Origin of the sequence: Aquimonas voraii (assembly GCF_900101825.1) — a bacterium.
Taxonomy (GTDB): Bacteria; Pseudomonadota; Gammaproteobacteria; order Xanthomonadales; family Xanthomonadaceae; genus Aquimonas; species Aquimonas voraii.
Map to the genome: position 1 here is coordinate 680,952 of NZ_FNAG01000001.1, position 57,671 is coordinate 738,622.

Here is a 57,671-nt window from a genome sequence, read left to right on the forward strand (position 1 = left end):
TCATCGGCACCGTCGCCGGCCCCAGCCCGTACCCGCGGATGGTCCGCGACTTCAACGCCGTGGTCGGCCGCGAATCGCGCGCGCAGATGCTGGAGCAGTACGGCCGCCTGCCGGATGCGCTCGTCGCCTGCGTCGGCGGCGGCAGCAATGCCATCGGCCTGTTCCATCCCTTCCTCAACGACCGTGAAGTCAAGATCTTCGGCGCCGAAGCCGCCGGCGACGGCATCGAGACCGGCCGCCACTCCGCCTCGCTGGCCGCGGGCCGCCCCGGCGTGCTGCACGGCAACCGTACGTATCTGCTCTGCGACGACGACGGCCAGATCATCGAGACCCACTCGATCTCGGCCGGACTCGACTACCCCGGCGTCGGCCCCGAGCACGCCTTCCTCAAGGACAGCGGCCGCGCTGAGTACGAGGGCATCACCGACAGCGAGTGCATGGAGGCCTTCCACCTGCTGGCCCGCACCGAAGGCATCCTCGCTGCGCTTGAGTCCAGCCACGCAATCGCGCTGGCCATCAAGAAGGCGAAGCAGATGCCCAAGGACGCGCTGATCCTCTGCAACCTCTCCGGGCGCGGTGACAAGGACATGTACACGATTGCCAAGCGGGAGGGCATTTCGTTGTGATGCCGGGATTGGGGATTCGGGATTCGGGATTCGCAAGAGCAAGAGCTGTCTTCCCTCGCTGCGTAGCTAGTCGTCACACATCAACGCGAAGCTCTTCTCTCCTCTCCCACGAGGGGAGAGGGGCTCGACTCGAACCATCGAGTTTCGATTTAGGAACGGCATCCGAGCGAATGCGCGAGGCGCCCATCCCGGTGTTCGAAAGCCCGCTCTTCTGCGAATCCCGAATCCCCAATCCCGGCTCCGCACCACTCGCCCTCTCACTGAATCCGACCATTCCCATGGCTAACCGCATCGACACCTGTCTCGACCAGCTCGCCGCCGCCCAGCGCACCGGCCTGATTCCCTTCATCACCGCCGGTGATCCCTCCGACGCCGCCACTGTGCCGGTGATGCACGCGCTGGTGCGCGCGGGCGCGGACGTGATCGAGCTGGGCGTGCCCTTCTCGGACCCGATGGCCGATGGCCCGGTGATCCAGCAGAGCAGCGAGCGCGCGCTGGCACGCAAGGTCGGTCTGCGGCGGGTGCTGGCGATGGTCGCCGAGTTCCGCCAGCAGGATGCGGACACGCCCATCGTGCTGATGGGCTATCTCAATCCGGTCGAGATGTTCGGGCTGGAGGCCTTCGCGAAGGCCGCCCGTGAGGCCGGGGTCGACGGCGTGCTGCTGGTGGATTGCCCGCCCGAGGAGTCGGCGCCGGTGCGTGCCGCGCTGAATGCCGAGAACCTTGCCCTGGTGCCGCTGGCGGCACCCACCAGTGCCGGCGAGCGCCTCGCCACGCTGGCGCAGAGCGCGCAGGGCTACCTGTACTACGTGTCCTTCGCTGGCGTGACCGGCGCCGGCAAGCTCGACACCGCCGAGGTCAAGGGCAAGGTCGCGGCCATCCGCGCGCTCACGACGAATCGGATCGCGGTCGGCTTCGGCGTCCGCGATGCCGACAGCGCGCGCGCCATCGCCGAGTTCGCCGACGCCGTGGTGATCGGCAGTGCCTTGGTCAGTACGCTCGCCGAAGCCGTGGACACCGCCGACGCCTGCGCGCGCGCCGAAGCCTTCCTCAAGCCGATCCGCGCTGCGCTGGGCTGAGGGCGGTCCTGCGGATCGCGAGGCCACGGCGGGCTCGCGATCCGCGGCCCTTGTCGTCACGCAAGCAGGCGCCGCCGCGAGTGCGGCCTGCGCTGTGCCGCGGTTCAGCTCTTCGGCTCGTCGGTAAAGCGCCCGATCGCGCAGCTGACGAAGGACTTGGCGCCAGCGCTGAGCGCGGCCAGGCCTTCGACGCTGCCCTGTTCCGGGTAGCCCAGCTTGAGCAGCCGGGCGGCGATCTCGGCACGCAGGCCCAGCGGCGCATCCACGCTCAGGTGACCACTCTCGACATCGAGACGCGCGGCGCTGACGCCCTCGATGTCGAGCACCGCGCGGCGGATGCTGTTGCCGCAGCCGCCGCATTTGACGTTCATCAGAGCGAATTCGAGGCTCATGGGATCTCCCGCGCCGGCGATCGTGCCGACGCTGCAGACGCAGGAGTCTGCGCGAGCGCCCGTCTCGTTGCCTTGATCCGGGGCAAATGCCAGCGATCTCGACGAAGGTCCAAGCCGGCTGCGCCCCGTCTGCCTGTTAGTGTCGTTCGGGCCGTCGCGGCGGGAGAGAGCTGGCATGCAAGGCGAGTCGATGCTTGACGCCCGCGCAGCGGGGGGCGATGCCGATGGCGAGGGCATGCACGCGCGGCCGATTGCTGAACGCATCGATTGGCTGCTGGCTCGCGCCGAGCAACATTCGCAGGTCTTCAGTGCCTCCGATTCGGTGCTCGCGCGCGAGCGCTACCGCGCCCTGCACCCGACCGCGCTGGCGGCCATGAAATGCATGGATGGGCGCCTGAACCTTGCCTATGCCACCGGCACGCCGATCGGCCTGATCCAGCCCTTCCGCAATCTCGGCGGGCGCTTCGACCTTGGCTGGCCGCATCTCGGCGAAGTGCTGTCGGCCTGGGTGCTGCGGCAGATCCGCGAGGGCCGACGCGTGCTCCTGCTGCTCACTTATCACTTCGCGCGCGGCAGCCGCGAGCGCGGCTGCGCCGGTTTCGGCTTCGACACTGCGGCGGCGCAGGCGCATGTGCAGGGCCTGCGCCAGCAGGTGGAGCGGGTCTTCGGCCAGGGCCACGATGCCGTCTATCCGCTGGTCTGCGGCTTCGAGACCGACGAGGACGCGCTCTGCCTGCACGCGCCCGGCGGTGAGGTGCTGGACCTCGCCGGCCTGCGCGAAGACGAGGCGGGCGCGCTGCCGCAGCGGCTGCTGACCCTGTTTCCCGACATGCCCGCGCAGGTGCGCGAGGACCTGCTGCCCCTGCTGCTGGGCAATCTCCGCCACGTCGGAGCGATCCGCGCCAGTCAGCGGCCGCTCGAAGTCGAGCACCACGAGTGGGTGCTCTGCGTCGGTCGTGGATTCGACGTGCTGCACATGCCCAACCACGCCCTGATCGTTGGCCCCTACAGTCCGCGCCTCGATCAATCCATCGCGACCGCGGCCGGCATCATCGAGTCGAATATGCGCAGCGGCCGCATTCCGGACGACGGCTTCCTGCTGCTGGCCTCGGTGCCCTACGAGGAGCCCGGCCCCGATCGTGCCCGCGCTGAACTCAAGGCGCGCTTTCTTTGCGAATTCTCTTGTGAGCTGATCCGCGAGCGGCATCCGTGGTTGGCTGGGCGCATGCACGTGCAAAGGGCGGTGCTGGACTGGCCGCGGCGCCAGCTGCAGCTGCTCCGGGCTTGAACAGTGGTGGTCGCGATGCGGCTTGATCTGACTCACTGAGGCCGACGCGCGGCGAGGGCACACTTTGGCGTCGCCGCGCCCCAGAATCGCCGCCATGCCCTCCGACACCACCCTCGCGCTGCCCGCCCCCCTGTTCCGCCTGCGCGGGGTGGGCCGGGTGTACGGGACGGGCCCGAGCGCCGTGCATGCCCTGCGCGGGGTCGACCTCGACCTCTACGCGGGCGAGGTCGTGGTGGTGCTCGGGCCCTCGGGTTCGGGCAAGAGCACCCTGCTGAACATCCTGGGTGGCCTTGATGCGCCTACGGCCGGCAGCGTCGAGTTCGAAGGCCAGCGGCTGGACCAGAGTGACGAGCGCGCGCTCGGCGAGTACCGCCGCCGCCACGTCGGCTTCGTGTTCCAGTTCTACAACCTGATTCCCAGCCTCACTGCGGCCGAGAACATCGAGCTGGTCACCGACATCGCCGACGACCCGATGCCGGCGGCAGAGGCTCTGGCCCAGCTCGGCCTGGGCGGCCGCGGCGACAGCTTTCCCGCGCAGCTGTCCGGCGGCGAGCAGCAGCGCGTCGCGATCGCCCGCGCCCTGGCCAAGCGGCCGCGGGTGCTGCTCTGTGACGAGCCGACCGGCGCACTCGATCTCGCCACCGGCGTGCGCGTGCTGGATGCGCTGGTGCAGGCCAATGCGCGCAGCGGCAGCCTGAGCCTGATCGTCACCCACAACGCCGACATGGCGCGGCTGGGCGATCGCGTGGTGCGCTTCGCCGATGGCGCGATCCGCTCGATCGAGCGCAATGCCGCGCGCGCCCAGCCTTCGGAGCTGCGCTGGTGAAGCGCCGGCCTCTGCTCAACAAGCTTGGCCGCGACCTGCTGCGGCAGCGGGCGCAGGCTTCGGCGATCGCCGGTCTGCTGGCGCTGGGCGTGGCGCTCCTGGTCACCGCCATCGGCACGCGCGCCGCGCTGGAGCGCGCCCGCGACGATTATTACCTGCAGCAGGGTCTCGCTGATCTGCAGCTGATGATGGTGCGGGCGCCGCGGGCGATGGCGGAGCGTGCCGCCGCGCTGCCGGGCGTCCAGGCGGTCGAAGCGCGGCTGGCGGTGCCGGCCCTGCTGGTGCTGCCCAACGTGGACGGCGCGCTCAGCGCGCGCCTGTACTCGCTGGACGATCCCGAGCGCGTGCAGGTCAATCGCCCCTGGCGGGTCGAAGGCCGCTGGCCGGAGCCGAACGCGCGGCGGGAGGTGGCTTTGAACGAGGCCTTCGCGCAGGCGCAGGGGCTGGACATTGGCGATGCGCTCGAACTGACGATTCGCGGCTCGCGCGAGCGGCTGCGGATCGTGGGTATCGCCAACTCGCCGGAGTTCGTGTTCGTGAGCCCGCCCGGCGAGCTGCTGCCCCAGCCCGAGCGTCATGCCGTGCTGTGGATGCCGCGGCGCGCACTGGAGCAGGCGGCGGGGCTCGAAGGCGCCTTCAACGAGCTGCTGTTGCGCTTGGGCGAGGGCGTTGCGCCCGAGGTGGTCGCGGCGCAGCTGGAGCCGCTGTTCGCACGCTACGGCGCGGGGCGCGCGCAGGACCGCAGCCGCATTCCTTCCGCACGCCTGCTGGATGACGAGCTTGAGCAGCTCGGCACCATGGCGCGCCTCCTGCCGCCGGCCTTTCTCGCGGTCGCGGCCTTTCTGCTCAATCTCAACCTGACCCGGCTGGTCGAAGCCGAGCGCAGCACGCTGGGGCTGATGAAAGCGTTCGGCCTGCGGGCGCGCGAAGTCGTTGGCGGCTATCTCGGCTTCGCGTTGGTGGTCAGTCTGGTCGGCGTGCTGTTCGGGCTGGCGCTGGGCCGCGCCTTGGGTGAGCTGATGTGCGGCCTGTATCTGGAGTTCTATCGGCTGCCGGTGCTGCAGTACCGGCTGCAGCCGGGCATCGTCGCCGCGGCCTTCGCAGTCGGCATCGGTGCCGCACTGGCCGGCAGCAGCCTCGCTCTGCGCCGCGTGCTGTCCCTGCGACCGGCCGCCGCGCTGGCGCCGCCGCCACCGCCCAGCTTCCGCCATGGCGCAGGGCCGCTGGAGGCGCTGGCCGCGGGCTTTGATCCGCTGACCCGCGTGGCCCTGCGCCGCGTGCTCGGCTTTCCGCGCCGCAGCCTGATCACCGTCGCCGGCTTCTGTGCGGCCTTGATCCTGCTGGTGCTGTCGATGCAGGCGCCGCTGGCCATCGAGCGCCTGCTCGACATCAGCTTCGGCGCGGCCAAGCGCCAGCAGATCACCCTCAGTCTTGCCGAGAACGCGGGCGCCGATGCCCTGCGCGCGCTTGCGCGACTGCCGGGCGTCGAGCGCGCTGAACCCTTCCTTGCGCTGGATGCGGTGTTCACCGCTGGCCTGCGTTCGGTCAACGAACCGCTGCTCGGCTTGACGGCCCAACCCCTGCTGGAGCGGCTCGTCGATGCCCAGGGCCAGCCGCGGCTTCTTCGCGACGACGGCCTGCTGCTCAGCGGCTCGCTGGCCCGCCAGCTGGGTGTGAGGGCAGGTGACCCCGTCGAGGTGCAGCTGACCGGCGGCCTGCGCCGTCGTTTCGTGCTCCCGGTGGCCGAGGTGGTCGAGGTCACCATCGGCAGCGGCGCCTGGCTGGAGATCGACGCCTTGGCCCGCTACTCGGGACAGCCCGGCCGGATCAGCGGCGCGCACCTGCGCCTGCGCGCCGACCAGCGTGCGGCCTTCGATGCCGCCGTGCGGGCGACGCCGATGATCGCCGCCAGCAGCGATATCGAGGCCGCCTGGGGCGCCATGCAGCGCATGTTCGAGCAGGGCAGCGGCACCATGACCAGCCTGTTCACCGGCTTCGCGGTGCTGATGGCGGTGGGCATTGCGTACGCCACCAGCACCGTGGTGCTGGGCGAGCAGCGCCGCGATCTCGCCACCCTGTGCGTGCTCGGCTACGGTCGGCGCGAGGCCAGCTATGTGCTGTTGGCCGAGTTGGGACTGCTGTGCCTGATCGCCCTGCCGCCGGGCTTGGTGTCGGGCCACTACGCCGCGCAGGCCTTCCTGCGCGCGATGGCCACCGATGTGTTCCAGTTTCCCAGCCTGTTCGAACCCAGCCTGCACCTGCGGGCGGGCCTGATCCTGCTGGCCTCGGTCGCCGCCACCGCGCTGTGGGTGCGTCGCGGGGTCGATCGGATCGGCCTTGTCGAAAGCCTCAAAGTCCGGGAGTAGCCGAATGCCTGATCGCCCGTCCAGACGCCGCACCCGCCTTGCCTGGGGCGCGTTGCTGCTGATCCTGCTGCTGTCGGCGCTGGCCGCACTGTGGCCTCGCGCGCGTGAGTTCGAGCTGGTCGAGGTCGGCACAGGCGCCCTGCGCATCGAGCGCAGCGACCGCGGCATCACCCGCATGCGCGAGCTGCATCCGCTGGCCGCGCCCACCGCCGGCGTGCTCGAGCGCATCACGCTCGAGCCCGGCGATGCGGTGGACGCGGGTCAGGTACTCGCGCGTCTGCGACCGCTGCAGTCGACGCCGCTCGATGCACGCAGTGCAGCCAGCGCGCGGGCCGAGCTGGCCGCCGCCGAAGCCGGCCTGCGCCAGGCTGAGGCGCATGCGGCCTCGGCGCGCGATGCGCGGCTTCGATTGGAGGCGTCGGGCCAGCGCGGCCTGGTCAGCGAACGCGATCTGATGGCTGCGCGTGCGCTGGATCGCGAAGCCGCCGCGGCCGTGGGTGCGGCACGCGCCGCCGTCGAGCAGGCGCGCAGCCGGCTCGCGCTCTCGCTGCCCGACGCCGAAGGCCGCATCGAGCTGCGTGCTCCGGTGTCCGGCGTGCTGCTGAAGCGGCATTTGCAGGGCGAGCAGCCGGTGGCGGCGGGACAGCTGCTGCTGGAGCTGGGCGTGCCGTCCTCCATCGAGGTGGTCGCTGATTTCCTGTCGCAGGACGCCGTGCAGTTCGCGCCGGGTGCGCCGGCGCGCATCGAGGGTTGGGGCGGCGCTTCGCTGCCGGCGCGGGTCGAGCGCATCGAGCCCCTGGGCGAGCTCAAGGTCTCGGCGCTCGGCGTCGAGGAGCAGCGCGTGCACGTGATCCTGCAGCTCGACAGCGTGCCGCCGGGCCTGGGCCACGGCTACCAGGTCGAAGCCTTCGTGCAGGTCCGTGAGGCGCGCGACGTGCTCGTCTTGCCGATCGAGGCCCTGCGCCGCGAACAGGCCGGCTGGCGGGTCTGGCGCGTCGAGGACGGCCGCCTGCGCGCGCGGGCCGTCGAGGTGGGCGACAGCGACGGTCGCCAGCGCGAGATCCTCTCCGGGCTTGAGCGTGGCAATCGGGTGCTGCGCTTTCCGCCGCCCGGCGATCTGGAAGGAGAGCGCGTTCGCATCACGCCCTGACCTGCCCGCCGGCTTTCAGACCAGCAGCAGGGTGCCGAGGCCGAGGAAGGCGAAGAAGCCGAACACGTCGGTGACCGTGGTCAGAAAGATGCTGCTGGCCAGTGCCGGATCGAAGCCCATGCGCTTAAGGGTCAGCGGCACGGCGACGCCGGCCAGGCTGGCTGCGGTGAGGTTGATCACCAGCGCCGCGAAGATCACGCCCGACAGCGCCGGGTCGCCGAACCACAGCCAGACCGCGCCGCCGAGCACCAGGCCCAGGCCGAGGCCGTTCAGCAGGGCCACGCGCACTTCCTTCCAGACCAGGGTCCAGACGTTGCTGGCGCCGACCTGGCCCAGCGCCAGACCGCGGATCATCAGCGCCAGCACCTGGGTGCCGGCGTTGCCGCCCATGCCGGCGACGATCGGCATCAGCACGGCCAAGGCCACCACCTTCTCAATGGTCTCCTCGAAACGGCCGACCACGCTGGCCGCCAGAAACGCCGTCAGCAGGTTGATGCCCAGCCAGATCATGCGTCGCGGTGCTGCGCGCAGCACCGGGCTGAACATGTCCTCGTCCTCGTCGAGGCCGGCCGCCGACAGCACCTGGTGCTCGGCCTGCTCGCGGATGATGTCGACCACGTCGTCGATGGTGATGCGGCCGACCAGGATGTTGTTCTCGTCGACCACCGGCGCCGAGACCCAGTCGTGGTCCTCGAACTGCCGCGCGACCTCGGCGGTGAGCGTGTCGACCGGAATCGCCGGGTGGTCCTCCTCGTCCATCAGCTGGTTGATCGGCCGCGCGGGCTCGGACAGCAGCAGCGCTGTCAGCGGAATCCGGCCGAGGTACTGGTGGCGGCGGCTGACCACGTAGAGGTGGTCGGTGTTGTCCGGCATCTCGCCGCGCAGGCGCAGGTAGCGCAGCACCACGTCGACGGTGACGTCGGCGCGCACGGTGATGACGTCGGGGTTCATCAGGCGGCCGGCGCTGTCCTCGGGATACGAGAGCACCTGCTCCAGGCGCTCGCGGTTCTCCCGGTCCATCGACTTCAGCACCTCGTCGATGACCTGGTCGGGCAGGTCCTCCATGAGGTCGGCGAGGTCGTCGATGTCCAGCGATTCGGCAGCGGCGACGATCTCGTCGGTGTCCATCGCCGCCAGCAGGCTTTCGCGCACCTCGTCGCCGACATGGACCAGCACTTCGCCGTCGTCCTCGGCGTCGACCAGGCCCCAGACGATCACGCGCTGGTCGTGGGGCAGCGACTCCAGCAGGTTGCCGATCTCGGCCGGGCTCAGCGTGTTGACCATGCGCCGCACCGGCCCCAGGCGGCCGGAGTCGAGCGCCTCCGAGAGCAGCCTCAGCTGGCGTGCGGCTTTGTCCTGGCGGCTGATCTCGGCCATGGCAGGCTCTCGGCTTCAGTGGGGCGGGCGCGCTGCAGGGCAGGGCGCGGTGAGGGTGTCGCGTCCGGGCGATGCCGGGGTGCTACTCGGGCGAGCCGCTGCGATCAGGCAAGCGCGAGAACGGACGCTGGCGTTCTTCTTTGCGCTCTCCTCGTTCCTCGCCGCTCGCCCTCAAGCAGCCTCGAAACGGTTGGCCGCGACGTTCTTGCGCACCTTGGCCGGGTCCCAGATGCGTCCGTTCATGGCGATGTAGACGCCCGGCGGTAGGCACTGCACGGCGCCGACGGCGGTGCCGATGTTGAACTCGGCGTCCGAACCGCGGAAGCGCGCCGGGTTCAGCGCGCCAGTCATGACGATCGTCTTGTCCGGGATGTCGGCCAGTACCCGGCCGGTCTCCACCATGCTGTCGGTGCCGTGGGTGACCAGCACATGCTTCGCCGGCTGCGCAAGGATGGTCTGCTTGATCAGCGCGCGGTCGGCCTCGGTGAGGTGCAGGCTGTCCTTGCGCAGGATCGGGATCACCGTGAAGCGGAAAGCGACGCCCAACTCTTCAAGGATGCGGCCGATCTGCGGGTCGCCGATCTGGTAGTCGGACTTGTCGTCGAAGTAGATCTTGTCGATCGTGCCGCCGGTGGTGACGATGCAGAGCTGGTCCATGGCGAGGCCGTCTAACGCGGGGAGGCCGCGAATTATACGGGCTGGGCTCAGCCCCCGGCCCTTTCCGCCGCGGCCGTGACCAGCTTGCGCCAGTAGATGCGGCGCGACAGGCCGTGCCAGGCCGCCGCACAGCAGACGCCGGCCGCCAGCGCGGCTTCGATCAGCCCGGGCCAGAGTGCGGCGGGCACGGTCCAGGCCTCCATCACCCCGTGGGTGAAGTGGAACATGGCGATGAAGCCGGCCCAGAACAGGGCCTTCCTCATGTTCGCCAGCGCGCACAGCGCCGGGATCAGCAGCGGCAGGCCGAGAAAGCCCAGCGGCACCCAGGGGCTGACCCGCGCCGGCGGCAGCAGCACCAGGTACCAGGCCAGCTGCAGGGCGATCAGCGCCCACAGCAGCACCACGCCGATGCGCCAGGCGCGGCGGCCCACATGTTCGGGCACCGGGCTCGCGTTCTCGTCGAACAGGTTGGGGTTGGCCGATTCGAGACTCATGCGCCGGCTCCAAGCTTCTGCGCGATCACAGCCACGCGCCGGCCCAGCGCGCGCGCCAGCTGGCGCTCGTCCTCGCTGGGATGGGTGTGGCCCTCGTGCCCGGTCCAGTGGCTGGCGCCATAGGGCGTGCCGCCGGTGGTCGTGGTGCTGAGTGCGGCCTCGGTGAAGGGGATGCCGGTGATCACCATGCCGTGGTGCAGCAGTGGCAGCAGCATGGTCAGCAGGGTCGACTCCTGGCCGCCGTGCATCGAAGCCGTCGAGGTGAACACCGCGGCCGGCTTGCCGGCCAAGGTGCCCGAGGCCCATTCGGCGCCCAGCGAATCGAGGAAGTGCTTGAGCGGTGCGGCCATGTTGCCGAAGCGGGTGGGGCTGCCGAGGATCAGGCCGGCGCATTCGGCCAAGTCGCTGCGCTCGACGTAGGGCGCACCGTCCTCGGGTTCGGGTGGGGCCGTGGTCTGGGTGATCGGCGCCACCGGCGGCACCGTGCGCAGGCGCGCGGCCATGCCCGGCACTTCATCAACGCCGCGGGCGATCTGCCGCGCCAGCTGGGCCACGCTGCCGCTGCGGCTGTAGTAGAGGATCAGGATGTCGGGCATGGGCGGACGTGGTCGGGGTGGAACAACGGAGGCGAGGCTCAGGGGTTGCGCGCTTGCCCTGCGGATCTTCCGGCAGGCGAGATCAATGCGGAGCGATCATCAGGACCGGATGCGCGCTCCCGTGCAGGGACCAAGCGAGGGCGGAGGCCACGCTGGGCCAGGGTCCACCCTATGGCTCGTCTTGCCGTGCCGGCAGCAGCGCCGCCGCCGCCACGGCGCTGGCGCTGATCGCCATCAGCACGCTGCCGAGAAAGGGGCCGACGAAGTAGAAGAGCAGGGCGGTGTCGAGCCCCAGCCAGACCACCAGGGCCATGCGCAGGCCGCGGCCGAACAGGCGCGGGGCCACGGCGCAGGCGGCGCAGAGCAGCGAGGCGATCAGCAGGTGCACCGCATACAGGATCCAGGCGCCGCGCAGCACATCGAAGCTCGGCAGCGGCTGCTCGGCACCGACCGCGGCCAGATCCAGCAGGCCTTGATCCAGGCGCGGATAGGCCAGCAGATGAAAGCTGGCCTGCGCCGCCAGCAGCACGCAGGCCACGGCCAGCAGCCAGAGTTCGGGGCGCAGACGGCGCGTCGTCGGGGTCGGGCTCATTGCGTCAGGGTCTCGAAGCCATCGCGGAAGCGGCCGCTCAGGGTACACGCGGCGGCGTTGGGCACGCGCTGCGGGAACGGCGTGTTGTCGATGCCGAAGGCGCGCAGCTCGTCGATCTCCCAGCCCGGCGCCGTCACGGCCGCATCGGTGGCGATCAGAAAGCGCAGGCGCACGCGCTGGCCGGCGAGACTACGGCCGAAGTCGATGCGGTGCGGCGCGAAGGCGTCGGGCCAGCCGGCGCTGCGGCCGACGAAGGCGGCGCGACCGGCCAGCGGATTGTCGCAGCAGTCGGACAGCAGGCCGCCATAGGCCGGGCTGAGCTGGCCGAGTTCAGTGACATCACGCCAGCTCTGGCCCTCGTCCAGGCTGATCTCGACCACGCCACCGTCGTAGAAGGTGCTGCTGCTGGCCTCGAAGCTGTAGCGCGCGTCGAACTCGACGCGGAAGTCGGCATCGGCGCCCACTTGCAGGGCCGGCGATTCGATCCAGGCCTGACCCTCGGTGCCGAAGTCGGGCCCGTACAGCACCCAGCGCAGCGGATCGAGCGCGCGCCGCCGCCAGCCCACCAGTTCGGGTTCCAAGCCCTCGTCCTGTCCGGGTGTCCAGACCATGCGCGGGCTGTCGAAGCCATCGCTGCGGCTCACCGCATCGACGAGGTCGAAGTCGACCGCGAAGGCCTGCGTGCCGACTTCGCCGGTGGCGAAGCCGATCGCTGGATCGTCCGGCGTGGCCGTGACCGTGATTGCCTGCAGGCCAGCGCCGGCATACAGCGCCACCGGCAGCTCCAGCGTGTGTTGCTGCTGTGGCGCCAGCGCCGGCAGCGTGCGCCCGCTGCCTTCGGCAAAGACGAGGCGATCGCTGGAGCTGCGCAGATCGACGCGGCTGTCGGCCAGGGCCTGCGTGCCGGAGTTGCGAACGCCGAGGCGCAGGCGGCCGACTTCGCCAGGGTCGAGCACGCCATCGGCATCGCAGCTGGCGTCCTCGATCAGCTCGATGCTGTCGATGCGCAGATCGCCGCCGTCGACCAAGCTCGGCTGCACGCCCTGCAGGGTGAGACTGCCGCGGCTTGGGGAGCGCGCGCGCAGGCCGGCGCCGCGCGCGGCAAACGCCGAGCCGCAGAGGCGCAGGTCTTCGGCATCGCTGACCGCCATCGTCAGCAGCAGGGCGTCGCGGGCCTCGGTGTAGGTCGGTGCGTTCGGGGTCAGCTTGTAGGCGGCCACCAGGTACTCGCTCATGCGCCGCTGGGCTTCGTCGAAGCCGTAGCGCGGAGCGGGCGGCAGGGTCTCGCGCAGCAGGCTGGCGTAGCAGTCCCAGAGCAGGCTGCCCCAGACTTCGCCGGCGTTGTGCACGGCCGAGTTGTCGGCCGACAGGCTGGCCGGCGTGCGCGGGGCCGCATCGGGAATCTGCGAGCCGCTGGCGATGTGCTGGAACTCGAGCGGATTGATCTCGCGCCGGGTCGAATAGGGGTAGCGGCGGATGCCGAAGTAGCTCGCGTTGGGGCTGAAGCTCGGCATGCGGCCGGCGCTGACGTAGTTCATCACCCCGTAGCTGCCGCTGAAACCGGCGCCCTCGGGCTGCAGCGCGTCTTGCTCGCGCACGAGCAGCAGCAGGGCGTGGAAGTCGGCCCAGCCCTCGCCCATGGCGCGGCTCTGATGGGTGCTGAGGCCCGTGGCGTTGCCGATCAGGCGATTGCTGATGTAGTGCCCCCATTCGTGGGCGACGATCGCGGCATCCATCGCCGCGTCGCGGTCGGCGCCGCGCTCGGCGCTCAGCTCGACGCTGAGCGGCCCCTGCGCCAGCCGCTCGCGCAGCCACAGGCCATCGCTGCGCTGCACGCTCTGCGTCGGTAGATCAAGCTCGGGGGCATCGCCGGCGAGCAGCGGCCAGCCTGCGGCCTGCGCGCTCATGATCACGAGGCCCGCCGCGCCCGCCGCCTGCGCATGGCGTGCCTTGTCGAGTGCCTCGCAGCCGCCGTCTTCGGCCAGCACGATGCGTCCGCTGGCCGTCGCCGGCAGCGCTTCGCAGGCGTCGGCGGCATTGCCGACGCCGTCGTTGGCCAGCGCCAGCGGCGCGCTCAGTCGGTAGGTGCCCGGCCCGAACTCGGCGACGCGCACCCGCAGTGGCGGCCCGGCCGCGCCCGGATCCAGCGCGCCCACCTGCGGGCCGCGAAAGCGGAACAGCTGCATGCGCGGCGGCGCGCCGTCCGCCGGCGTGGACATGTTGGCGTTGTCGAGGCCCGAATGATCCAGCGTCTCGACCCGCAGGGCGTCGAGCTCCTCGCCGCCGCGACCGAAGTTCGACATCTGCGCATTGCCAGCGGCCTCATCGAAGCCGGCGGCGTAGAACCAGTCGTGCAGGTAGTTGGTGATGTAGAAGGCATTGACCACGCCCGCTTCGATCTGCCCCGCGCTGGCATCCGGTGGCAGCAGCGGCGCATAGCCGGGCACGAAGGCCAGCGGGCCGCTCGGCTGGGCGCGGATGTCGCCGACGCTGAAGCCATCGGGTTCGGCCAGATCGGCATAGGCGTCGACGTTGTTGCCGCGGCTCTCGACATCCTCTGCGCGCAGCCAGGGATCGCTGAAGCCGCTGCCGGGCCAGGCGAAGCCGAGCGGCGCGAAGGCGAGCGGTATCTGTTGCGGCGGGCCAAGTGCTGGACGGAAGCCGTCCGGAAGCGCGCTGGGGTGCGGCATGTCGGCGCGGCCCTGCGGGCCCGGCTCGGGGCGATGCGCCGGCGCGGCTTCCGCATAGGCCTGCCAGAGGAAGCTCGCGTGCGCCGACAGCTCCTGCCGCCGCCGCAGGCTGCCGTCGACCGCGTCGACCAGGCTCGCCTGCAGGCGGCTGGCGCGCGGGCCTTGAGCCGGCAGCACCTGGGTCTCGACGTACCAGGCCGGGCGCAGCTGGCCGCGATGGCGATGCCAGACCGGCACCCCGCGCACCGGCGCGGCCAGCTCGGCGCCGTTGGCTGAGCGGCTCAGCAGGGTGGCAAGCTGCAGTTCGCGGTAGGGGCTGGTCGATGTGGCCTTCGGCATCGCCGTCCAGGCGCCGCGCAGGCTCGCGGCATCGAACCCCCAGGGCGCCAGCGCCACGGCCGCAGCCTCTTCGAGCGGAAGCCGCCAGGCCCGCGCCTCGCTGGCGACGGCGTCGGCACCGCGTCCGCCGCCGCTGCTGGCGCGCACCCGGCCCTGCGCATCCAGCAGCAGGCTGATCCGCTCGCCGAAGATCTCGATGCCCTCGCGCTCGGCGGCAAAGCGCAGCAGCCGCGCGCCGCTGAGCAAGGTCTGCTGATCGATCAGGCGCAGCGCGTCGGCGCCCGGTGCTGCGCTGCGCGCCGCGTCCGACTGCAGGTGGGCGAGCGCGAGGCGCAGCGCTTCGTTGGCATCGGGCGGAGCCCGCGTCACGCTGAGTTCGCCCCAGGGCAGCACATGCAGACGCCGGTCTTCATCGGCCTGGGGGGCCTCATCAGGCTTGGCCACGGCGACCGGGCCGCACATCGATGACAGGGCCAACGCGAGCGCCAGCGCTCTGCGCGGGGCGGCGAGCCCTTCGCTGGTTCTGTGTGTCTGCGGTCGTGATCTGGGGTGTTTGTACAGGGGCGCGCGCATGGCGGGGCCAGCATGCCGCCGATCGGCCCTGTCCGCCATCCCGCAGGCCTGTCCGGCCCGCTTCAAGCAGCGCGGCCGTGGGCCGGACGCCGCGGCCGCGCAAGGCATTGGCCGCCCGCCCACGAACTGCGCTCCGGAGGATCCCCGCAGGGCTCGCGCCATGGACTTGACGCAGGCCCGCCGCGGAACGACGCCATTCGGTTGGCGTGGCATCGCTCCAACCCCGGTGCAATTCGTTCGACCGAGCGGGCTGGGTCTGTCCCGAACAGGCACACGGGCGATCGGTCGAAAGCTGCGCTCTGGCGACTTTTGCGCGGCCCCGGCCGAACCCGACGGCCTCGGCGGCAGGCCTCATCCCTGCGGATTCAGCTGGATGCCATGGATTCCACCCAAGTGCGATCAGTCATAAGCCCCGTTTCGCGGTAGCATTTCCATGCTTGGGCAGACGCTGGCATGCGGCGTGCAGGCGAATTCCGCGGCCGCGCTTGGATGGGTGATTTGCCCGCTCCGCGGCGCTGTTGCGCCAGCTGCCCGCCACATCGTCAAAGGGGAAGAGATGGCAACCGCACCGCGCAAGACCGCCTTGGGCGCAGAAGAGCTGGAGCACCGCAAGCTGGGCCTCGGGGTGCTGGAGCGCCGCCTGCTGATCCTGATCGATGGACAGCGCGGCCCGACCGAGCTGCAGACCATGATGGGCAAGACCGAAATCGCTCCCCTGCTCGACCATCTGGTCGAGGTGGGCTGTGTCCTGTGGCCGGGGCGCGAGGGCGCGGTTGCTCCGAAACCGGCGGCGCCGGTCGCCGAGGCAAGCGCGGTGGCACCGACGGACGACCTGCCCGAGCGCAGCCCGAAGGAGCGCGAGATGGCGCGCAACTTCATGCTCAACACCTTGCGGACCTTCATCGGGCCCTACGCGAACCCCGAGCTCATGAAGCGCCTGCAGTCGGCGCCGGACAGCACCACCCTGCGCATGCTTTACCCGGAGTGGCGCGCCCTGATGGACGCACCACGCGCGGCAGGCAAGCGCATCAACGAGCTCGACGCCGAGCTCAAGAAGGTGCTGTAAGGGTCGCCGGCAGGTTCGATCCGCTTCCTGTCGCACCGAAGCCGCGGGCTGGCCCGCGGCTTTTTGCTTTCCTCAGACAAGCTCCCGTGTTCCAGAACCGGGCCTGGCCGCAGAGCACGCCCTTTTCCTCTCCCGTGCCTGCGCGGGTCGTAGACACCGCGCGCCCCTTTGCCCGTTCGCTCAGACCTCGATGGCCGGCGGCGGCATCGGCGGCTCCGCTCCGCCCTCGCCGCGGTTCGCCGCGAACACGTCCTTCCAAGCCGCATAGAGCACACAGGCGATCAGCGGCGTGAACACGCTGCCGACGATCAGCGCGCCGAGGAAGAACGGCAGCCAGCTGAGCAGTATCGCCAGCAGGGCGCGGGCGAAGAACAGGGTGATCACGGTCAGCAGGAAGGCGCCGAGGTTGGCGGCCGCCGCCTGCGCACTCTCGCGCATTGCCGGGAAAGGCTCGATGCCGTCGAACATCACTCGCGGCAGGGCGAAGAACAGCAGGGCGGCGGTGGCAAGCCCCAGCGGTATCAGCAGCAGCACCAGCACCAGCAGGCCGCCAGTGCCGAACAGGGCCGCGGGGTCCACCGTGCTGGGGTCGATGGGCTGTGCGCCTCCGGCCATGAGGGCTGAGGCACCGAAGCTCATCAGCACCATCACGCCGAGCATCACCGCCAACACCACCATGGCCACGCTGGGTAGACAGAGCGCGATCAGGGGGCCGGCCTTGCCGGGCTGGCGAAAGCCCTCCAGCAGCTGGTCGAAATCCGCTTGACCACCCCTGTCCTGGGCGCGCGCCGCGCTGGCGATGCCGGCATAGAACACCGGGCCGACGATCAGCAGGGCCATCGCGCCGAGCAGGGGCACCACGGCGATCACCGTCATGGCCAGCCCCATCAAGAGAAAGGGCGCGGGGTTGGCCAACAGCAGCCGCACGGCGCAGCCGATCCATTCCACGGCCTGGGCGGGTTCGACGCGCTTGAACTGCATTCCTTGACTCCGGGAGTTGAAACGGGATCGCCGCTCAGGCGTGGCGCTGGCGCGCATGCCGCACGAAGCGGCGCAGCACCTCGCGGGCCGTGGGCGCGGGGCGCACTTCGCGGGCAAGGCTGTGCGGGCAGCTGCCCTCGCGGCGCAGTTCCTCGCCACGGGCGCGGATGTAGCCGCGCATCATCTGCGCGCTGAATTCCGGGTGGAACTGTACGCCCCAAGTCCGTGCGCCGACGCGGAAGGCCTGGCAGTCGTCGCGCTCGGAGTGCGCCAGCACCACGGCGTCCTTCGGCGGCGCCAGCACGGTTTGCAGGTGGGTGGTGTGAGCCGGCAATTCGCTCGGCAGTGCGCTGAACAGCGGATCGCGCCCGGCCTCGGGCGTGAGCCGCACCGGCACGGTGCCCATCTCGCGGCCGCGCGGGTTGTAGCCGACCTCGCCGCCGAAGGCGTGCGCCAGCAGCTGATGGCCGTAACAGATGCCGAACAGGGGCAGTCCGCGCGCCTCGGCTTCGCGCAGCCACTCTGCGCTGCGCTCGCTCCAGGGCAGACGCTCGGTGACCATGGCCGCCGAGCCGGTGACGAACACGCCGGCATAGCGCCGCGGATCGGGCAGGTGGGCGCCGTCCAGCACCGGGCAGACGGCGGTGTCGCGGGCACTCAAGCCTGCGGCCACGCGGATCCAGTGGGTGAAGGGGCCGAGCCTGCGCAGCGAAGGCACCGGGCGTCCGGTTTCAAGAATCAAGAAGGGCAGGGGGTTCATGTCTCGGGGGGCAGAACGGTCTGGGCTTCTTCGATGGTGGTGAGACCGGCGGCGACGTGGGCGGCGGCCGCACAGCGCAGCGGGCTCATGCCGCTGTCCATGGCGGCGCGGGTGAATTCGCCGAGGTCCATGTCGGGCTTGATGCGGCCCAGCAGCTCAGGCGAGAGCACCAGCATCTCGTACAGGCCGATGCGCCCGAGGTAGCCGGTGTTGCGGCATTCAAGGCAGCCGACCGGCGCGCAGCCCAGGGCGGGCTGGGGCAGTGCGTGCTTGCCGACCAGGCCGCGCCAGGCGGCACCGTCGATCGGCGCCTCGCGTTTGCAGTGGGGGCAGAGCGTGCGCACCAGACGCTGCGCGAGCACGCCGTTCAGTGTCGACTGGATCAGATAGTGCGGCACGCCGAGATCAAGCAGGCGGGTGATCGCCGAGCAGGCGTCGTTGGTGTGCAGGGTCGACAGCACCAGATGGCCGGTCAAGGAAGCCTGCACCGCCATCTGCGCGGTTTCGAGATCGCGGATCTCGCCGATCATGATGATGTCCGGGTCCTGGCGCAGCAGGGTGCGCACGCCCGAGGCGAAGTCGAGGTCGATGGCCTGGTGCACCTGCATCTGGTTGAACTCGGGCGCGATCATCTCGATCGGGTCCTCGACCGTGCAGACGTTCACGTCCGAGGTGGCGAGGCGCTTCAGGGTCGAGTACAGGGTGGTGGTCTTGCCCGAGCCGGTGGGGCCGGTGACCAGCACGATGCCGTGTGGCCGCGTGGTGAGGTCGTTCCAGGCTTCGGCTTCATCGGCCGAGAAGCCCAGCGCCTCCACGGGTTTGAGCGCGGTGTCGGGGTCGAAGATGCGCATCACGCACTTCTCGCCGAATGCCGTCGGCATGGTCGACAGGCGCATCTCGACCTCGCGGCCGCCCGGCGAGCGGGTCTTGATGCGGCCGTCCTGCGGGCGTCGCTTCTCGGCCACGTCCATGCGGCCCAGCACCTTGATGCGGCTGACCACGGCGATCATCACCGGGGTCGGCAGCTCGAACACCTTGTGCAGCACGCCGTCGATGCGGAAGCGCACGCGCGACAGGTCGCGACGGGGTTCGAGATGGATGTCGGAGGCGCGCTGCTCGTAGGCGTACTGCAGCAGCCAGTCGACGATGTGGACGATGTGACGGTCGTCGGCGCCGACCTCGCCACTCGCGCCCAGCTCGACCAGCTGCTCGAAGCTCGGCAGGCCGGTCTGCGCCTGCTCTTCGTTGGCGTTCTTGGCCTTGCGCACCGAGCGGGTGACGCCGAAGAACTCCATGGTGTAGCGATGGATGTCCAGCGGGTTGGCGACCCGCAGCTCGATCTCGCGGCGCAGGATGTGGCGGATGTCGTCCAGCCAGCGGGTGTCGCAGGGTTCGCTGGTGGCGACAATGACGCGTTCCGGCGAGACCTCGACTGGCAGGATGCGGAAACGCTGGGCGTAGGCGTGCGAGAACAGACTGGTCACCGCCGGCACATCGACCTTGGTGGGGTCGATGCGCAGGTAGGGCACGTGGCTGGCCTCGGCCAGCCAGGTGGTCAGGCGCTCGAGGCTCAACTCGGTGCCGGCCTTCTCGTGGCTGGCCAGCTTCAGATTGGCCAGCAGCACCAGCGGATGCACCTCGATCTGCGGCTTGCCCGACTTCGCCGCGCCGCGGGCGCGCAGCGCTTCCTTGGCCTCGATCAGCCCGTCCTCCTGCAGCAGGGGCAGGACGACATCGAGCGACAGCCGGCCGTTCGGCAGGCGCGGGCTGTCGGGGCGCGTCGAAGCGGGGCGGCGGACGTGGCTCATGCGGGCTTGGCTTCCCTTGCCGGCGGCCCCTCGGGCCGCGAAATGCAGGCCGCTATACTAGCGCGCTTGCCCATGCCGCCCCGGTGAAACATGACGGCCAACGCCGCGAATCTGCTCACATTCCAGGAACTGATCCTGCGCCTCAACGCCTACTGGGCCCAGCAGGGCTGCGTGCTGATCCAGCCGCTGGATCTCGAAGTCGGCGCCGGCACCTTCCACCCAGCGACCTTCCTGCGCGCGCTCGGCCCCGAGCCCTGGAACGCGGCGTACGTGCAGCCCTCGCGCCGCCCCACCGACGGCCGCTACGGCGAGAACCCGAACCGTCTGCAGCATTACTACCAGTACCAGGTGGTGATGAAGCCCAACCCGGACAACATCGTCGAGCTCTACTTCGATTCGCTGAAGGCGCTGGGCGTCGACCCGCTGGTGCACGACCTGCGTCTGGTCGAGGACAACTGGGAGTCGCCTACGCTGGGCGCCTGGGGTCTCGGCTGGGAGGTCTGGCTGAATGGGATGGAGGTCACCCAGTTCACCTACTTCCAGCAGGCCGGCGGCCTCGAATGCCGACCGGTCACCGGCGAGATCACCTACGGGCTTGAGCGCCTGTGCATGTACCTGCAGAACTGCGACAACGTCTATGACCTGATCTGGACCTACGGGCCGGATGGCACGCCGGTCACCTACGGCGATGTGTTCCTGCAGAACGAACGCGAGCAGAGCGCGTACAACTTCGAGCACGCCAACGTCGAGGAGCTGTTCCACCGCTTCGACGCCTGCGAGGCCGAGGCACTGAAGCTGGTCGAGCTGGGCCTGCCGCTGCCCGCCTATGACCAGGTCTGCAAGGCCAGCCACAGCTTCAACCTGCTGGACGCGCGCCGCGCGATCAGCGTCACCGAGCGCCAGCGCTACATCCTGCGCGTGCGCAATCTGTCCAAGGCGGTGGCCGAGAGCTACCACGCCCAGCGCGAGAAGCTGGGCTTCCCGGTGCTGAAGGATGCAGCCGAGCGCGCCAAGCTCGGACTCGCCCCCCTGAACGCCGACGGCAAGGAGGCCGCGTGATGAGCACCGCACCGCTGTTGATCGAACTCGGCACCGAAGAACTGCCGGTCAAGGCCCTGCCCGAACTCGCCGCGGCCTTTGCCGACGGCGTGGTGGCCGGGCTGGCCAAGCGCGGCGTCAGCCATGGCGCAGCGCGTAGCCTGTACAGCGCGCGCCGACTGGCCGTGCTGATCGAAGACGTCGCCAGCGAGCAGCCCGAGCAGCGCTCGGAAGTGCTCGGCCCCTATCTCAACATCGGCCTCGATGCGGACGGCAACCCGACTCCGGCGCTCAAGGGCTTCGCGCAGAAAAACGGCGTCGAGTGGACTGCGCTGGAACGCACTACGGACAACAAGGGCGAGCGCTTCGTCGCCCGCTCGGTCAAGCCAGGCGCACGCACCGCGGATCTGCTGAACGACGTGCTGGCCGACACCCTGAAGGCCATGCCGATCCCCAAGCCGATGCGCTGGGGCGGGCATGACTACGGTTTCGCGCGGCCCGCGCACTGGCTGATCGTGCTGCTCGGCGGCGACATCGTCGAAGCCTCGACGCTGGGGCTCAAGGCCGACCGCATGAGCCGCGGCCATCGCTTCCACCACGCCAAGCCGGTGTGGATCGCGAAGCCCGAGGACTACATCGACAGCCTGCGCGCTGCCAAGGTCCTCGTCGACGCCGACGAGCGCCGCGAGCGCATCCGCGCGCTGGTGAATGAGGCGGCACAGGCGGTCGGCGGCGTGGCGCGCATCGATGCCGGTATCCTCGAAGAAGTGCAGTGCCTGAACGAGTGGCCGCAGCCGATCACCTGCAGCTTCGAGCGCGAGTTCCTGCGCGTGCCGCAGGAGGCCCTGATCGCCACGATGGAGGCCAACCAGAAGTTCTTCCCGGTGCTGGACGCCGAAGGCCGGCTCACCGAGCACTTCATCGGCATCGCCAACATCGAGTCCAAGGATCCGCGCGAGGTCCGCAAGGGCTACGAGCGCGTGATCCGCCCGCGCTTTGCCGACGCCAAGTTCTTCTTCGACGAGGACCTGAAGCAGGGCCTCGGCTCGATGAACGAAGGCCTTCGATCCGTGACCTACCAGCAGAAGCTGGGCAGCTATGCCGACAAGGTGGCGCGCATCGCCGCACTCGCACGCTCGCTGGCCCCGGCATTCGGCGTCGACGCCGAGCTGGCCGCGTGCGCTGCCGGCTACTGCAAAGCCGACCTGCAATCGCGCATGGTCGGCGAGTTCCCCGAGCTGCAGGGCATCGCCGGCCGCTACTACGCGGCGGCTGCGGGCGAGCCTGTGGAACTGGCGGCCGCGCTGGACGAGGTCTACATGCCGCGCTTCGCCGGTGATGCGATTGCGCCTTCCAAGCTGGGCCAGCTGCTGGCCGTGGCCGAGCGCCTGGACACGCTGGCGGGCGGATTCGCGGCCGGGTTGAAGCCGACCGGCAACAAGGATCCGTTCGCGCTGCGACGGAATGCGCTGGGCTTGGCGCGGACGTTGATTGAGGGTGGGGTGAATCTCAGTGTGGATGACGCGATCGAAGCCAGCCTGGCCGAGGTCGGCGAACACATCGCCTTGCAGCTGCGCCGTGCTGCCGCTTTGAAGGCGCTGCCGGAGGGTGCGCCGTCGTCCGCGCGCGAGGCTGCGCTGGCCGCGGCGGGCGCGGATTCCGCCGCGTCGCGCGTCATGCCCAAAGCGGACGACATCGCCGAGCTGCGCGACTTCATCTTCGACCGCCTCCGCGGCTACTACGCCGACCAGGGCGTGCCGTCGCAGCAGTTCGAAGCCGTGCTGGAGTTGAAGCCCGCCTCGCTGACCGACTTCGATGCGCGGCTCAAGGCCATCGCCGAGTTCGCCCAGCTGCCCGAAGCTGCCGCACTCGCCGCCGCCAACAAGCGCATCCGCAACATCCTGCGCAAGAGCGAGGACGTGCTGCCCGAGCAGATTGACGAGTCGCTCTTCGAGGGCCACGCCGAAAGCGGCCTGCACGGCGCCATCGAAGCGGCCATCGCCGCCACCGACCCGCTGCTGGCCAAGCGCGACTACGTCGGCGTGCTGATGCGTCTTGCCCAGCTGCGGCCCAAGGTCGACGGCTTCTTCGAAGCGGTGATGGTGATGGCCGAAGACCCCAAGGTCCGCGGCAACCGCCTCGCCCTGTTGAAGCGCCTCTCCGACCGCTTCCTCGCCGTCGCCGACGTCTCGCAGCTGGCGGTGGGGTAGTGCGGCAGCCCATAGGGTGGGCCCTGGCCCACCGGAGCCCGACGCTCGCTTCGGTCAAGGCGCTGGGCGCTCTTGAGCCCTTAGCCTTCCGGGAGCGCCTCGAAGGCGCACATTGGCCGCCGGTTGCAGCCGATATTCCCGGGGAGCCATGCGGAGCCCGCTTCAAGCCCCTCTCCCCGTGGGAGAGGGGTTGGGGTGAGGGCCGGGCGGAGCAAGCGCTTCGCGCCTCGCCAAGCATCACGACTCGGCTCTTGCCTACGCTCCAGCGGGCAGGAGCCCGCGCTCTTCCCGGGGCCCCTGGGGAGCGGCGGGAGGCCGTGGATCCGCCCGCGGGGTCGCCGGCAGGGATGCCGGCGATGTTCGTGACAGTGCAGGGATGCACTGTCCACGAACACCCACGGGCACACGCGAACCCGGAGCGCAGGGATGCGCGTAGGGCGCGGACGAGGGGTGGCCTTTCTTTGGCCTACCTTTCTTTGGCCACGCAAAGAAAGGTAGGTCGGGCCGGCCGCAGGTCGGACCGAAAGCTCTTGATCTTCGCTTCGAGCGGCCTGCTATCGAAACGCCGAACAAGCAAAGAGCCGAGTAGGCGATCTTGGCGAGACTCGGAGCGCGCGCTTCGCCCGGCCCCCTCCCCAACCCCTCCCCCTATGGGAGAGGGGCTAAGGGCGCCCACCGAGCCGCGCATGCGGCAGCCCTCCCCATGACCGACCGCCTCCACGACACCCTCAAATCGGTCTTCGGCCACAGCCAGTTCCGTGGCCCGCAGCAGGCCATCGTCGAGCATCTGGTCGCGGGCAATGACTGCCTGGTGCTGATGCCCACCGGCGGCGGCAAGTCGCTGTGCTACCAGCTGCCGGCCCTTTTGCGGGAGGGTGTCGGCGTGGTGATTTCGCCGCTGATCGCACTGATGCAGGACCAGGTCGAAGCCCTGCGCCAGCTCGGTGTACGCGCGGCCTTCCTGAATTCCAGCCTCGACAGCGACACCGCCGCCGGCGTCGAGATGGATCTGCTGAACGGCGATCTCGACCTGCTCTACGTGGCGCCGGAGCGCCTGCTCACCGGACGTTTCCTGAGCCTGCTCGCGCGGGTCAAGGTCGGCCTGTTCGCCATTGACGAAGCGCACTGCGTTTCGCAGTGGGGCCACGATTTCCGCCCCGAGTACCGCGAGCTCAACCTGCTGCACGAGCGCTGGCCGGACGTGCCGCGGATTGCGCTGACCGCCACCGCCGACCCGCCGACCCAGCGCGAGATCGTCGAGCGCCTGGGGCTGAACGATGCAAAGCAGTTCGTCACCAGCTTCGACCGCGCCAACATCCGCTATCGGATCGCCTACAAGCAGAACGCCAAGCGCCAGCTGAGCGACTTCCTCGATCGCCATCGTGGTGAAACCGGCATCGTCTACGCGATGACCCGCAAGCGCGTCGAGGAAACCGCCGAGGCCCTGCAGCAGCTCGGCCACACGGCCTTGCCCTACCACGCCGGCATCGATGCCTCGATCCGTGCGGAAAATCTGCGCCGCTTCCTGCGCGAGGACGGCATCGTGATGGTGGCGACGATCGCCTTTGGCATGGGCATCGACAAGCCGGACGTGCGCTTCGTCGCCCACATCGATCTGCCGCGCTCGATGGAGGGCTACTACCAGGAAACCGGCCGCGCCGGCCGCGATGGTGCGCCGGCCGAGGCCTGGCTGCTCTACGGCCTGGGCGACGTGGTCAACCAGGCGCAGATGATCGAGCGCTCGGAGTCGTCGGATGAGCGCAAGCGGGTGGAGCGCCGCAAGCTCGATCAATTGCTGGGTTTCTGCGAATCGGTGCGCTGCCGCCGACAGGTGCTGCTGGAGGGCTTCGGCGAGGTGTATCCGAAGCCCTGCGGCAACTGCGACAACTGCCTGGAGCCGGCCGACACCTGGGACGGCACGGTGGCGGTGCAAAAGGCGCTGTCCTGCATCTACCGCACCGGCCAGCGCTTCGGCGTGGTGCACCTGATCGACGTGCTGCGCGGCGCCGACCACGAGCGCATCCGACAGCACGGTCATGACCAGCTCACGGTCTACGGCCTGGGACGCGAGCTGGACGAATCGACCTGGCGCAGCGTCTACCGGCAGATCCTGGCCGGCGGACTCGCGGTCATCGACATCGACGGCTACGGCGCCCTGCGGCTGACCGAAGCCAGCCGCGCGGTGCTGAGAGGCGAACAGCCGGTGCGCCTGCGCCGCGACCCGGAGGCGATCAAGGGCAAGCGGGGACCGAAGCCGGGCACCGCGCGCCGCGCTGCCGTGGAGTTCGCCGATCCGGACACCGAGGCGCGCTTCCTCGCGCTGCGTGAGCTGCGCGCGCGGCTGGCGCGCGAGCAGAACGTGCCGGCCTACGTGATCTTCCACGACAGCACGCTGGCGGCGATTGCGGAGGCCGACCCGCAGGACTTGGACGAGCTCGGCGAGATCGCCGGCCTGGGGGCGCGCAAACTGGAACGCTACGGCGAGGCGGTGCTGGAGGCCTTGGGGGAGCTGTAGACAGGCACCATGTGGCGAGTGCGTCCGCCTCTCCCCAAGCCCTCTCCCTCCAGGGGAGAGGGGCCTTAAGCTGGCGCGGCCGGCGTTGATGTTGACGCCGATGCTGGCGTCGATCATCAGTCTGTCGACGCTCTCCCCAATCCCCAATCCCCGCTCCGAATGCCCACACTCAGCTTCCGCTTCGCTGAAGAACCCGACGCCCCCGCCATCGCCGATCTGGTCGAGAGCGGCTATCGAGGCGAGCGCAGTCGCGCCGGTTGGACCACCGAGGCCGACTTGCTCGATGGCCAGCGCATCGATGTCGAGGGCGTGCTGGCGGTGATCCGCGATCCGGCCAGCCGCGTGCTGCTGGTCGAGCGCGAAGGCCAAGGCGGTGTCGAGCTGGTGGGCTGCGCGCAGCTTGAGCGCAAACCCGACTACGCCTACTTCGGCATGTTTTCGGTGCGGCCGGGTCTGCAGAACGGCGGCATCGGCCGCGCCGTGCTGGCCGAGGCCGAGCGCATCGCCCGCGAGGATTGGGCGCTGCCGGCGATGTGCATGAGCGTGATCGTGCAGCGCGCCGAACTGATCGCCTGGTACGAACGCCGCGGCTATGCGCGCACCGGCGAGTACCTGCCGTTCCCCTATGGCGACGAGCGCTTCGGCAAGCCCAAGCGGGACGATCTGCGCTTCGAAATCCTGCGCAAACCGCTGGCCTGAGCGCCATGCCCGCGCGCGCACTGCCGGAAGACCTGCGCGCCCGACTCCATTTGCAGCTGGCGACGCTGGAGCGCGCCGGCATTGCTCCGCTGCAGGCCCTGGACGCGCTCGACCTGGGGCCCGAGGCCGCGCAACGGCTGCGCTCGGCGCGCGGTTTCCTGATGCAGGGCCAGCCGCTGGCGCAGGCCGGGCGGCTGGCCGGCCTGTTCACGCCGCTGGAGGCGGCCGTCATCGCTGCGGCCAGTCAAGGCGGTAGCCCCGCGGGCGCCCACCAGCGTCTCGGCGAACAGGCCTTGCTGCTTGCGCAGCAGGGCAAGACGCTGCGCGGACGCCTGCTGCTCCCGGGCTTCGTCGCGCTGGCGGCGCTGCTGATTCTCCCCCTTCCGTCGGTGGTGGCAGGCAGCCTCAGCGTGGCGGCCTACCTGCTGCGGGTGATTCTGGTGGTTGCGGGCGTAGCGGCGTTGTTCGCGCTGGGCCGTGAGCTGCTGCGTCGACACGCGGCGGCCGAGGACTGGCCCGGCCGTGTCGCGCTGGAATCGCTGTCGCTGGGCCTGCCGGTCCTCGGGCCCCTGATCGCGCGCCTGCAGGTGCAACGCTTTCTCGAGTATCTCGCCCTGCTGCTCGACTGCGGACTTCCCGCGGCCGAGGCCGTGCGACATGCCGCGTCGACCTTGCGCGTGCAGCCAATCCGCAGCGATTTCGAAGCCTCGGTGCCTGCGCTGCTGGCCGGGCACAGCCTGCATGCGGTGGCCGGCGGCTGGCGCTTCGTCGCCGACCCGATGCTGGCCGGCCTCATCGCGACCGGCGAGGGCAGTGGCCGACTGCCGGAGCTGCTCGCGCGCTATGCGAATGCGGAAGGCGAGGCGCTGGAGTCGCGCATCGATTCGCTGGCCACGTGGATCCCGCGCATCGTCTACCTGCTGCTGGCCCTGCTGCTGGCCTGGCAGCTCGTCGGTGGTTTCGGCGCCCTGCTGGGCCGGGACATCGGCTGAACTCCCGGCCCGGCGAGGCACCGGAGCTTCAGTCCACGAACTTCTGCCACAGCACCCACAGCACCAGCAGCGGGGCGACGACGCGCACGCTCCAGCGCCAGGCGGTATAGAGGCCGTCGCTCAGCTGCGGCAGTTCCTTGCGGGTGAGCTTGGCGTCAAGCACCCAGCCCGCATACAGCGAGACCAGCAGACCGCCCAGCGGCAGCATCACGTCGGAGGCCACGAACTCGATCGCGCCCTGCAGGTCACGGCCGCCGATGCGGATCTCGCTCCAGACGTTGAACCCGAGCAGCGACAGCAGTCCGATCGCCCAGACCAGCACGCCTGCAAGGATCGACGCGCTGCGGCGGGTCAGCGGCGTGCGCTCCACCAGATAGGCCGTCGGCGGCTCCAGCAGTGAGATCGATGAAGTCCAGGCCGCGAACATCAGCAGCAGGAAGAACGCGAGGCCGTAGAGCGCGCCGCCCCACATGTCGCTGAAGGCCATGGGCAGGACGGTGAAGATCAGACCGGGCCCGCCGCCCGCAGGATCCAGATTGAAGGCGAACACGATCGGGAAGATCGCGAGTCCTGCCAGCAGAGCCACGCCGGTGTCCATCAGCGCGATCGATACGCCCGCCTGCGGGATCGAGACATCGCGCGGCAGGTAGGCGCCGTAGGCCATCATTCCGGCGAGGCCCAGGCTCAGCGAGAAAAAGGCCTGGCCCAGCGCCGCCAGCACCACGTCGCCGTCGATCTTGCTGAAGTCGGGCGTGAACAGGAACTCCACTGCCGAGCCGAAGTGGCCGGTGCGCACACCGTAGATGACCAGCAGGATGAGCATCAGGAACAGCGCAGGCATCAGCAGCTTCACCGCGCGCTCCAGGCCCTTTTCGACGCCGAGCGCAACCACGCCGATGGTCAGCACCATGAACACCGAATGCCAGAACAGCAGGGTCCTGGCGTCACCCAGCAGGCCGCCGAAGGTGGCCGGACCGTCCTCGATGCCGGCACCGCCGAACAGCTGCACGAGGTACAGCCAGCCGTAGTGCATCGTCCAGCCGGCCACCACGCTGTAGAAGCTCAGGATCAGAATGGCCGAGACCATGCCCATCACGCCGATCACCGACCACGCCTTGGAATGGCCGGTTTCGCGGGCGAGGTTCAGCAGGGTGTTGATGGGGCTCTGCCGGCCGTGGCGACCGATCAGCACTTCGGCAAACAGGATGGGCAGACCGATCAGGGCGATGCAGGCGAGGTAGACCAGTACGAAGGCGCCGCCGCCGTTGTCCGAGGCAAGGTAGGGAAAGCGCCAGATGTTGCCGAGCCCGACGGCAGAGCCCGCCGCGGCCAGGATGAAGGCCGTACGCGAGGACCACATGCCGTGTACCGAATGCTTGTCCATCCAATGAACTCCGCGGAGCTTTAAGGGGCGGCGCCGATGCGCCGACGGGGTGGGTGCGTCGCAGCTCAGGCCGAGGCCCGGACTCGCGCGATCTTGTAGCCGAAGTAGGCCAGCACGCCGGCCAGCACTGGGCTCACCAGGTTGAAGAAAACGTAGGGCAGGTAGTCCAGCGTGCCGACCCCGAGCGTGACCGCCATGTAGGCGCCACAGGTGTTCCAGGGCACCAGCGGCGAGGTCAGGGTGCCGCCGTCCTCAAGCGCGCGCGAAAGATTCTCGGGTGCGAGACCGCGCTTCTCGTACTCCGGCTTGAACAGGCGGCCGGTCAGCACGATCGCCATGTACTGGTCGGCGGCGACGAGGTTGCAGCCGAGCGCGGTGGCGATGGTGGCGGTGATCAGGCTGCCCGTGCTGCGGGCCAGTGCCAGCACGCCGCGGATCAGGCGCTCCAGCAGGCCGACCGATTCCATCACCGCGCCAAACGCCATGGCGCAGAGGATCAGCCAGACGGTGTTGAGCATGCTTTCCATGCCGCCGCGGCTGATCAACTCGTTGACCGCCTCGTTGCCGGTGTCGGCGCTGTAGCCGGTGGCCAGGGCTTTCCAGGCGCCGGACAGCAGGGCCCACGGCCGCGAGAGTTCATCCGAGCCCGCCAGTGCGACCACGCGATCGGGCTGGAACAGCACGGCAAACACCGCTCCCAGCAGCGCGCCGATCAGGATGGTCGGGTAGGCGGGAAAGCGCTTCACCGCCAGTGCGAAGACCACCACCAGCGGGATCAAAAGGTGCAGGCCGAGGTTGAAGTGGCTGCCCATGATGGCGGCGAGGTCGCCGAAGTCAGCGCCGCCGCTGGCGGGCTTGGCGCCGATTCCGACGACGGCGAACCCGATCAAGGCGATGGCGAACGCCGGCACCGTGGTCCAAGCCATATGCCGCACATGCGTGAAGAGCTCGCCGCCGGCCGCTGCTGGCGCGAGGTTGGTGGTGTCCGAAAGCGGCGACATCTTGTCGCCGAAGTAGGCGCCCGAGATCACCGCGCCAGCGGTGATGGCCGGTGACATGTCGAGGCCCGAGGCCACGCCCATCAGCGCCACGCCGAGCGTGCCGGCCACGGTCCAGGAGCTGCCGATGGCCAGCGCCACGATCGCGCAGATGAGGCAGGCGGCCGGGTAGAAGAAGCTCGGGTCCATCAGCTTCAGGCCGTAGACGATCAGCGCAGGCACGGTGCCCGAGAGGATCCAGGTGCCGATCAGCGCGCCGACTGCGAGCAGGATCAGCAGGGCCGGCGTGGCCAACGCAATGCCGCGGGTGATCGCCGCCTGGATGTCGTCCCAGCGCAGGCCGTTGTAGATGCCGATCAGACCGGCAACGCCTCCAGCCAGCAGCAGGGCGATCTGGTTGGCGCCGTAGGAGGAATCCGAGCCGTAGAGATAAACCGAGCTGGCCAGCCCCGCCACCAGGAAGATCAGCGGCAGCAGCGCCTGCAGCAGGCTTGGATCGCGCCGCGGCGCGGTGGCGGTGTCAGACATTCCCATCCCCGTTGTGCTGTTCAATCGGCGGCATCGGGCAGCGTCCTGCTGCGCGCGCCTTCATGGTCCGTGTGCATCTCGCTGTGCCCCATCGAACCCGCCGACCCCACCCCCGTGGGCCGGCGGAGTGTAGCAGCGGCGTCTTTGCCGCCGGGATTGGGGATTCGGGATTCGGGATTCGAAAGAGCACGTTGCCGCGACACGTGCTGCCTTGCGGAAGCCGAGATCGAAGCTGTGATACGAGCCCCTCCCCCATGGAAGGAGAGGGGTTGGAGAGAGGGGGCAAATCACGCCGCGCGCTCAGCCATCCTCAGCTTCAGCGCGCGATGCTCGGCCCTTCAGCGATTCTCCATTCCCGATTCCCCATTCCCGGCCTTGTACCTCTCAAACCACCCCAGCGTGTTCAGCACCTGCGCCAGCATCTGGCTGGGGCGGGCATTGATGCCGTGGCCGGCACCCGGGATACGCAGCATCGCTGCCGGCACGCCGCGCAGCTTGAGCGCCTGGTAGTACTGCTCGGTCTCGGAGATCGGCGTGCGGTAGTCGTCCTCGCCGGTGACCAGCATCGTTGGCGTGCGCACATTGCCCACCAGCGACAGCGGCGAGCGGTTCCAGTAGTGCATGGGGTCTTCCCAGGGCATCGACGGGAACCAGTACTGCGAGAACAGCGGGTAGAAGTCGGCGGTGAGCACGAAGCTCGTCCAATTGATGACCGGCTTCGCCACCACCGCGGCGCGGAAGCGCTCGGTCTTGCCGATGATCCAGGCGGTCAGCACGCCGCCGCCCGAGCCGCCGGTGACGAACAGCTGCGCCGGATCGACGTAGCCGCGCGCGACCACCGCATCGACCGCGCTCATCAGGTCGTCGTAGTCCTGGCTCGGGTAGTTGTGGTGGATGTGGTCGGCGAAGGCCTGACCGTAACTGGTGCTGCCGCGCGGGTTGGAATACAGCACCACATAGCCGGCGCTGGCGTAGAGCTGGATCTCCGGCGCGAAGCGTGGGCCGTAGTTGGCGTAGGGGCCGCCATGGATCTCGAGCAGCAGCGGGTACTTCTTCGACGGGTCGAAGCCCGGCGGCAGGGCGATCCAGCTCTGGATGTCGAGGCCGTCGTGGCCGGACTTCGTCCAGATCTCCTCGATCCGCGCCAGCTCGCGCTGCGGCAGCACGTCCGAGTTCAGATCCGTGAGCGCGCGCGCGCGGCCGCGCTCGATCAGCCCGACCTCGGCGGGCGCCAGTGCGGTGCCGAGCGTGTAGGCCACGCGCTCGCCCGCCACCGAAAAGCTGCCGCCCGGGTAAGGCCGGCCCATCGCGGTGCCGCCGAGGTCGCGTGCGAGCACTTCGATGCGCTCACTGCGCGGATCGATGCGGGCGACGTGGGTTTCACCCTGACGGTCGTAGCTGAAGACGATGCGGCCGCGGCCGTCCCAGCTCGGGCTGTCGATGGCGTGGTCGAAATCCGCCAGCAGGCGCCGGCTCTCGCCGCTGCCGAGCTCCAGCAGGTACAGGCCCGTCTGGGTGTAGCCCCGTCGCTGGTCGTCGAAGCCGATGTAGGCGATGCGCTTGCCATCCGGCGAGAGTGCCGGCTGCATGTCCGGGCCTTTGCGCGCGGTCAGCGCGGTGGCGGCTCCGGTGAGCAGATCCACGCGGTAAAGCTCGCTCTCCATCGGATCGAGCGCCGCGTTCCCGGCGTAGTTGGCCGAGACCAGAAGGGTTTCGCCGTCGAGCCAGCGCGGGCTGCCGCGGTGGTTGACCTTGCCCTGCGTGACCTGGCGCGGAGTGCCACCCTCGGCCGGCAGCACGAACACGTGGGTGTAGGCCGGCTCCGTATAGCCGCGGCCATCGGCGCGGTAGCCGATGTCCTCGATCAGCTTGGCGGCTGGCGCCCAGTTGGCGCCTTCGGGCTTCGGCGGCAGCTTCGCGAGTGGCTGGGTGGGGGCGGGTACGGCCATGCTGAAGGCCAGCCAGCGGCCGTCCGGCGACCACGACAGACCCGAGGGGCTGCGCTCGAGCTGGCTGATCTCCGAGGTGGCGCCGGTATCCATCCAGCGCACCCAGATCTGCGACTTGCCCTCGCGCGCGCTGACCCAGGCGATACGGTCGCCGTTCGGCGACCAGATGGCCGCGCCGTCGCCGCTGCGGCCGGTGGTGAGCGGGCGGTGGGTGCCGCGTTCGAGGTCCAGCAGCCAGAGGTGGCCGCGGCGGCGGTCGTTCTGCTTGTCAAAGTGGTTGCGCAGGTAGACCACCTGGCGCGCATCGGGCGAAAGCTCGGGCTGGCTGGCCCACTCCAGATCGAAGACGTCCGGCGGCATCAACGGCGGACGCTCCTCGGCACAGGCGGGCAGGGCTAGCGCCAGCCCGACCACGCCACCGACGAGGACGGCAGCGCTGCGGGCGAGCAGGACGACCAGCGGATGGCTGGGCGCGGGCGGACAGGACAGGGGGGCGTTGGGCATCACGGGCTCCGGTACGACTGGCCACAGGGTAGGCAGGCGCGCGCCGCGCCGAACGTGCGGATAGTCCTGTCGGCCTGCTGCGGCCCTTCCGCTATCCTCCGGCGTCTTCCGCCCGGAGCACGCCCATGCACCCGCCCCATGGCATCCACACGCTGGACACCGGCTTCCATCGGCCGAACTTCGATGCGGCTTACCTGATCGTCGAGAACGGCCGCGGCGCATTCGTCGACTGCGGACTCAACGCCTCGGTGCCGGCCCTGCTGCAGGGCCTGGCCGCGGCGGGGCTCAGCCCCGCCGACGTCGACTGGCTGATCCTCACCCATGTGCATCTGGATCATGCCGGTGGCGCCGGCCAACTGATGCAGGCGCTGCCGAACGCGCGGCTCGTGGTGCACCCGCGCGGCGCCCGCCACATGATCGACCCCAGCCAGCTGATCGCCGGCGCCAGCGCGGTCTACGGCGAGGACGAAGTGGCGCGCACCTACGGGCGCATCCTGCCCATCGATGCCGCCCGCGTGGTCGAGGCCGGCGACGGCCACCGCATCGACCTCGCCGGCCGCGAGCTGCTGTGCCTGGACGCGCCCGGCCACGCCCGCCACCACATCGTGATCTGGGATGCGCGGAGCCGCAGCTTCTTCACCGGCGACACCTTCGGGCTCAGCTACCGCGAGTTCGACAGCGCGGCCGGCGCCTTCATCCTGCCCACCACCACGCCGGTGCAGTTCGAGCCCGACGCGCTGAAGGCCTCGATCGCGCGCATGCTCGACTTCGATCCCGAGGGCATGTACCTCACGCACTACGGTCGCGTCGCGCCGCCCGAAGCGCTGGCGCAGGCCCTGTTCGCGCAGATCGACGCGATGGTGGCGATCGCGCGGTCGCATTCCGGGCTGGCGGGAGAGGCGCGGCACGCCGCGATCTGTGCCGACTTGGCCGAGCTTTATTCAGCGCGCGCCGCCGCCCACGGCTGCCGGCAGAGTCGCGCCGAGCTCATCGAGCTGCTGGGCATGGACATCGAGCTCAACGCGCAGGGCCTGGGCGTGTGGTTGGACCGCGAGGCGCGCGCATGAGCGGCGTGCTCTACCTCGCTTCGAAGTCACCGCGGCGGCGCGAGCTGCTGGGCCAGCTCGGCATCGCCCACGTGGTGCTGGAGATCGAGATTCCAGAACAGCGTGAGCCCGGCGAGCCGGCGCTCGACTACGTGCAGCGGGTCGCCCGCGAGAAGGCTGAGGCCGGCTGGAACCGGGTCGGCCACCAGCCCTTCGCCCGCGTGTTGGCCGCCGATACCGAAGTGATCCTGGACGATGAGGTGTTCGGCAAGCCGCAGGACGCCTTGGACGCCGCCGCCATGCTGCGGCGATTGTCCGGGCGTCGCCATCAGGCCGTCTCGGCGATCTGCCTTGCCGACGCGCAGGGCAGCCGCGAGGCCCTGTGCATCACCGAGGTCGAGTTCGACACGCTCGACGAGGCCCGGATCGCCACTTACATCGACAGCGGCGAATGCTTCGGCAAGGCCGGCGCCTACGCCATCCAGGGCCGCGCCGCCGCCTTCATCCGCCGCATCGAGGGCAGCTACAGCGGGGTGATGGGGCTGCCGCTGTTCGAGCTGGCGAGGATGGTTTGAGAGCCGGGAATCGGGAATCGAAACCGCAGTGGGCGCATCGCTGCGAATCCCGAATGACCAGTCACTAAGCGCCGCGCTTGCGGTGGCGAACGTGCTGGCACCGTGCGGCGCTGGGCACAGCATCGGATTCTAGGCGCCTGCAATCAGGCTCCCACGGGAAGCAAGCGAGGAAGGCGCCCGTACCGGGTGATCGGGACGCCGCGGCTCTCCCGATTCCCGATTCTCCATTCCCTATTCCCGGCTTAGATCCACCCACACCATGCGGTGATCGCTGGCCGTCACCCAGTCGCTGCCTGGCTCTCCGCGCTTGGGCCAGAACACGCCGGCGTCCAGCACCTTGAAGCCTCTCGAGGGCAGCACATAGTCGACGCGCATGGTGCCGCGTCGGGGGCTGAACTGCGCCGTCTCGGTGTTCGGGTCGCCGCGCTGCGCGCTTTCCTGGCCCTGGCCGGGCTGCGCGGCTTCGAAGCTGCCCTCGCTGCGCGGTGCGGGTTTGGCCTGCACGCGCGGGTGTTCGAGCAGGCCCTGGATCGCGCCGGGCAGGCTGTCGCCTTCGACCGGATCCGCATTGAGGTCGCCGACGATGACGAAGTGCGCATCCGCCGCCAGCGGCCCACGGCGGCCCTGGTCGTCGACCATCCAGTCGGCGCCGTCGAGGTAGTCGCGCCACAGCTTCAGCTCGTCGTGGTTGCGCAGCTTGTTGCGCCGCTCGGGGCCGTCGAAGGCGGGCGGGGTGGGGTGGGCGGCGAGCAGGTGCAGGCGACCCAGCGGCGTGTCGATCGGCAGGTCCCAGTGTGATTTCGACGACAGTCGCAGCTGGGCCCAGACCTCGGCCGGATACCAGGGGGTGTCGGCATCGGGCAGCCGCGGCTGCAGGGCGCCCGGCAGATCGGCCCAGCGCAAGTGCTGGAACGTGCGCGCCGCTTCGACATCGATCGGATAGCGCGACAGCACGAGCATGCCGTATTGGCCGGGGTGGCGGCCAAAGCCCCAGGCGTCGCCCGGATCGCCGAGCTGGCCGTTCTGGTCGAGGTCGAGCCCGCTGGGCACGCCGGTGTTGACCGGCGCATGGAAGCTGTAGGGATAGTCGAGCGGCGCGAGCCCGGACTGGCCAACGCCGAGGTAGCGCTCGCGGAACAGGCGCGCGGCCTCGCCGGCCTCGTCGCGGTCGATTTCGTTGAGCAGCAGGATGTCGGGGCGCACCGACTGGATGACCGCGGCGAGCTTTCGCGCCTGGGCGTCGTCGCCGCGCAGGCGGTCGATCACCGCGCCGGGCTGGTCGTCGGTCAGGGCCAGGTTGTAGGTGGCGACGCGAATGTTCACGGCGGGCGCCTCTTCGGCGGCTGGGGCCGCGACGGCGGCGGCCAGCCCGAGCAGCAGGGCGCCAGTTTTGAGCAGGGCGTGCATGCGGGAGTCCGCCGACGAAAGGAGAGAAGCATAGCCGAGTCGATCGAGCGTCGAAGTTGCCCTCACGGCCGCATGCTAGGATTCCGCCGCCACGCGGGAGAGACCTGCCGGCCTTCGGGTCGGACGGCGCCGAAGGAGCAACCGCCCCGGAAACTCTCAGGCAAAAGGACCGGGTGGCCCGGTGGAGACGTCTGCGATGGCAGGCGCGTCCGCCGCGCGCAGCACGCATCTGGAGAGAGATCCGGCGCCTTCTGCACTGCGCCTTGGGTCCGCCGACGGGATAACGCTCTCAGGCGAACAGACAGATGGGGCGCCCACGCCGGACGGGTTGTCGTCCGGTTGCCGAGCGCCGCCCCGTGTCCGACACCCGCATGCCCACCACGCTCGACCGCTCGCGCCCCGCGCGCCGCGGCCTGTGCGCGTGCCTGCGACACGCGACGGCGCCGATCGATTGCCCCTCGCCCCAGGTGCCCGCGCCATGAGCTCTCCCTCCCATCTGCGTCAGCCCCACGTTGCCCGCGAATTCGCCGACCGCCACATCGGCCCTTCGCCCCAGGAAATCCGCGAGATGCTCGAGGCCGTCGGCTGCGACAGCCTGGAGCAGCTGATGGCAGAGACCCTGCCGGCCTCGATCCGCCAGCAGCAGCCGCTGCGCGGCATGGAGCCTGCGCTGTCCGAGGTCGAGGCGCTGGCCCGTCTGCGCCAGATTGCCGGCCGCAACCAGGTGTTCACCTCGCTGATCGGGCAGGGCTACCACGGCACCCTGACGCCGCCGGTCATCCTCCGCAACATCCTCGAGAACCCGGCCTGGTACACGGCCTACACGCCCTACCAGCCGGAGATCAGTCAGGGCCGCCTCGAAGCCCTGCTGAACTTCCAGACCCTGATCACCGAGCTGACCGGGCTTGATGTCGCCAACGCCTCGCTGCTGGACGAAGCCACCGCCGCCGCCGAGGCCATGGCCGTGGCCCAGCGCGTGTCGAAGTCGAAGTCCAAGGCCTTCTTCGTCGATGCGAACTGCCACCCGCAGAGCATCGCCGTGATGCGCACCCGCGCCGAGCCGCTGGGCTGGCAGCTGATCGTCGGCAACCCGGAGACCGATCTCGACGCGAGCGCGGTGTTCGGCGCAATCCTGCAGTACCCGGACACCTACGGCGCCGTGCATGACCCGCGCGCGGTGATCGCCAAGCTGCACGCGGCCGGCGCCATCGCCGTGATGGCGGCCGACCCGCTGGCGCTCACCCTGCTGACCCCGCCCGGCGAGCTCGGCGCCGACATCGCCATCGGCAGCACCCAGCGCTTCGGCGTGCCGATGGGCTACGGCGGCCCGCACGCGGCCTACATGGCGGTGCGCGACGCGATCAAGCGTTCGATCCCGGGCCGCCTGATCGGCGTCTCGGTCGACTCGCGCGGCGCGCCGGCCTATCGCCTGGCCCTGCAGACCCGCGAGCAGCACATCCGTCGCGACAAGGCGACCTCGAACATCTGCACCGCCCAGGTGCTGCTGGCGGTGGTGGCCTCGATGTACGCGGTTTATCACGGCCCTGAAGGCCTGCAGCGCATCGCGCATCAAGTGCACCGCCGCACCGCGACCCTGGCCGAGGGCTTGCGTCGTCTGGGCTTCAAGCCCGAGCAGGAGGCCTTCTTCGATGCAATCACGGTCGATGTCGGCAGCCAGCGCGCGGCCATCGTCGAGCACGCGCTCGCCGCGCAGATCAACCTGCGCCTGATCGGCGAGACGCGCCTCGGCATCGCCCTGGACGAGACCACCACGCCCGAGATCGTCGAGAAGGTCTGGACGGTGTTCGGTCGCGCCCTGAACTATGCCGCGATCGAGGAGAACGCGGCCTCCGCCATTCCCGACGCCCTGCAGCGTCGCGGCGCTTGCCTCAAACATCCGGTGTTCAGCAAGTACCGCTCGGAAACCGAGATCCTGCGCTACATGCGCAAGCTGGCCGACCGCGATCTGGCGCTCGACCGCGCGATGATCCCGCTCGGCAGCTGCACCATGAAGTTGAATGCCACCGCCGAGATGATCCCGATCACCTGGCCGGAGTTCGGTGCCCTGCACCCGTTCGCGCCGGCCGAGCAGGCGCACGGCTACCGCGAGCTGTTCGAGGATCTCAAGCGCTGGCTGGTCGAGATCACCGGCTATGACGCCATCAGCCTGCAGCCGAACTCGGGCGCGCAGGGCGAGTACGCGGGCCTTTTGGCGATCCGCGGCTACCACCTCTCGCGCGGCGACACCCACCGCACGGTCTGCCTGATTCCTTCGTCCGCGCACGGCACCAATCCGGCGTCCGCGCAGATGGTCGGCATGGACGTGGTGGTGGTCGAGTGCGACCGCGAGGGCAATGTCGATGTCGACGACCTGCGCGCCAAGGCCGAGAAGCACAGCGCCAACCTCGCCGCGCTGATGGTGACCTATCCGTCCACCCACGGCGTGTTCGAGGAGCGCATCCGCGAGATCTGCGAGATCGTGCATGCGCACGGCGGCCAGGTGTACCTGGACGGCGCCAACATGAATGCGCAGGTCGGCCTGTCGCGTCCGGGTGATTACGGCGCCGACGTCAGCCATCTCAACCTGCACAAGACCTTCTGCATCCCGCACGGCGGCGGCGGCCCGGGCATGGGCCCGATCGGCGTCAAGGCCCACCTGATTCCCTTCCTGCCGGGCCATCCCGAGCTCGACGGCGGCAAGGCGCCGGTGGGTCCGGTCTCGGCGGCGCCCTACGGCTCGTCTTCGATCCTGCCGATCTCGTATGCCTACATCCTGATGATGGGCGGCGAGGGCCTGAAGAAGGCCACCGAGGTCGCGATCCTGTCGGCCAACTACATCGCCGACCGCCTGCAGCCGCACTTCCCGACCCTGTACCGCAACCACAACGGCCGCGTGGCGCACGAGTGCATCATCGACCCGCGCCCGCTCAAGGACCTCTGCGGGGTCAGCGTCGACGACATCGCCAAGCGCCTGATCGACTACGGCTTCCACGCCCCGACCATGAGCTTCCCGGTGGCCGGCACGCTGATGATCGAGCCGACCGAGTCCGAGGCCAAGGCCGAGATCGACCGCTTCTGCGAGGCCATGATCGCGATCCGCCGCGAGATCGCCGAGGTCGAGGGTGGTCGTTTCACCATCGAACAGAGTCCGCTGCGCCACGCCCCGCACACCGTGCACGACCTGGTCGACGCCGACTGGTCGCGCCCGTACTCGCGCGAGGAAGCGGTGTTCCCGGCGGGCGTGTCGCGCACCGACAAGTACTGGTGCCCGGTCGGCCGCGTCGACAACGTCTATGGCGACCGCAACCTGATGTGCACCTGCCCGAGCCCGGAGGAGTACCGGGACGAGGCTGCCTGAGGTACTGACCAAGCTGCGCCCCGCGTCGACGGGGCGCAGTCACGTCCCGCGCTTCTGCATCCAACATCGTCGCGGCCACCCTGCTCCCCGCATCGAGGGCAGCATGGCGGCGAGGATCCCAGGCCCGAGAGCCTTGTACCGCAGGAGGCGATTGCCTTGAGTGAGGAGAAAGCTCTGCGGACTCGGTCCGCCTGGATCGTCGCGATTGCCGCGCTGGCTGCGATCGTGTTGGCGACCGCGCTCTGGGCTTGGAACGCCCACCGCGTCCAGACTTGGACCTTGCTGATCTGGAGCAGCGACAGGCAGCTGCAGGCCGAGCTCGTCGGTGGCGTGGGGCACCTGCAGGCACGAATCGACGGGGTGCAGGAGCATGTGCCCATCCGTATGGAGCGGCGGAGCGAACGAGGTCCAGTGGTGTACCTCTTCACCGTGCTTGCCGATGGCGCGGTGCTGAAGCAGGACACCCGCATCGCAGCGTTTGCGCTGGAACGAGAGGGTGGTGCCCTGCTTTTGTGTGGTGATTCCTGTGAACGGCTGGGGCTGCCGACCCTCTGGAACGCCGAGAGCCATTAGCGTGCCACCGCGGAAGCTCCGCGAAGGCTGCGATATCGGCCCCAGGCTCAAGCCCATCGCGAGCTGAACGCGGGTGCTGCGACGCGTCCCGTGGGCTCGTCGGCAGCTGCAGTGCCGACGATGTCCAACACGCAGTGGACTGCCGCGTGGACTGCTCAATCCGCGCGCCATGGGCCGGGTTCGAAACCATCGCGCAGCAGGCCGGTCGGGCCTGCCGCCTCGCTGAGCGTGGCGCGAACGCGGGCGGCACTCCCTCATCGCCAGCGCGACGCGAGCCGGTCTGCGGCGCCTTCATCGCACCCGCAAGCGTCCGATCCGGTCCCGAAGCTGCCCGCGGCCAGATGCGGGCGAGTGCCGCTTGGCAAGGTGCTGGGGTGTGCGGCCAAGGCCGATCCGCCTGTCGAACTCACCCCCGGGGGCGCCGTCCGCCGGCCGGTGCCCTGGTCGCTCGGCGCATGAAAATCAAAGGCTTGCGCACCGTAAGGTTTCCGTAAGGCGGGGCCGGCGGCGCTGACTGCAGGGTGGCGGCACCCGGACACGCCGCTTGGCGGAGTCCGGTTCCTCGCTGGCCTCCGGGCCGGCAACCCACTGCCCCTGGAGGCTCGCCATGGCTGTCAAATCCGAATCGTCTGCCGCTTCTTCCCCGCTCAACGCCGAACAGCAGCAGCGCTACCGCGCGCGTGTCAGTGAGCTTGGGCTGGACCCCGATTTCCACGACGGCCCCTGGCCGGTGATGCTGCCGGTGCGCGGCATCGACAATCTGCGCCGGGTCGCGGGCCTGGCCGACATGAAGCACGAGCAGTCGAGCCCGCTCACCGCCGAGAAGATCGAGAGCCTGACAAACATGATGGCGCGGCAGGCGGTAAGCAACCACGTCTTCGGCGTGCGCGGGCTGGCCGACAGCAAGACCAGCGCTGCACTCGAGCAGCGCTTTCCGGTGTTCCCCGTGCTTGCCTATGCGGCCGCGGACATCGTCATCACTGCCGCCAACCCGCTGATCATCAACCGCAACTCGGCGGTCACCGTGTTCGGCAAGGTCACCTTGAAGGATGGCGGCTACATCATCATCTCGGTCGACGCCCACTTCGCCTGCGAAGTGCTGGAGAAGATCCCCGGCGGGCAGTCGCCCATGCCGAACGACATCACCGTGCAGGGCCTGGATGGGGCGCCCGGCAACGCCGGCAATTCGCCCGGCAAGGCCAAGAACGGCGACAACGGCGGCAACGCCGAGTGCGACTGCTGCGGTGGTGCCGTGGCGCACGGCGCCAGCAACGGCCAGAACGGCGCCGATGGCAGCGACGGCGGCAATGGCTTCAACGGTGTCGACGGCATGAACGGCCCCAACGTGCGCATCAGCATCGGCAGCCTGAAGGGCAACCTCACTGTCCTGCAGCGCGGCGGCAACGGCGGCCCGGGCGGCGAGGGTGGCCGCGGTGGCGAGGGCGGCGACGGCGGCAAGGGCGGCAGCGGCACCACCTGCGGCGCCTTCCAGCCCGACGGCGGCCGCGGCGGCAATGGCGGCGTCGGCGGCAACGGCGGCGCTGGCGCCAACGGCGGCAATGCCGGCAATGGCGGTTACCTCACGGTCGTCTATACCCCCGCCGATGCCAACAGCGGCGTGATCGGCAACAACAGCCTCGGTCGTGGCGGCCTGCGCGGTAGCCCAGGAATTGGCGGCAAGGGCGGGCAGGGTGGCGCTGCCGGTGCACGCGGCGGCACGGCAGGTGAGGCTGGCAAGAACGGCATCGCCGGCTCCGACATCGGCCAGAACGGCCGCGATGGCGTGCCCGGCCAGTTCCTGATCAACGGCCAGGCGATCTGAGCCCGGCGCGGAAGCGCCCCTGCGCGGGCGCTTCCGCTCGCGCCGGCCGCAGCCCTGTGCTGCGCGCCGGACTCCGCCCCTGCCAGGAGAGTCCCATGCATGCCTCCGTCCTCGCGCGACTGGGCCCTATCGCCCTCGCCACCCTGCTCTGCGTCACCACGCCCGCGGCCGCTTCCGTCAGCGCCGAGAGCGCGGCCGAAGCGCCGCCCGGCGGCATCACCGGGCGCTACGTGGTCAGCTCGATCGGCGCTTCGACCTACAGCCTCGAACTGCAGGTCCCGCCCGGCACCAACGGCATGGAGCCCGCGCTTGGGCTGCAGTACAACAGCCAGCAGGGCGACGGCGTGGTGGGCCAGGGCGTCAGCCTGGCTGGCCTGTCTTCGATTACCCGCTGTCCCGCGACCCTGCCGCTCGACGGCTACATCGGCTCGGTGCGCTTCGACGCCCAAGACCGCTTCTGCCTGGATGGCAATCGCCTGATCCTGGTCGGCGAGGGCGTCTACGGCGCCGACGGTACGCGCTACCACACCGAGAGCGAGACCTGGACCGAGGTCGTGGCCAAGGGCCGCTGCGGCAGCGGGCCCTGCGCCTTCGTCGCCCACAACAAGGACGGTTGGCGTCTGGAGTTCGGCACCAACGTCGACTCAAGCGTCCCGGTGCCCGGTCGTGACGACATCATCTCCTGGCAAATCGCGCGCACCACCGACCTCAATGGCAATGCCGTCGAGGTCGACTACCTGCGCGATCCGAGCAACCTCGAAAACATGCCCGCGGCGATCCGCTACACCATCAACGCGGCAGAGGGGCTGGTGGCGCAGCGCGCGGTGCGCTTCGACTACGAGGCTCGGCCGAACGCCATCCCCAAGTACGAGGGTGGGGTGCGCTTCCTCGCCACGCGCCGGCTGCGCGCGATCCGCACCGAAGTGCAGGGCGCGCCGGTCGCGAGCTATGCCCTGGCCTACGACATCAGCGCCAGCAGCGGACGCAGCCTGCTGCGCTCGATCACGGCCTGTGCCGGCGATGGTACCTGCCTGCCGCCGACCCGATTCGAGTGGCAGGCCACGCGCAACGCGGTGACCTCGCCCAATGGTGGCGCCAGCGGCGAGTTGATCCGTGGCTGGTGCGTCAGCGGCACGACCGCCAGCCATGACTTCAATGGCGATGGCCGCCCCGATCTCCTGTGCACCCAGGCCGGCAACGCGTTCGCCCAGCTCTCCACCGGCACCGGACTGCGCCCGGCGACAGCGCAGGCGCAGGGACGCCTGCCCACGCCGCAGAACTGGTGCAGCGGCGAGCGCGCCGAGCTGCAGTGGGCGGATTTCAATGGCGACCAGAAGGCCGACCTGCTTTGCAGCACCGGCGACTCGCGCGCGCGCGCGCTGGTTTCCACCGGCGATGGCCTGGTCAGCCCCAATCCGCGTCCCGATGGCGGCTTGAACGTTCCGAAGGCGTGGTGCGAGGCCAGTCGCGGCTGCACCGCGAGCTGGCTCAACTTCGATGGAGATGGACGCGCCGATATCGGCTGCGACTGCGCGGACGGCAGCCATCGCGTGCTGGTCTCCACCGGCAGCGAGCTGCGCTCGCCCAACAGCAGCGCCAACGGCAGGGTGGCCAGCGGCTACTGCGATGCGCCCGCTGCGCAGAGCTTCTGGTCCGACTTCAATGGCGACGGCCAGTCCGACCTGCACTGCCGCGATGGCGCCACCCAGTCCGTGCTGGTCTCCAACGGGCAGCAACTGGTGAGTCCGAATGCCTCGGCGCGCGGCATCCTGACCACGTCCTGGTGTGGCGGCGATAGCCAGATCGCGACCCTGGATTTCAATGGCGACAGCCTTGGCGATCTTTACTGCCGCGATGCCGCCAAGGGTCTGCATCAGATCATGCTGTCCGGCGGCGATCGCTTGAGCAGCCCGAACGCGCGCGCCGATGGCACCGTGCGCAGCGGCTGGTGCCGTGACGCCCAGGGCGCGCCCGATGCCGGCGATTTCAATGCCGACGGTCTCGCCGACATCGCCTGCAGCGAGCCCGGCGGGCGACAGCTCCTGCTGCTTTCCACCGGCAGCGAGCTGCGCGCGCCGGGCAATGATGCCAGCGGCTTGCTGCGCTCCGGCTGGTGCACAGGCGGCAGCGCCCAGCTCGTCGACTTCAACGGCGACGCGATGGCGGATCTCTGGTGCAGCGATGCCGCCGCCGGCATCCAGTACGCCCTCGTGCACGAGGCGCCGTATCCGGATCTGGTGAACCGCATCGTCGATGGTCTCGGCGGCAGCATCCGTGTCGAGTACCGGCCGCTGACCGACGACAGCGTCTATGCCGAAGGTGGGCCGGTCGCGTTCCCAGTCCTCGATGTGCGCGCTCCGATCTACGTGGTCCAGCGTTTCACCCAGGAGGACGGCCAGGGCGGGGCCTACCGCTTCGCCTACCGCTACGAGGGTGCGCGCACCCACCTCACGCTGCGCCGCTGGCTGGGCTTCGAGCGCGTGCGCCGAACCACCCTGGCCGATGGGCGCAGCACCGTCACGCGGTACGTCCAGGACTATCCGGTGGTCGCCTTCATCGGTGAGTCACAGCAGTTCGCGGCTGACGGCAGCCTGCTGACCTCGGCCAGCTTCAGCCCGGCGGTGGCCAACCCGTACCCGAACGTCTACCAGGTGCAGCGCGGCAGCGAGCGCTCCTCGACCTATACCCGCGGCGTGGCCGACTACGTCTACGAGAAGCGCTACGAGTACGACGCCTTCGGCAATCTCGCGCTGTCGTCCGATTTCGGCGATCTGGCCACGCCCGAAGACGACGTTTTCGACTGCTGGCAGTACGACAACCGCAGCGGCGCGGAGTGGCGGCTCGGCTATCCCCTGCAGCACAAGACCACGCGCACGGCTGCAGCCTGTCGCGATTTCCTCGCCGGTCGCGCCCCGGACTGGCGGCCCGAAACCGATCTGCGCTTCGAGCGCACCGGCTACGACGCGCGGATGAACGTGGTGGCGCGCGGCATCTACGACGATCGCAATGCCGTCTGGCTGAGCCAGGGGCAGGGCTACGACGCGCTCGGCAACACGATCGCGCTGACCGACTGGGCGGGCAACACCACTCGTATCGAGATTGATACGGCCTTCCGCACCTTCACCGCTCGCGTCACCTCGCCTGAACTCGCCGACGGTACTTCGCTGGTGGTGCAATACGCGCACGAGCCGGGCTATGGCAATCAGATCCTGGAGATCGATCCCAACGGCAACGCCCAGCGCTGGGTTTATGACAGCCTCGGGCGGCTGAAGGAGGAATGGGGTCCGGACCCCGAAGCCGACACCGGCGCGGCCAGTGTGCGCCTGGCCGAGCATCGCTATGGCCGCGACAGCCGGGGGACCTACAAGGAGATCCGCGAGCGTGATCGCTGGTCGGCCGAGGACAGCGGCGCCTGGCCCTTCATCCGCAGCTATGTCGATGGCCTGGGACGGCCGACACTGGCGCTGAAATCGGGGCCGGCCGGCAGTGGGCAGGTGCTCACGGAGCAGAACTACGACGCCCTGGGGCGCCCCTGGCGCAGCTCCTACCCCAGGGCCGAGGGCGAGCCCGCGGTCTGGAGCGCCCGTCAGTACGACGCGATGGATCGCCTGGTCCGGCTCGAACAGGGCGACGGCACGGCACAGACCTACGCCTATCTGCGCGGCGAACTGGAAGTGCGCTCGGCGCTTGCCGCCGGCACCGCCGACGAGCGCAGCGTGACCCACCATCGCTCGGTGCGCGAAGCCCTGCTCGGCAGTATGGGCAGCAACGGCGGCGCCTTGCGCTACGAATACGACCCGGTTCTGCAGACGCGCCGGGTGGTCGGAGCGAACGGCGACGTCACCACCCTGGTCTACGACTCGGTCGGGCGCGTGGTGCAGGTCGAGGGCAGCGACACTGGTCGATCCGAGTTCACCTATGCCGACGATGGCCTGCTCCGTCACAGCCAGGATGCCGCCGGCAACCGCAGCCAGTTCGAGTACGACGCGCTCGGGCGAATCAGCCGGCGCAGCAGCGAGGGGCCCTCCGGGCAGCGCAGCTACGCGTTCACCTATGACGATCCGCGGATGGCCAACGGGCGCGGCCAACTCACTCGCGTGGCGGGGCCGGGAGCCATCGAGCAGTACAGCTACACCCGCTACGGCCAGACCGCGGGCGAGTGGCTGTCGATCGACGGCCGAGATTTCCTGCAGACCTCGCGTTACGGCCCCGACGGACAGACCCGCCAGATCGTCTATCCCGATGGCGCGATCCTCGACATCGAGCGCGACGCGCAGGGCAATCCGCAGATCCTGCGTCTGCGCGAGACGGCGGACTCCTCGCCGCAGCTGATCGCCGAGTTTCCACAGTACAGCCCGCTGAACCAGCCGCTCGCCGGACGCTACGGCAACGGTGTGGCGATGGCGTGGACCTACTACCCCTACGCGGAGTCGCTGGGTCGGCCGCGCGAAGTGCAGGTCAACGCGGCAGATGGGAGCCTGCTGCAGCGCACCCGACTGAGCTGGAACGCCGCCGGCCAGGTCAGCGCGCGCCGCGTGGAGGGCAGCAACGGAGCGGCCGTCGCGGCCACCTATGGCTATGACGGCATGGGCTGGCTGCGCCGGGTCGAAAGCGGCGGTGAGGTGCTCGAGTTCGACTACGACATCGCCGGCAACATCACCCTCAAGGACGGCGTGCGCTTCCGCTATCGCAGCGACAGCAATCAGATCGAATCCGGCAGCGACGGGCTCGCGGTCGAGCACGATGCGAACGGCAACGTCGCGCGCCTTGTCGGCGCCGGCAGCGACTGGCGCTACGGCTACAACAGCGAAAACGCGATGCAGCAGGTCGCGAAGGATGCCGTGCCGGTGATGCAGGCCGAGTACGACTCCAACGGTCGCCGCCTGAAGCGCACCGATGCCGATGGCACGGTATCGCTCTACGTCTCCGCCGACTACGACGTGGTGCTGCGCGAAGGGCGCGAAGTGCATACCCGCTATGTGCACGGCCCGATGGGCCGGGTGGCGGCGCTCAGCACCGACCGCAGCGATCCCAAGCAGGCCGCGCTGGTGCAGTGGCAGAGCAGGATCCAGACCCTGTCCATGGTCGCGCCGGGAGCGCTCGCCGCGCACACCGCGGCCGTGCTCGCTTTGCTCCCGGATGGCGTGGCCCTGCTGCCAGGTCGGCTGCTGACGCCGGCTCTGCTGCTGGCTGCGCTGTGGCTGCTGGCTGCGCTGGCCTCTGCCCTGATCCTGCTGCAGCAGCGCCTGCCCGGCGAATCACGGCGCGAGCGCGCGACGCGTGCGCTCACCCCCTGGGTGCTCGCGGTCTTCCTGTTCACCCAGAACCCGGCGCCAACCTGGGCCGCGCTGGCACCGGGGCAGGGCCTGCCTGTGGCCGGCCTGCGCTACTTCAGTCCGGATCACCTGGGCAGCACGACCGTGGTGACCGATGCGCTGGGGCGCGAATCCAGCCTGGTCGCCTACCAGCCTTACGGCGCGGTGGATGAGGCGGCCAGCCGCGGGCCGGACGATTTCCGGCCCAAGCTCAGCGGCAAGGAGCGCGACCACGACAGCGGCCTCTACTACTTCGACGCGCGCTACCAGCACCCCGGGCTGGGCCGCTTCCTGCAGCCCGATCCCGCCTCGCAGTTCTCCAGCCCCTACGCCTACGTCGGCAACGACCCGCTCAGCCTGACCGATCCCGATGGCGAGGAGGCCTTCCTGATCGTGGTGGCGGTGATGGCGATCGTCGGCGCAACGATCGGCGCCTACTCCGGCGGCGCGGCGATCAACCACACCATGAATCCCGCGCACTGGGACTGGAGCGCGGGCAAGACCTACGCGGGCATCTTCGCCGGTGCGGCGATCGGCGCCGTCGGCGGGGCCGCGGGCCCGGTGGCCGCCGAGGCCGGCGTGGCGGTGGGCATCGTCGGCGAGGTGCTGATCGGCGCCGGTGAGAACGCTGCCTTCGCTGCGCTGGGCGGCGGCAGCCCCAAGGACATCGTCGAATCCGCGCTGTTGGGCGGACTGACCGGCGGGCTGTCGGCGGGGCTGGGGGCCGGCTTCGGTCGCGTCGCCACGCGCGGCGGTCGTTTCGCCGCGCGCGGCGAGACGGCCCTCGCGGAAGAGGCGTCCGTGGCCGCACGCAGCGCCCGCCGCAGCGCCGGCGGCCTGGTCGACGGCGAGGCCACCGCCATCGAGAACCGTGCGCTGCAGTCGGCTGACGCCAGCGCCAGCACCAAGCGTGCGCTGAGCCCCTCCGAGCTCGAGGACGCCGGTCTCGGGGGCGAGGTGGTCTGTTTCAGCTTTGTCGCCGGCACGCCGATCGCCACCGAGCACGGCCGCGCGGCGATCGAAACCATCGCGCCGGGTTCGCGGGTGTACGGGCGTCTCGGCGATGCGCCTGCCGCCGCCTTTCCGGTCACCGAGGTGTTCCGGCGCAGCGTCGATGCCCTGACCGACGTGAGCACGCCAGGCGGTGTGCTGCGCACCACGCCCGAGCATCCCTTCTGGGTCGAGCAGCGCGGCTGGGTGGCCGCCGAAGACCTGGCGCCGGGCGATCCCTTGCTGTCGCGGGACGGCGAGCGCGTGCCCGTGCTGGGCGTCGAGCCGGTGGCGCAGGGCGCCGAAGTCTTCAACTTCGAGGTCGAGCAGGCGCACAACTACTTCGCCGGCGACGACGAGGTGCTGGTACACAACCCGCACAGCTGCTCGCGTCGCCTCAAGGCCATGGGCCGCACGCCCAGCAAGAGCTCGGCCACCGGCAGGCAGGTCGAAGCAAGCATGAAGGCCAAGGGCCTGATCAAGACCATCGGCAAGAGCAAGTTCGTCAAGGTCGTGGTGCAGCGTGGCGGCAAGCGCGTGTGGAAACCGCTCGATCGCAACATCCACATGGGCCACATCGTCGATGCCGTGGCGTACTGGAACAAGACCGGCTACAAGTACGGCGCGCGCTCGGCGCAGGTGCGCAAGTTCATGCTGGATGCGAGCAACTACGAGTTCGAGTGGGGGCCGCTGAACTCGTCGAATGGCGCCATGCTCGGCCAGACTTACCGTGCCCCCCTGGGTCATGTGGGCCCCTGGCCATGACCGCCTTCGGAGACGACATGACGGACGAACTCGACGATGCACTGCACGCTCAAATCGTGCAGCTCACCGACACCGGCAACCGCATCTGCGAGGAAGGGGGCGACCTGCGCGCGGCGATCGCCGCCTACCAGGACGCGCTGGACCTGCTGCCGCCGCCGGTGGAGCGCTGGGAGGCGGCGAGCTGGATTCTCACCGCGCTGGGCGACTGCCACTTCCTGCTCGGCGAGCATGTCCGGGCGCACGAGCTGCTGACGCGGGCGATGCGGGTGCCCGGCGCCTTGGGCACGGGCTTCATCCATCTGCGTCTCGGGCAGGTGCAGCTGGAGCTCGGCAACACCGCGCGCGCGGCCGACGAGCTGGCGCGCGCCTACATGGCGGAAGGCCGCGAACTGTTCGCCGACGAAGACCCGAAGTACTACGCCTTCCTCAGAACCCGCCTGCGCGGCTTGGACTGAACTCGCAGCGAAGCGGCGTCCGCCAGCGGCGGGCGCCGCTGAGCGCCGAGGCCTGCGGCGCTTCGCGAGTTCTCCGCTCCCGCCGCCTGGGTTCCGTGCGGGATCTGCGCGCCGCCTGCCCCCGGACACCTGGCGGGGTTTCCGCCGCGGCGACCGGAGGACCCCGCGGGCTGGGGGCGCACTGCCGGGCGGATGCATTCTCTGTCCCTGCAGCGGGGCTGCGGCGCCCTGATCGTGATTGGCATACCGTGCGGTACGGCGCTTGCAAAGCAGCCTCATGGGGAGCCCTGGGCGCGCGATCTCCACTATCATTCGCGGTTCTTGAATGGCTCCGCCCCCAGAGCCAAGAACCTCCGCCATGTCGACTGCCGATCGCACCCTGTTGGACCCCATTCTCGAAGCCCTCAACAGGAGGCTGCCGGCGCCCCGGCAGGGCGATGCCGCCGCCTTTGCTCGGCGCTTCTTCGGGCGCATGCCGGCCGATGAGCTGGCGGCGCGCGCGCCCGAGCTGTGGGCAGCGCTGATCGCCGATCTGCTGGAGTTCATGCGCGAGCGCCGCCCCGGCGCGCCCAAGCTGCGCATCTTCAACACGCAGGTGGGTGAGGGTTGGGACAGCGCGCATACGATCGTGCAGATCGTCAACGACGACATGCCCTTCCTGGTCGACTCGGTGAGCATGGCCGTCGCCAACTGCGACCTGCAGCTGCACGCCATCATCCATCCGGTGCTGCCGGTGCAACGCGACCCGGGCGGCCATGTGCTGTCGGCCGGCGAGCGCGGCGCCGACGAGTCGGTGATGCATCTGGAGATCGATCGCCTCGCCGAGCCCGAGGACCTCCGCCGCGTGCAGGAAACCATCCTCAACGCGTTGACCGATGTCCGCAGCTGCGTGCGCGACTGGTCGCCGATGCGCGAGCGCATGCTCTCGGTGATCGCTTCGATGGACGAGCGGCCCATGCCGATCGGCGAAGAGGGCCGTCGCGAGGCGCAGGAGTTCCTGCGCTGGGCCGCCGACGACCACTTCACCTTCCTGGGCTACCGCGAATACCGCCGCGACGATTCGAGCGGCGAGGATCTGCTGTACGCCGTGCAGGGCACCGGCCTTGGCATCCTGTCGGGGCGCGATGCCACCGCCAAGCCGCGGCCGCTGAAGACGCTCGCCGCCACCCACATGCCGCAGTCTGGCGCGGTGGGGGCCTTGATCCTCACCAAGACCAATGCACGCAGCTCGGTGCATCGCCCGGGCTACATGGATTACATCGGCGTGCTGGTGTTCGACGAGAGCGGCCGCCCGGTGGCGGAGCACCGCTTCCTCGGCCTCTACACCTCGAGCGCCTACGCCTCGCGCCCGTGGACGATCCCGCTGGTGCGGCGCCGCTACGAGCACGTCATGCACCAGTCGGGGCTGGCGCCCAACAGCCACAGCGGCAAGTCGCTGCGCCACATTCTCGAATCGCTGCCGCGCGACGAGCTGTTCCAGGCCGGCGAGGACGAGCTCTACCAGACCTCGATGGGCATCCTTGCGCTGCAGGAACGCTCGCGCACCCGCCTGTTCCTGCGTCGTGACCGCTACGGCCGCTTCTACTCGGTGCTGCTCTACATCCCCCGCGACCGTTACAACACCGATGTGCGCCTGCGCGCCGAAGCCCTGCTGCGCGAAGCCCTGAACGGCGAGCGTCTCGACACCAACGTGCAGATGGGTGATTCCCCCTTGGCCCAGCTGCACATGATCGTGCGTCCGCGCAGCGGCGAGTCGCTGGAGGTGGATGTCGCCGCCATCGAGGCCAAACTGGCGCAGATCGTGCGCAACTGGCACGACGAGCTGCGCGACCTGCTGGTGCAGCGACTCGGCGAGGAGCGCGGCCTGAAGCTGACCCAGCGCTACGGCAAGGCCCTGCCGGTCGGTTACATCGAGCAGGCCTCGCCCGAGGTGGCGGCCCAGGACGTCGAGCAGGCCGCTGCACTCCATGGTCCTGAGGATCTGCGCCTGCGGCTCTACCGCAGCAGCCGCGAGTCGGGTTCGCGCCTGCGCTTCAAGCTGTTCCGCTACGGCAGCCCGATCGTGCTGTCGGACGCGCTGCCGATGATGGAGAACATGGGCCTGCGCATCCTCTCCGAGCACCCCTTCGAGATGGTGGTGGGCAGCGAATCGATCTTCATCCAGGACTTCGAGGTCGTCAGCGCGCAGGAGCAGGTCGGCTTCGAGAGCATCGACGTCGAGGCCCTGCGCGGCCGTTTCGAGGAGGCCTTCGAACACATCTGGCGCGGCCAGGCCGAGAGCGACGGCTTCAACGCGCTGATCCTCACCGCCGGCCTCGACTGGCGGCAGGTGGCGATGCTGCGCGGCTACTGCAAGTACCTGCTGCAGGCGCAGGCGCCGTTCTCCCAGCCCTACATGGAAGCCACGCTCAACCGCTACCCGCTGGTCGCGCGCGTGCTGGTCGAGTACTTCCACGGCCTGTTCGACCCGAGCCGCCTGCGTGAGACCGACGCCGAACGCGCGGCCGGCGCGGCGGCCCTGCGCACGAACCTGTTGGCGGTGGCCGGCGCCGAACCGGGCGAGGCCGTGCTGGCCCAGATCGAAGCCGTGGCGAATGCCCGCGGCCTCGACTCCGGGGCGCTCGTTGACGCCACGGATGATGCCCTCGGTGTGTTGCTGGAGGGGGTGTCCAGCCTCGACGAAGACCGCATCCTGCGCAGCTTCCTGGGCGTCATGCAGGCCACCCTGCGCACCAGCTACTTCCAGCGCCCGGGCGGCAGGCACCGCGACTACATCAGCTTCAAGTTCGACCCCAATGCCGTGCCCGACCTGCCGAAGCCGCGGCCTTACCGCGAAATCTTCGTCTATGGCCCGCGCGTGGAGGGCGTGCATCTTCGCTACGGGCCGGTGGCCCGCGGCGGCCTGCGCTGGTCCGACCGCCGCGAGGACTTCCGCACCGAGGTGCTGGGCCTGGTCAAGGCGCAGATGGTCAAGAACACGGTCATCGTGCCGGTCGGCGCCAAGGGCGGCTTCTACGCCAAGCGTCCGCCGGTGGGCGGCGACCGCGACGCCGTTCTGGCCGAGGGCATCGCCTGCTACCGCCTGTTCATCAACGGCCTGCTGGACATCACCGACAACCTCGGCGAGCAGGGCGTGATCCATCCGCAGGACGTGGTCCGCCGCGACGGCGACGACCCCTACCTCGTGGTGGCGGCCGACAAGGGCACCGCGACCTTCTCCGACATCGCCAACGCGATCTCGCAGGAGCACGGCTTCTGGCTGGGCGACGCCTTCGCCTCGGGTGGCTCGGTCGGTTACGACCACAAGGGCATGGGCATCACCGCCAAGGGTGGCTGGGAGTCGGTCAAGCGCCACTTCCGCGCCATGGGCCGCGATTCGCAGAGCCAGGATTTCACCTGCGTCGGCATCGGCGACATGTCGGGTGACGTGTTCGGCAACGGCATGCTGCTGTCGAAGCACATCCGTCTGGTGGCTGCGTTCGACCACCGCCACATCTTCCTCGACCCCAACCCGGACGCGGCGCGCAGCTTCGTCGAGCGCGAGCGCATGTTCGCCCTGCCGCGCTCGTCCTGGGACGACTACGACAGGGTCCTGATCAGCGCCGGCGGCGGTGTGTACCCGCGCAGCCTGAAGTCCATACCGATCAGCCCGCAGGTGCGCGAGGTTCTCGGCATCGCCGAAAACGTCACCGCGCTGTCGCCGAACGAACTGCTCACGGCGATTCTGAAGGCGCCGGTCGATCTGCTGTGGAACGGCGGCATCGGTACCTATGTCAAGGCCAGCAGCGAAACCCATGCGGAAGTGGGCGACCGCGCCAACAACGCGATCCGCGTCAACGGCGGCGACCTGCGCTGCCGGGTGGTGGGCGAGGGCGGCAACCTCGGCATGACCCAGAAGGGCCGCATCGAAGCGGCCATGAATGGCGTGATGCTGAACACCGACTTCATCGACAACTCGGCGGGCGTCGACACCTCGGACCACGAGGTCAACATCAAGATCCTGCTGAACGACGCGGTCGGCCGCGGCGAGCTCGGCACGCCCGACCGCAATGCCCTGCTGGCGGCCATGACCGATGAAGTCGCGCAGCTGGTGCTGAACGACAACTACCGGCAGAACCAGGCCATCAGCATGATGGAACGGATGAGCGTCTACCGGCTGGGCTCGAAACAGCACTTCATCCGCACGCTGGAGAGCCAGGGCCTGCTCGATCGCCAGCTGGAGTACCTGCCCTCGGATGCCGAGTTCGCCGAGCGCAAGGCCCGCGGCCTGGGCCTGACCCGTCCGGAGCTTGCGATCCTGCTGTCGTACTCGAAGATCGTCGCCTTCCAGCAGCTGCTGGAGTCCGACGTGCCGGAAGATCCTTACCTTTCGAAGGAGCTGGTGCGCTACTTCCCGCAGGCCCTGCAGGAGCGCTACGCCGAGCACATGCAGCGCCACCGCCTGCGCCGCGAGATCATCGCCACCGCGGTGACCAACTCGATGGTCAATCGCATGGGTGCGACCTTCCTGATGCGCATGCAGGAGGACACCGGCCGTAGTCCGGCGCAGATCGCCAAGGCCTACAGCATTGCCCGCGAAGTGCTGGACGCACGCGCGCTGTGGGCAGACATCGACGCGCTCGACCTCAAGGTGCCCGAGTCGGCGCAGATCGACGCCCTGCTGGAGATCTGGACCCTGCTGCGGACCATGACCCGCTGGCTGCTGAACCGCCCGGGCGATCGCTTCGACATCGCCGAGGCCGTGGCCCGCTACCAGCCGGGCATCGAGTCGCTGCGCGCCGCCTTGCCGGAGATCCTCTCCGAGGGCGACCGCACGCGCTTCGCCGATGCACGCGCGCGCTGGCTCGATGCCGGCCTGCCGCAGGGCCTGGCCCAGCAGCTGGCCGCCCTGTCGATGCTGTACTCCGTGCTGGATGTGGTCGAGGTCGCCAGCGTGCACCAGCTGCCGGTGACCGACGTCGCCCGCGTCTACTCCGGCCTCGGCGAAGCCCTGCATCTGCAGTGGCTGCTGCAGAAGATCGAAGAGCTGCCCGTCGATGGCCGCTGGCATGCGCTGGCGCGCGGCTCGATGCGTGACGAGATGCAGCAGCAGCAGGGCGCGCTGGTGGCCCAGGTGCTGCGCCACGGCAAGGGCGATGTCGGCAAGCGGCTGTCGGCCTGGCTGGACCGCGACGACACCGCGCTCAAGTTCACCTTGAGCATGTTCGCCGACATGCGCACCCAGCTCGCCATGGACTATCCCACCGTCTCGGTGGCGGTGCGTCGCTTGGCCCAGCTGGCCGCGGCCGGCAGCGCCTGAGGTCCGATCGCCGGCCGCCTCTGGGGGCGGTTCGCGTGGACGTTCCGCGCGGATCGCCCTGCACGCCGAAGTCGCGCTGTGGCATGGTGCACCCCGACCCCAGCCCCTGCGGCTGGGGTCTCGCCCAAGGCCCATCGCACTCCTGAAGGACAGCCACCTCCCATGCGCATCGCCGTGCTCGCCAGTCGTACGCCAGAGGCCCAGGCCGCACGCGCCGAACTGGAGGCCGTGCATCCGCCCGTCGAGCTGGATGACTGCGAAGCTGTGGTGGCTATCGGCGGCGACGGCTTCATGTTGCAGACCCTGCACCGCACGCAGTCGCTGGGCGTGCCGGTGTTCGGCATGAAGACCGGCAGCGTGGGGTTTCTGATGAACGCCTGGCGGGCGGAGGGCCTGGTCGAGCGCATCCTCGCTGCCCAGGCCGCGGTGCTGCGCCCACTGGAGATGCTGGCGATCTCCGAATCCGGCAGCAGCACGGGCGCGCTCGCCTTCAACGAGGTCTCGCTGCTGCGCCAGACCAAGCAGGCGGCCAAGATCCGCATCCGCCTGAACAACGCCGTGCGTCTCGATGAGCTGGTGTGCGACGGCATCATGGTGGCGACGCCCGCCGGCTCCACCGCCTACAACCTCTCCGCGCACGGGCCGATCCTGCCGCTTGACAGCTCGGTGCTGGCGTTGACCCCGATCAGCCCTTTCCGCCCGCGGCGTTGGCGCGGCGCCATCCTGCGCTCCGATGCGGAAGTGAGCTTCGAGATCCTTGACCACTACAAGCGGCCGGTGAGCGCCACCGCCGATTCCACCGAGATCCGCGATGTGGTCGAGGTGCGCGTGCGGCAGAGCCCCGAGCGCACCGTGCGCCTGCTGTTCGACCCCGAGCACAACCTTGAAGAGCGTATCCTCGCCGAGCAGTTCGAAGCCTGAGCCCGTGCGGTTTGCGGTCAGTATCATCAGCCCGCCGGGCTATGCGCACCAGCGCGCCTTCGCCGAAGTCGCCGAGAGCGTCCACCTCGCCCTGCTGGCCCTGGGCCACGACTCCGTGCTGTCGACCCGGCTGGACAACCGACGTCGCCGCCACATCGTGTTCGGCCCGCACCTGCTGATGCGCGCGCCGCAGGACCTGCCGCCCGACAGCATCCTCTACAACCTGGAGCAGCTTGGCGCCGGCGGGCCCTGGGACACCCCGGCCTATCGCGCCCTGCTGCGCGCGCACACGGTCTGGGACTACGCGCCCTCGAACATCGCGGTGCTGGCGCGCGATGGCATCCTCGCCCGGCACCTGCCGATCGGCTGGATGCCGCAGATGCGGCGCATCCCGGAGGCGCCGCTGCGAGATGTCGACGTGCTGTTCTACGGCAGCGTCTACGAGCGTCGCGAGCCGGTGCTGAGGGCCCTGCAGGCGCGCGGTGTGCGTCTGCGGATGCTGTTCAACGTCTATGGCGCCGAGCGTGATGCGTGGATCGCGCGCAGTCGCATCGTGCTCAACTTCCACGGCTACGAGGCCTGCCTGTTCGAGGCCGTGCGCGTGTCCTGGCTGCTGGGCAACGGCGCCTGCGTGCTGTCCGAGCGCGGCAGCGATCCGGCGCTGGAGGCCGACTACCGCGAGGCCGTCGAGTTCGTCGAGCACGCGCGGCTGGTCGATGCCTGTGTCGACCTGCTGGCGGATGCTGCGCGCCAGCAGCAGCTGCGCGAGGCCGGCCCGCGCCTGATGCAGCGCCTCGACTTGCGGCCGACGCTGCAGCGTTGCCTGCAGGATCTGGCCTAGCAGGCTGTTGAAAGACAGCTCGCCAGGCCGGCCAGGGATGGCCGGGACAACGCAGCAAGGCCGACAGCGATTGATGTGTCCTGAGGCGATACGGACCTGCGCCGGACCGTCGACTTGAAACACTCCCCGGAAGGGCGTTCTTCAACAAGCTGCTGGCCCGACGGCGTCTGGCTTCATGGCGCTTTCACGCGCGTCCAAGGCAGATCGACACGCAGGCAGGCGATGATGCGGCGCGCGATGCGCGATGCCTGCTGATCGGTCAACCTCGCCTTTCGCCGCAGCCTGCGGTGACGATTTCCGCAGGGGGCGGACGCCATGGGCAACAACCTGATCTTCAGCGCCGGCCTGCCGATCGCGCTCGCGATCGTGATGATCGGCCTCGGCCTGCATCTCGGCGTCGCCGACTTCAAGCGCGTGGCCACGGCCCCGCGCGCGGTGGTGGTGGCGCTGGCGGTGCAGACCGGCGTGCTGCCGGCGGTGGCTTTTGGCCTGGTGTTCGCCTTCGCGCTGCCGCCCGAGCTGGGCATGGGTCTCGTCCTGCTGGCTGCTTCGCCCGGCGGCGTCACCGCCAACCTGTTTTCGCATCTGGCGCGCGGCGATGTGGCGCTGAACATCACGCTCACCGCCATCAACAGCGCGCTCTGCCTGATCACCCTGCCGCTGTGGACCGCGCTGGGCCTGGCTTGGCTGATCGGCAGCGAGCAGGCGGTGCCGCCGCCGACCCAGAAGATCATCGAGGTCGGCCTGCTGGTGCTGCTGCCGGTGCTGATCGGCATGGGCCTGCGCGCCTGGAAGCCCGTGCTGGCGGAGCGTCTCGACAAGCCCGTGCGCATCCTTTCGACCCTGATCCTGGTGCTGCTGATCGCCGCCGCCGTGGTGATCGAGCGCAAGACGCTCGCCACCCACGCGCTGGCGCTCGGCGGCGTGGTCCTGCTGTTCAATCTGGCCAGCCTGCTGTCGGGCTACTGGGCCGGTCGCCTCGCGCGCCTCGGCGTGCCGCAGGCCACGGCGATCGCCTTCGAGATCGGCATCCACAACGGCACCCTGGCGATTTTCGTCGCCCTGAGCGTGCTGCAGATGCCCGCAGCCTCGGTCGCACCGGCGCTCTACTCGCTGGCCATGTACCTCACCGGTGCTGCCTTCGCGTGGTGGATCCTGCGTCAGCAGCGACAGGCGGGTGCGCTGACGTAGACGGGCGCCGCGCCTGACGCAGCGCGATTGACGGGTTGGGCAGTGCGACATCGGATGCGTGCGCCATCGCGCGAGCCGCGTGACGCTTCGCGTCCCGTCGGCCGAGGCCTGAATACGTATGTAGGGCGCCCCGAAAGCCCGCGTTTGCGCATAGCTTCGCAGCCACCCCCGCTGCCCGGAATCGGCCCATGCGCGCGCTCCTCCATTCGTTGCACTGCCTGCCCACGCTGCTGATCGGCGCGCTCGCCGCGCTTGCCGTGAGCGCCTCGGCGGCGCTCGCGACCTCCACGTCCGAAGCCGAGGCCAGAGATGCTGCGATCGAGTCAGGCGAAGCCGTCGAAGTGCGCTCGCCCGACACGCGCACCCGCTTCAGGCTGAGCACAGGCGAGGGCAAGCTGCGCTACAGCGTGCAGCGCGGTGCGATGCCGGTGATCGAGCCTTCCGCGCTGGGCTTCGTGTTCCGCGAGACCGCCGACTTCGGCGCTGGCTTCCGTATCCTGCGTAGCGAGCACAGCGAGCACGACAGCCGCTGGGAGCAGCCCTGGGGCGAGCGCCGCTTCGTGCGCGACCACCACCGCGCCCTGCGCGTGGAGTTGGAGCGCATCGCCCCTCCCCACCACCGACTCGACATCGAAG

General features: G+C 69.7%; 38 protein-coding genes and 2 riboswitches (2 of these 40 cut by a window edge). Of the genes, 24 read left to right on the plus strand and 14 right to left on the minus strand.

All coding sequences use genetic code 11. The annotated features are described in order from the left end of the window. Positions 1–626 carry the 3' portion of a tryptophan synthase subunit beta gene (trpB, locus tag BLP83_RS02960; RefSeq protein ID WP_091239430.1) on the plus strand. 583 nt of this gene lie to the left of the window's left edge, so 626 of the gene's 1,209 nt are visible here — the last part of the coding sequence; the start codon falls outside the window, past its left edge; the stop codon is at positions 624–626. A 278-nt stretch (positions 627–904) separates the two neighbouring features. Continuing rightward, positions 905–1,705 (plus strand): tryptophan synthase subunit alpha, encoded by an 801-nt coding sequence (gene trpA, locus BLP83_RS02965; RefSeq protein WP_091239433.1) that lies wholly within the window; start codon positions 905–907, stop codon positions 1,703–1,705. Between the two features lie 104 nt (positions 1,706–1,809). Here trpA and BLP83_RS02970 read toward each other — a convergent pair whose 3' ends face one another. Beyond that, positions 1,810–2,097 (minus strand): heavy-metal-associated domain-containing protein, encoded by a 288-nt coding sequence (locus BLP83_RS02970; RefSeq protein WP_091238628.1) that lies wholly within the window; start codon positions 2,095–2,097, stop codon positions 1,810–1,812. Positions 2,098–2,287: 190 nt separating this feature from the next. Between BLP83_RS02970 and BLP83_RS02975 the strand changes: the two genes are divergently transcribed. The 4 genes from BLP83_RS02975 to BLP83_RS02990 all read left to right on the plus strand — a co-directional run bounded on the left by BLP83_RS02975 (position 2,288) and on the right by BLP83_RS02990 (position 7,727). Continuing rightward, on the plus strand, positions 2,288–3,385 hold the full coding sequence (locus BLP83_RS02975; protein WP_218121172.1) for a carboxysome shell carbonic anhydrase: 1,098 nt from the start codon (positions 2,288–2,290) through the stop codon (positions 3,383–3,385). Positions 3,386–3,479: 94 nt separating this feature from the next. Beyond that, positions 3,480–4,211 (plus strand): ABC transporter ATP-binding protein, encoded by a 732-nt coding sequence (locus tag BLP83_RS02980; protein ID WP_091238631.1) that lies wholly within the window; start codon positions 3,480–3,482, stop codon positions 4,209–4,211. After that, positions 4,208–6,577 (plus strand): ABC transporter permease, encoded by a 2,370-nt coding sequence (locus BLP83_RS02985; protein WP_091238633.1) that lies wholly within the window; start codon positions 4,208–4,210, stop codon positions 6,575–6,577. The genes BLP83_RS02980 and BLP83_RS02985 overlap by 4 nt, the downstream gene beginning before the upstream one ends. A gap of 4 nt (positions 6,578–6,581) precedes the next feature. Continuing rightward, the gene (locus tag BLP83_RS02990; protein ID WP_091238635.1) at positions 6,582–7,727 is read left to right on the plus strand and encodes an efflux RND transporter periplasmic adaptor subunit; all 1,146 of its coding nucleotides are present in this window, start codon (positions 6,582–6,584) and stop codon (positions 7,725–7,727) included. Between the two features lie 15 nt (positions 7,728–7,742). Here BLP83_RS02990 and mgtE read toward each other — a convergent pair whose 3' ends face one another. The 6 genes from mgtE to BLP83_RS03020 all read right to left on the minus strand — a co-directional run bounded on the left by mgtE (position 7,743) and on the right by BLP83_RS03020 (position 14,916). After that, positions 7,743–9,104: a magnesium transporter gene (gene mgtE, locus BLP83_RS02995; RefSeq protein ID WP_091238638.1), complete on the minus strand. Its 1,362-nt coding sequence runs from the start codon at positions 9,102–9,104 to the stop codon at positions 7,743–7,745. A 171-nt stretch (positions 9,105–9,275) separates the two neighbouring features. Further along, positions 9,276–9,761, minus strand: coding sequence for an asparaginase domain-containing protein (locus BLP83_RS03000; RefSeq protein WP_091238639.1), 486 nt, complete (start codon positions 9,759–9,761; stop codon positions 9,276–9,278). A 47-nt stretch (positions 9,762–9,808) separates the two neighbouring features. Beyond that, positions 9,809–10,255, minus strand: a complete 447-nt coding sequence (locus tag BLP83_RS03005) for a DUF2069 domain-containing protein (protein WP_091238642.1) — start codon at positions 10,253–10,255, stop codon at positions 9,809–9,811. Then, entirely contained in the window at positions 10,252–10,851 is a 600-nt protein-coding gene (gene wrbA, locus BLP83_RS03010; RefSeq protein ID WP_091238643.1) for an NAD(P)H:quinone oxidoreductase, read from the minus strand. Before wrbA ends, BLP83_RS03005 begins: the two co-directional genes overlap by 4 nt. Before the next feature lie 169 nt (positions 10,852–11,020). Continuing rightward, positions 11,021–11,443 (minus strand): hypothetical protein, encoded by a 423-nt coding sequence (locus BLP83_RS03015; protein WP_091238646.1) that lies wholly within the window; start codon positions 11,441–11,443, stop codon positions 11,021–11,023. Continuing rightward, positions 11,440–14,916, minus strand: a complete 3,477-nt coding sequence (locus BLP83_RS03020) for a M36 family metallopeptidase (protein WP_176763984.1) — start codon at positions 14,914–14,916, stop codon at positions 11,440–11,442. Before BLP83_RS03020 ends, BLP83_RS03015 begins: the two co-directional genes overlap by 4 nt. Before the next feature lie 685 nt (positions 14,917–15,601). On the opposite strand from BLP83_RS03020, the gene BLP83_RS03025 reads away from it, so the two are divergent. Then, positions 15,602–16,111, plus strand: a complete 510-nt coding sequence (locus BLP83_RS03025; RefSeq protein WP_091238651.1) for a hypothetical protein — start codon at positions 15,602–15,604, stop codon at positions 16,109–16,111. Between the two features lie 180 nt (positions 16,112–16,291). Here BLP83_RS03025 and BLP83_RS03030 read toward each other — a convergent pair whose 3' ends face one another. From BLP83_RS03030 to BLP83_RS03040, 3 genes are read right to left on the minus strand one after another with little or no spacing between them, the layout of a single operon-like run. Beyond that, positions 16,292–17,092, minus strand: coding sequence for a BPSS1780 family membrane protein (locus tag BLP83_RS03030; RefSeq protein WP_091238653.1), 801 nt, complete (start codon positions 17,090–17,092; stop codon positions 16,292–16,294). A gap of 34 nt (positions 17,093–17,126) precedes the next feature. Beyond that, positions 17,127–17,852 (minus strand): glutamine amidotransferase, encoded by a 726-nt coding sequence (locus BLP83_RS03035; protein WP_091238656.1) that lies wholly within the window; start codon positions 17,850–17,852, stop codon positions 17,127–17,129. Then, the gene (locus tag BLP83_RS03040) at positions 17,849–19,660 is read right to left on the minus strand and encodes a GspE/PulE family protein (protein ID WP_091238658.1); all 1,812 of its coding nucleotides are present in this window, start codon (positions 19,658–19,660) and stop codon (positions 17,849–17,851) included. The genes BLP83_RS03035 and BLP83_RS03040 overlap by 4 nt, the downstream gene beginning before the upstream one ends. Positions 19,661–19,750: 90 nt before the next feature. Between BLP83_RS03040 and glyQ the strand changes: the two genes are divergently transcribed. The 5 genes from glyQ to BLP83_RS03065 all read left to right on the plus strand — a co-directional run bounded on the left by glyQ (position 19,751) and on the right by BLP83_RS03065 (position 27,114). Next, positions 19,751–20,719, plus strand: a complete 969-nt coding sequence (gene glyQ, locus BLP83_RS03045) for a glycine--tRNA ligase subunit alpha (RefSeq protein ID WP_091238660.1) — start codon at positions 19,751–19,753, stop codon at positions 20,717–20,719. Next, positions 20,719–22,908 (plus strand): glycine--tRNA ligase subunit beta, encoded by a 2,190-nt coding sequence (glyS, locus tag BLP83_RS03050; RefSeq protein WP_091238663.1) that lies wholly within the window; start codon positions 20,719–20,721, stop codon positions 22,906–22,908. Before glyQ ends, glyS begins: the two co-directional genes overlap by 1 nt. A gap of 703 nt (positions 22,909–23,611) precedes the next feature. Next, positions 23,612–25,423, plus strand: coding sequence for a DNA helicase RecQ (recQ, locus tag BLP83_RS03055; RefSeq protein ID WP_091238664.1), 1,812 nt, complete (start codon positions 23,612–23,614; stop codon positions 25,421–25,423). A 159-nt stretch (positions 25,424–25,582) separates the two neighbouring features. Next, a complete protein-coding gene (locus BLP83_RS03060; RefSeq protein WP_091238667.1) occupies positions 25,583–26,122 on the plus strand; it encodes a GNAT family N-acetyltransferase in 540 nt (179 codons plus the stop codon). A gap of 5 nt (positions 26,123–26,127) precedes the next feature. Continuing rightward, positions 26,128–27,114: a type II secretion system F family protein gene (locus BLP83_RS03065; protein ID WP_091238669.1), complete on the plus strand. Its 987-nt coding sequence runs from the start codon at positions 26,128–26,130 to the stop codon at positions 27,112–27,114. 28 nt (positions 27,115–27,142) lie between these two features. Here the strand turns inward: BLP83_RS03065 and BLP83_RS03070 are convergent, their stop codons facing one another. From BLP83_RS03070 to BLP83_RS03080, 3 genes are all read right to left on the minus strand, one after another. Next, a complete protein-coding gene (locus BLP83_RS03070) occupies positions 27,143–28,498 on the minus strand; it encodes a sodium-dependent transporter (RefSeq protein WP_091238672.1) in 1,356 nt (451 codons plus the stop codon). Between the two features lie 65 nt (positions 28,499–28,563). Then, a complete protein-coding gene (gene nhaC, locus BLP83_RS03075; RefSeq protein ID WP_091238674.1) occupies positions 28,564–30,024 on the minus strand; it encodes a Na+/H+ antiporter NhaC in 1,461 nt (486 codons plus the stop codon). Positions 30,025–30,362: 338 nt separating this feature from the next. Continuing rightward, on the minus strand, positions 30,363–32,477 hold the full coding sequence (locus BLP83_RS03080) for a S9 family peptidase (protein WP_091238676.1): 2,115 nt from the start codon (positions 32,475–32,477) through the stop codon (positions 30,363–30,365). 125 nt (positions 32,478–32,602) lie between these two features. On the opposite strand from BLP83_RS03080, the gene BLP83_RS03085 reads away from it, so the two are divergent. Beyond that, positions 32,603–33,544: an MBL fold metallo-hydrolase gene (locus BLP83_RS03085; RefSeq protein WP_091238679.1), complete on the plus strand. Its 942-nt coding sequence runs from the start codon at positions 32,603–32,605 to the stop codon at positions 33,542–33,544. Continuing rightward, entirely contained in the window at positions 33,541–34,098 is a 558-nt protein-coding gene (locus tag BLP83_RS03090; RefSeq protein WP_091238682.1) for a Maf family protein, read from the plus strand. Before BLP83_RS03085 ends, BLP83_RS03090 begins: the two co-directional genes overlap by 4 nt. A 231-nt stretch (positions 34,099–34,329) precedes the next feature. Here BLP83_RS03090 and BLP83_RS03095 read toward each other — a convergent pair whose 3' ends face one another. Further along, positions 34,330–35,505, minus strand: a complete 1,176-nt coding sequence (locus BLP83_RS03095) for an endonuclease/exonuclease/phosphatase family protein (RefSeq protein WP_091238685.1) — start codon at positions 35,503–35,505, stop codon at positions 34,330–34,332. Positions 35,506–35,589: 84 nt separating this feature from the next. Continuing rightward, positions 35,590–35,687, plus strand: a riboswitch (glycine riboswitch). 37 nt (positions 35,688–35,724) lie between these two features. Beyond that, a riboswitch (glycine riboswitch) is annotated at positions 35,725–35,820 on the plus strand. A 163-nt stretch (positions 35,821–35,983) separates the two neighbouring features. Between BLP83_RS03095 and gcvP the strand changes: the two genes are divergently transcribed. The 10 genes from gcvP to BLP83_RS03145 all read left to right on the plus strand — a co-directional run. Next, on the plus strand, positions 35,984–38,863 hold the full coding sequence (gene gcvP / locus BLP83_RS03100) for an aminomethyl-transferring glycine dehydrogenase (protein ID WP_091238687.1): 2,880 nt from the start codon (positions 35,984–35,986) through the stop codon (positions 38,861–38,863). A 156-nt stretch (positions 38,864–39,019) separates the two neighbouring features. Further along, the gene (locus BLP83_RS03105) at positions 39,020–39,436 is read left to right on the plus strand and encodes a hypothetical protein (RefSeq protein WP_091238689.1); all 417 of its coding nucleotides are present in this window, start codon (positions 39,020–39,022) and stop codon (positions 39,434–39,436) included. Positions 39,437–40,043: 607 nt separating this feature from the next. After that, positions 40,044–41,258, plus strand: coding sequence for a hypothetical protein (locus tag BLP83_RS19195; RefSeq protein ID WP_176763986.1), 1,215 nt, complete (start codon positions 40,044–40,046; stop codon positions 41,256–41,258). 95 nt (positions 41,259–41,353) lie between these two features. Further along, positions 41,354–48,328: an FG-GAP-like repeat-containing protein gene (locus tag BLP83_RS03115; RefSeq protein WP_091238692.1), complete on the plus strand. Its 6,975-nt coding sequence runs from the start codon at positions 41,354–41,356 to the stop codon at positions 48,326–48,328. Between the two features lie 17 nt (positions 48,329–48,345). After that, positions 48,346–48,783 (plus strand): tetratricopeptide repeat protein, encoded by a 438-nt coding sequence (locus tag BLP83_RS03120; RefSeq protein ID WP_091239438.1) that lies wholly within the window; start codon positions 48,346–48,348, stop codon positions 48,781–48,783. 325 nt (positions 48,784–49,108) lie between these two features. Further along, positions 49,109–54,082, plus strand: a complete 4,974-nt coding sequence (locus BLP83_RS03125) for an NAD-glutamate dehydrogenase (protein ID WP_091238694.1) — start codon at positions 49,109–49,111, stop codon at positions 54,080–54,082. Positions 54,083–54,244: 162 nt separating this feature from the next. After that, positions 54,245–55,003, plus strand: coding sequence for an NAD kinase (locus BLP83_RS03130; protein ID WP_091238696.1), 759 nt, complete (start codon positions 54,245–54,247; stop codon positions 55,001–55,003). After that, entirely contained in the window at positions 54,966–55,844 is an 879-nt protein-coding gene (locus BLP83_RS03135; protein ID WP_143006529.1) for a glycosyltransferase family protein, read from the plus strand. The genes BLP83_RS03130 and BLP83_RS03135 overlap by 38 nt, the downstream gene beginning before the upstream one ends. Before the next feature lie 315 nt (positions 55,845–56,159). After that, complete coding sequence (locus BLP83_RS03140) at positions 56,160–57,035, plus strand: bile acid:sodium symporter family protein (protein ID WP_091238701.1); 876 nt, start codon at positions 56,160–56,162, stop codon at positions 57,033–57,035. 188 nt (positions 57,036–57,223) lie between these two features. After that, a protein-coding gene (locus tag BLP83_RS03145; protein ID WP_091238705.1) for a glycoside hydrolase family 97 protein crosses the window boundary here: on the plus strand, positions 57,224–57,671 show its start. The gene runs 1,685 nt beyond the window's last position; the window shows 448 of its 2,133 coding nt (coding positions 1–448); the start codon lies at positions 57,224–57,226; its stop codon lies beyond the right edge, outside the window.

What these genes read in the sequence shown, in the direction of transcription:
- BLP83_RS03065 (WP_091238669.1), top strand. Translation starts at nt 26,128, where the DNA reads ATGCCCGCGCGCGCACTGCCGGAAGACCTGCGCGCCCGACTCCATTTG.
- BLP83_RS02980 (WP_091238631.1), top strand. Translation starts at nt 3,480, where the DNA reads ATGCCCTCCGACACCACCCTCGCGCTGCCCGCCCCCCTGTTCCGCCTG.
- BLP83_RS02990 (WP_091238635.1), top strand. Translation starts at nt 6,582, where the DNA reads ATGCCTGATCGCCCGTCCAGACGCCGCACCCGCCTTGCCTGGGGCGCG.
- BLP83_RS03025 (WP_091238651.1), top strand. Translation starts at nt 15,602, where the DNA reads ATGGCAACCGCACCGCGCAAGACCGCCTTGGGCGCAGAAGAGCTGGAG.
- BLP83_RS03130 (WP_091238696.1), top strand. Translation starts at nt 54,245, where the DNA reads ATGCGCATCGCCGTGCTCGCCAGTCGTACGCCAGAGGCCCAGGCCGCA.
- glyS (WP_091238663.1), top strand. Translation starts at nt 20,719, where the DNA reads ATGAGCACCGCACCGCTGTTGATCGAACTCGGCACCGAAGAACTGCCG.
- glyQ (WP_091238660.1), top strand. Translation starts at nt 19,751, where the DNA reads ATGACGGCCAACGCCGCGAATCTGCTCACATTCCAGGAACTGATCCTG.
- BLP83_RS03040 (WP_091238658.1), bottom strand. Translation starts at nt 19,660, where the DNA reads ATGAGCCACGTCCGCCGCCCCGCTTCGACGCGCCCCGACAGCCCGCGC.
- BLP83_RS03080 (WP_091238676.1), bottom strand. Translation starts at nt 32,477, where the DNA reads ATGCCCAACGCCCCCCTGTCCTGTCCGCCCGCGCCCAGCCATCCGCTG.
- BLP83_RS03035 (WP_091238656.1), bottom strand. Translation starts at nt 17,852, where the DNA reads ATGAACCCCCTGCCCTTCTTGATTCTTGAAACCGGACGCCCGGTGCCT.
- BLP83_RS02970 (WP_091238628.1), bottom strand. Translation starts at nt 2,097, where the DNA reads ATGAGCCTCGAATTCGCTCTGATGAACGTCAAATGCGGCGGCTGCGGC.
- BLP83_RS03030 (WP_091238653.1), bottom strand. Translation starts at nt 17,092, where the DNA reads ATGCAGTTCAAGCGCGTCGAACCCGCCCAGGCCGTGGAATGGATCGGC.
- BLP83_RS03085 (WP_091238679.1), top strand. Translation starts at nt 32,603, where the DNA reads ATGCACCCGCCCCATGGCATCCACACGCTGGACACCGGCTTCCATCGG.
- nhaC (WP_091238674.1), bottom strand. Translation starts at nt 30,024, where the DNA reads ATGTCTGACACCGCCACCGCGCCGCGGCGCGATCCAAGCCTGCTGCAG.
- mgtE (WP_091238638.1), bottom strand. Translation starts at nt 9,104, where the DNA reads ATGGCCGAGATCAGCCGCCAGGACAAAGCCGCACGCCAGCTGAGGCTG.
- BLP83_RS03015 (WP_091238646.1), bottom strand. Translation starts at nt 11,443, where the DNA reads ATGAGCCCGACCCCGACGACGCGCCGTCTGCGCCCCGAACTCTGGCTG.
- gcvP (WP_091238687.1), top strand. Translation starts at nt 35,984, where the DNA reads ATGAGCTCTCCCTCCCATCTGCGTCAGCCCCACGTTGCCCGCGAATTC.
- BLP83_RS03000 (WP_091238639.1), bottom strand. Translation starts at nt 9,761, where the DNA reads ATGGACCAGCTCTGCATCGTCACCACCGGCGGCACGATCGACAAGATC.
- BLP83_RS02975 (WP_218121172.1), top strand. Translation starts at nt 2,288, where the DNA reads ATGCTTGACGCCCGCGCAGCGGGGGGCGATGCCGATGGCGAGGGCATG.
- trpA (WP_091239433.1), top strand. Translation starts at nt 905, where the DNA reads ATGGCTAACCGCATCGACACCTGTCTCGACCAGCTCGCCGCCGCCCAG.
- BLP83_RS03090 (WP_091238682.1), top strand. Translation starts at nt 33,541, where the DNA reads ATGAGCGGCGTGCTCTACCTCGCTTCGAAGTCACCGCGGCGGCGCGAG.
- BLP83_RS03125 (WP_091238694.1), top strand. Translation starts at nt 49,109, where the DNA reads ATGGCTCCGCCCCCAGAGCCAAGAACCTCCGCCATGTCGACTGCCGAT.
- wrbA (WP_091238643.1), bottom strand. Translation starts at nt 10,851, where the DNA reads ATGCCCGACATCCTGATCCTCTACTACAGCCGCAGCGGCAGCGTGGCC.
- BLP83_RS03115 (WP_091238692.1), top strand. Translation starts at nt 41,354, where the DNA reads ATGCATGCCTCCGTCCTCGCGCGACTGGGCCCTATCGCCCTCGCCACC.
- BLP83_RS03095 (WP_091238685.1), bottom strand. Translation starts at nt 35,505, where the DNA reads ATGCACGCCCTGCTCAAAACTGGCGCCCTGCTGCTCGGGCTGGCCGCC.
- BLP83_RS03120 (WP_091239438.1), top strand. Translation starts at nt 48,346, where the DNA reads ATGACGGACGAACTCGACGATGCACTGCACGCTCAAATCGTGCAGCTC.
- recQ (WP_091238664.1), top strand. Translation starts at nt 23,612, where the DNA reads ATGACCGACCGCCTCCACGACACCCTCAAATCGGTCTTCGGCCACAGC.
- BLP83_RS03070 (WP_091238672.1), bottom strand. Translation starts at nt 28,498, where the DNA reads ATGGACAAGCATTCGGTACACGGCATGTGGTCCTCGCGTACGGCCTTC.
- BLP83_RS03060 (WP_091238667.1), top strand. Translation starts at nt 25,583, where the DNA reads ATGCCCACACTCAGCTTCCGCTTCGCTGAAGAACCCGACGCCCCCGCC.
- BLP83_RS03005 (WP_091238642.1), bottom strand. Translation starts at nt 10,255, where the DNA reads ATGAGTCTCGAATCGGCCAACCCCAACCTGTTCGACGAGAACGCGAGC.
- BLP83_RS19195 (WP_176763986.1), top strand. Translation starts at nt 40,044, where the DNA reads ATGGCTGTCAAATCCGAATCGTCTGCCGCTTCTTCCCCGCTCAACGCC.
- BLP83_RS03140 (WP_091238701.1), top strand. Translation starts at nt 56,160, where the DNA reads ATGGGCAACAACCTGATCTTCAGCGCCGGCCTGCCGATCGCGCTCGCG.